Origin of the sequence: Sphingobacterium suaedae (assembly GCF_042684625.1) — a bacterium.
Lineage (GTDB): Bacteria > Bacteroidota > Bacteroidia > Sphingobacteriales > Sphingobacteriaceae > Sphingobacterium > Sphingobacterium suaedae.
Genome location: NZ_JBHULR010000004.1, coordinates 1 through 57671, shown reverse-complemented (window position 1 = coordinate 57671; position 57671 = coordinate 1). Strand labels below are relative to the sequence as shown.

Annotated in this window: 41 protein-coding genes and 1 rRNA gene (1 of these 42 running past the window's edge); 11 read left to right on the top strand and 31 right to left on the bottom strand. The window is 43.6% G+C overall.

Translation table 11 applies throughout. The features are described 5' to 3' along the window. Positions 1–1829, bottom strand: partial view of a TonB-dependent siderophore receptor gene (locus tag ACFSR5_RS10000; RefSeq protein ID WP_380903282.1) — the 5' portion only. It extends 331 nt beyond the left edge of the window; only the first 1829 of its 2160 coding nucleotides appear in the window; its start codon is at positions 1827–1829; its stop codon lies beyond the left edge, outside the window. Positions 1830–2117: 288 nt separating this feature from the next. Between ACFSR5_RS10000 and ACFSR5_RS09995 the strand changes: the two genes are divergently transcribed. Next, a complete protein-coding gene (locus ACFSR5_RS09995; RefSeq protein ID WP_380903280.1) occupies positions 2118–2543 on the top strand; it encodes a nuclear transport factor 2 family protein in 426 nt (141 codons plus the stop codon). A gap of 180 nt (positions 2544–2723) precedes the next feature. Here ACFSR5_RS09995 and ACFSR5_RS09990 read toward each other — a convergent pair whose 3' ends face one another. From ACFSR5_RS09990 to rhaT, 13 genes are all read right to left on the bottom strand, one after another. Further along, on the bottom strand, positions 2724–4073 hold the full coding sequence (locus tag ACFSR5_RS09990; RefSeq protein ID WP_380903278.1) for a glycoside hydrolase family 88/105 protein: 1350 nt from the start codon (positions 4071–4073) through the stop codon (positions 2724–2726). A gap of 173 nt (positions 4074–4246) precedes the next feature. Further along, entirely contained in the window at positions 4247–6073 is a 1827-nt protein-coding gene (locus ACFSR5_RS09985) for a RagB/SusD family nutrient uptake outer membrane protein (protein ID WP_380903276.1), read from the bottom strand. A 10-nt stretch (positions 6074–6083) separates the two neighbouring features. Continuing rightward, positions 6084–9263 carry a SusC/RagA family TonB-linked outer membrane protein gene (locus tag ACFSR5_RS09980; protein ID WP_380903274.1) on the bottom strand — a complete coding sequence of 1060 codons (3180 nt, stop codon included), beginning with the start codon at positions 9261–9263 and terminating at the stop codon, positions 6084–6086. Between the two features lie 15 nt (positions 9264–9278). Next, positions 9279–10748 carry a fasciclin domain-containing protein gene (locus ACFSR5_RS09975; protein ID WP_380903272.1) on the bottom strand — a complete coding sequence of 490 codons (1470 nt, stop codon included), beginning with the start codon at positions 10746–10748 and terminating at the stop codon, positions 9279–9281. Positions 10749–10758: 10 nt separating this feature from the next. Beyond that, the gene (locus ACFSR5_RS09970; protein WP_380903270.1) at positions 10759–12561 is read right to left on the bottom strand and encodes a fasciclin domain-containing protein; all 1803 of its coding nucleotides are present in this window, start codon (positions 12559–12561) and stop codon (positions 10759–10761) included. A 6-nt stretch (positions 12562–12567) separates the two neighbouring features. Beyond that, complete coding sequence (locus tag ACFSR5_RS09965) at positions 12568–14037, bottom strand: RagB/SusD family nutrient uptake outer membrane protein (RefSeq protein WP_380903268.1); 1470 nt, start codon at positions 14035–14037, stop codon at positions 12568–12570. Positions 14038–14048: 11 nt separating this feature from the next. Continuing rightward, positions 14049–17297 carry a SusC/RagA family TonB-linked outer membrane protein gene (locus ACFSR5_RS09960; protein ID WP_380903266.1) on the bottom strand — a complete coding sequence of 1083 codons (3249 nt, stop codon included), beginning with the start codon at positions 17295–17297 and terminating at the stop codon, positions 14049–14051. A 25-nt stretch (positions 17298–17322) separates the two neighbouring features. Continuing rightward, positions 17323–19536, bottom strand: a complete 2214-nt coding sequence (locus ACFSR5_RS09955) for a fasciclin domain-containing protein (RefSeq protein ID WP_380903264.1) — start codon at positions 19534–19536, stop codon at positions 17323–17325. Positions 19537–20389: 853 nt separating this feature from the next. Next, complete coding sequence (locus ACFSR5_RS09950; protein ID WP_380903262.1) at positions 20390–21706, bottom strand: rhamnogalacturonan acetylesterase; 1317 nt, start codon at positions 21704–21706, stop codon at positions 20390–20392. A 191-nt stretch (positions 21707–21897) separates the two neighbouring features. Further along, a complete protein-coding gene (locus ACFSR5_RS09945) occupies positions 21898–23253 on the bottom strand; it encodes an FGGY-family carbohydrate kinase (RefSeq protein ID WP_380903260.1) in 1356 nt (451 codons plus the stop codon). Positions 23254–23265: 12 nt separating this feature from the next. Then, positions 23266–24540, bottom strand: a complete 1275-nt coding sequence (locus ACFSR5_RS09940; protein WP_380903258.1) for a TIM barrel protein — start codon at positions 24538–24540, stop codon at positions 23266–23268. Positions 24541–24614: 74 nt separating this feature from the next. After that, the gene (locus ACFSR5_RS09935; RefSeq protein WP_380903256.1) at positions 24615–26723 is read right to left on the bottom strand and encodes a bifunctional aldolase/short-chain dehydrogenase; all 2109 of its coding nucleotides are present in this window, start codon (positions 26721–26723) and stop codon (positions 24615–24617) included. Positions 26724–26743: 20 nt separating this feature from the next. Beyond that, positions 26744–27817 carry an L-rhamnose/proton symporter RhaT gene (gene rhaT / locus ACFSR5_RS09930; RefSeq protein ID WP_380903254.1) on the bottom strand — a complete coding sequence of 358 codons (1074 nt, stop codon included), beginning with the start codon at positions 27815–27817 and terminating at the stop codon, positions 26744–26746. Positions 27818–28166: 349 nt separating this feature from the next. Here rhaT and ACFSR5_RS09925 point away from each other — a divergent pair, with 349 nt between their 5' ends. Next, a complete protein-coding gene (locus ACFSR5_RS09925; protein ID WP_380903252.1) occupies positions 28167–29618 on the top strand; it encodes a glyceraldehyde-3-phosphate dehydrogenase in 1452 nt (483 codons plus the stop codon). Positions 29619–29723: 105 nt separating this feature from the next. Here the strand turns inward: ACFSR5_RS09925 and ACFSR5_RS09920 are convergent, their stop codons facing one another. After that, the gene (locus tag ACFSR5_RS09920) at positions 29724–30011 is read right to left on the bottom strand and encodes a glutaminase domain-containing protein (RefSeq protein ID WP_380903250.1); all 288 of its coding nucleotides are present in this window, start codon (positions 30009–30011) and stop codon (positions 29724–29726) included. A gap of 102 nt (positions 30012–30113) precedes the next feature. After that, the gene (locus tag ACFSR5_RS09915; protein WP_380903248.1) at positions 30114–31364 is read right to left on the bottom strand and encodes a 3-deoxy-D-manno-octulosonic acid transferase; all 1251 of its coding nucleotides are present in this window, start codon (positions 31362–31364) and stop codon (positions 30114–30116) included. 60 nt (positions 31365–31424) lie between these two features. Between ACFSR5_RS09915 and ACFSR5_RS09910 the strand changes: the two genes are divergently transcribed. Both ACFSR5_RS09910 and galE read left to right on the top strand, forming a co-directional pair. Continuing rightward, entirely contained in the window at positions 31425–32417 is a 993-nt protein-coding gene (locus tag ACFSR5_RS09910) for a UDP-glucuronic acid decarboxylase family protein (RefSeq protein WP_380903246.1), read from the top strand. After that, positions 32417–33445 carry a UDP-glucose 4-epimerase GalE gene (gene galE / locus ACFSR5_RS09905; protein WP_380903244.1) on the top strand — a complete coding sequence of 343 codons (1029 nt, stop codon included), beginning with the start codon at positions 32417–32419 and terminating at the stop codon, positions 33443–33445. The genes ACFSR5_RS09910 and galE overlap by 1 nt, the downstream gene beginning before the upstream one ends. A 64-nt stretch (positions 33446–33509) precedes the next feature. Here the strand turns inward: galE and ACFSR5_RS09900 are convergent, their stop codons facing one another. Further along, a complete protein-coding gene (locus tag ACFSR5_RS09900) occupies positions 33510–33839 on the bottom strand; it encodes a DUF983 domain-containing protein (protein WP_380903242.1) in 330 nt (109 codons plus the stop codon). Positions 33840–33948: 109 nt separating this feature from the next. After that, complete coding sequence (locus ACFSR5_RS09895; RefSeq protein WP_380903240.1) at positions 33949–34827, bottom strand: helix-turn-helix domain-containing protein; 879 nt, start codon at positions 34825–34827, stop codon at positions 33949–33951. A 153-nt stretch (positions 34828–34980) separates the two neighbouring features. Here ACFSR5_RS09895 and ACFSR5_RS09890 point away from each other — a divergent pair, with 153 nt between their 5' ends. The 3 genes from ACFSR5_RS09890 (at position 34981) to ACFSR5_RS09880 (ending at position 40274) form a co-directional block, all read left to right on the top strand. After that, entirely contained in the window at positions 34981–35526 is a 546-nt protein-coding gene (locus tag ACFSR5_RS09890) for a hypothetical protein (RefSeq protein WP_380903238.1), read from the top strand. A gap of 147 nt (positions 35527–35673) precedes the next feature. Next, positions 35674–39009 carry a transcription-repair coupling factor gene (gene mfd, locus ACFSR5_RS09885; RefSeq protein ID WP_380903236.1) on the top strand — a complete coding sequence of 1112 codons (3336 nt, stop codon included), beginning with the start codon at positions 35674–35676 and terminating at the stop codon, positions 39007–39009. A 65-nt stretch (positions 39010–39074) separates the two neighbouring features. Then, positions 39075–40274 carry a trans-sulfuration enzyme family protein gene (locus ACFSR5_RS09880; protein ID WP_380903234.1) on the top strand — a complete coding sequence of 400 codons (1200 nt, stop codon included), beginning with the start codon at positions 39075–39077 and terminating at the stop codon, positions 40272–40274. A 739-nt stretch (positions 40275–41013) separates the two neighbouring features. Here ACFSR5_RS09880 and galK read toward each other — a convergent pair. The 5 genes from galK to ACFSR5_RS09855 form a co-directional block, all read right to left on the bottom strand. Further along, on the bottom strand, positions 41014–42168 hold the full coding sequence (gene galK, locus ACFSR5_RS09875) for a galactokinase (RefSeq protein ID WP_380903232.1): 1155 nt from the start codon (positions 42166–42168) through the stop codon (positions 41014–41016). After that, a complete protein-coding gene (locus ACFSR5_RS09870; protein WP_380903230.1) occupies positions 42165–43211 on the bottom strand; it encodes a UDP-glucose--hexose-1-phosphate uridylyltransferase in 1047 nt (348 codons plus the stop codon). Before ACFSR5_RS09870 ends, galK begins: the two co-directional genes overlap by 4 nt. A gap of 90 nt (positions 43212–43301) precedes the next feature. Continuing rightward, on the bottom strand, positions 43302–44576 hold the full coding sequence (locus tag ACFSR5_RS09865; protein WP_380903228.1) for a metallophosphoesterase: 1275 nt from the start codon (positions 44574–44576) through the stop codon (positions 43302–43304). Between the two features lie 11 nt (positions 44577–44587). Beyond that, positions 44588–45613, bottom strand: a complete 1026-nt coding sequence (hemH, locus tag ACFSR5_RS09860) for a ferrochelatase (protein WP_380903226.1) — start codon at positions 45611–45613, stop codon at positions 44588–44590. A gap of 71 nt (positions 45614–45684) precedes the next feature. After that, entirely contained in the window at positions 45685–46533 is an 849-nt protein-coding gene (locus ACFSR5_RS09855; protein ID WP_380903224.1) for a 4-hydroxy-3-methylbut-2-enyl diphosphate reductase, read from the bottom strand. 181 nt (positions 46534–46714) lie between these two features. Here ACFSR5_RS09855 and ACFSR5_RS09850 point away from each other — a divergent pair, with 181 nt between their 5' ends. After that, positions 46715–47134 carry a nucleoside-diphosphate kinase gene (locus ACFSR5_RS09850; protein ID WP_380903222.1) on the top strand — a complete coding sequence of 140 codons (420 nt, stop codon included), beginning with the start codon at positions 46715–46717 and terminating at the stop codon, positions 47132–47134. A 160-nt stretch (positions 47135–47294) separates the two neighbouring features. On the opposite strand, the gene ACFSR5_RS09845 is transcribed toward ACFSR5_RS09850, so the two are convergent. The 3 genes from ACFSR5_RS09845 to ruvX all read right to left on the bottom strand — a co-directional run bounded on the left by ACFSR5_RS09845 (position 47295) and on the right by ruvX (position 48930). Next, positions 47295–47963, bottom strand: coding sequence for a DUF2490 domain-containing protein (locus tag ACFSR5_RS09845; protein WP_380903220.1), 669 nt, complete (start codon positions 47961–47963; stop codon positions 47295–47297). Between the two features lie 116 nt (positions 47964–48079). Beyond that, complete coding sequence (gene ybeY, locus ACFSR5_RS09840; protein WP_380903218.1) at positions 48080–48514, bottom strand: rRNA maturation RNase YbeY; 435 nt, start codon at positions 48512–48514, stop codon at positions 48080–48082. Between the two features lie 5 nt (positions 48515–48519). After that, the gene (gene ruvX / locus ACFSR5_RS09835; protein WP_380903216.1) at positions 48520–48930 is read right to left on the bottom strand and encodes a Holliday junction resolvase RuvX; all 411 of its coding nucleotides are present in this window, start codon (positions 48928–48930) and stop codon (positions 48520–48522) included. 164 nt (positions 48931–49094) lie between these two features. Here ruvX and def point away from each other — a divergent pair, with 164 nt between their 5' ends. The 3 genes from def (at position 49095) to ACFSR5_RS09820 (ending at position 53120) form a co-directional block, all read left to right on the top strand. Next, positions 49095–50321 (top strand): peptide deformylase, encoded by a 1227-nt coding sequence (gene def / locus ACFSR5_RS09830; RefSeq protein WP_380903214.1) that lies wholly within the window; start codon positions 49095–49097, stop codon positions 50319–50321. Positions 50322–50464: 143 nt separating this feature from the next. Then, a complete protein-coding gene (locus ACFSR5_RS09825; RefSeq protein ID WP_380903212.1) occupies positions 50465–52492 on the top strand; it encodes a tetratricopeptide repeat-containing sensor histidine kinase in 2028 nt (675 codons plus the stop codon). Continuing rightward, on the top strand, positions 52485–53120 hold the full coding sequence (locus ACFSR5_RS09820; RefSeq protein ID WP_380903210.1) for a response regulator transcription factor: 636 nt from the start codon (positions 52485–52487) through the stop codon (positions 53118–53120). The genes ACFSR5_RS09825 and ACFSR5_RS09820 overlap by 8 nt, the downstream gene beginning before the upstream one ends. A 58-nt stretch (positions 53121–53178) precedes the next feature. On the opposite strand, the gene ACFSR5_RS09815 is transcribed toward ACFSR5_RS09820, so the two are convergent. From ACFSR5_RS09815 to rrf, 5 genes are all read right to left on the bottom strand, one after another. Beyond that, positions 53179–54237, bottom strand: coding sequence for a glutaminyl-peptide cyclotransferase (locus tag ACFSR5_RS09815; protein ID WP_380903208.1), 1059 nt, complete (start codon positions 54235–54237; stop codon positions 53179–53181). A gap of 8 nt (positions 54238–54245) precedes the next feature. After that, positions 54246–54431, bottom strand: coding sequence for a YraN family protein (locus ACFSR5_RS09810; RefSeq protein ID WP_380904351.1), 186 nt, complete (start codon positions 54429–54431; stop codon positions 54246–54248). 170 nt (positions 54432–54601) lie between these two features. Then, positions 54602–56593, bottom strand: coding sequence for a DNA primase (gene dnaG / locus ACFSR5_RS09805; RefSeq protein WP_380903206.1), 1992 nt, complete (start codon positions 56591–56593; stop codon positions 54602–54604). A gap of 113 nt (positions 56594–56706) precedes the next feature. After that, complete coding sequence (locus tag ACFSR5_RS09800; protein WP_380903204.1) at positions 56707–57246, bottom strand: hypothetical protein; 540 nt, start codon at positions 57244–57246, stop codon at positions 56707–56709. Positions 57247–57411: 165 nt separating this feature from the next. After that, positions 57412–57523 (bottom strand): 5S ribosomal RNA (gene rrf / locus ACFSR5_RS09795). Positions 57524–57671: the final 148 nt, after the last annotated feature.

The following is a 57671-nucleotide window of genomic DNA, read 5'->3' as shown; positions in this document are numbered from 1 at the left end:
GGTGTGGCCATCCCAACATGGGCGGGGATCATATCGTCTGCAGTAATCTTCGAGTCTGTGTACGCATAATTGAATACCGCGTTTAATCCCTGAGCCAAACGTCCTTTCAAATCAAATTCTATTCCTCTCGATTGGCTTTCTCCTGTCTGATAAATCAGATTGGATGTCGGATCTGGCGTGATCAGACGATTACGTTCGATATGATATATAGAGACACTGGTGTTCCATGCCCCATCCATCCAATCGCGTTTTATTCCCATTTCATAGTTAATCCCCCGAAGAGGCTTCAATGCATTTCCATTGACCGATAGGCCTACCTGAGGCAAATAGCTCTGATCATGGAGTGCATATAATGTGGTATGTGTATCGACGGCATAGCTCAGCCCCAGCCTCGGCGTCGCCACTAGATCTTCCGAATTGCCCCGTTCTCCATAATCATTGGTTTTTCCGCGAGATGCAGTCAATCTTAACCCGAACGTGACGCGTAGCTTATCCTTTAGAAAAAACAATTCATCCATCACGTATGCAGATGCATACGATAGTTGCCTATGTATTTTGTTTTCTTCCGAAACAGTAAGATTTTCTGAATCAAAATCTCCTCCCTGACCATGGTTCAATATGGTCTCCGCATATCTGGGATTTGATATGGAGAGCGGATAGATTGTGGTAGCCGTTGCCCAGGTATCCCAACTTCTCGACGATTTACTATTGATATCAATTCCCATAATAGCATGATGGCTGATTTTGCCTGTCTTAAAACGTCCTGTGAGATAGAACTGCGACGAAAGCACTCGGTATTTATTAGAATCAAATACTAAATTACGGTTCAAGATGTCTGGATCGACTGGATCAGCAGCGTTGACCCAAAATAGCGTTCCATCGTAGCCACTGTGGATATAGGCGAGCTTCCCGGTCAATTGCCAAGCCTTTTTAAATCGACGTTTATACGTCAGAAAAGCATTATGATCATTTCCTGAAAAAGGACGAATACTTGGGTCAGTTACGGTGAAATCGCGAGGTAGCGTTCCGTAACCATATGGCGACATCTGTGCCTCGCTTAAGAGTAGATAGTTTAGTTGCTGATAGATATATTCAGCTGTGAGGGAAGCGTTTTCATTAACATGATACGTAATGGATGGGGCAAACAAAACGCGGTTATTCCGATCATGCTTCATAAACCCATTTCCACGCATCCCCATCAGATTGAAGCGATATTGTACCCGATTATCTTTATCCAGTTTACCCTCGGTATCAATAGCTGCACGCCATAGTCCAAAACTTCCTGTCATCATATCCACACTCGTCCTCGTCTGCCCTGTAGGCTTCTTGGTCACCACATTATAAGCCCCAGACGGGTCGCTGATTGCATGCATAAAGCCGCTTGGACCTTTCAAAAATTCAACGCGCTCCACGATAGCAACATCATCAGCAATTGGCCCTTTACCCAAAGGACGCATGTCTACGCCATTCCGTTGTGCACTGATGTATCCCCCCCTCGAATAAATATCAGGCGAAATACCGTTATGCAGTTCCTCCCGTAAGGTTCCGCTCACATTTCTTGTGGCGCTTTCGTTTAGATTGCTTACGCCCTGATCCCTCAAAACTTCGCTGTTTATTACCTGAATATGCTGAGGAACACGCAGGAGCAGTGCTTCCAAGCGTAATCCTTCCGATAATTGTTTGGGATTATAGCGTTTATAATACTTTGAAGTTATCTCGACCTCTTCCATACGAAAAGATTTCACGGTATCACTGGGCGAAACCTGTCCATGAAGTATATAGGGTAACACAAACAAAGCGCTTGCAATCAGCATTCTAGTTTTTGCCATAACGGAGCTATTCAACGGTCACTAATTGCAAAAATAGATGTGCCGTATTAAAGTCCATTAAGCGGGATATTAGAACAAAATTAGAAAGACGCAGAAGGCTTGTAGACAACCGGCTCTCGACTGACATCCCGAACTAAGAACCAACGAATCGGGCTTACCGACTTCTTCACTCGCTTTACCGAGAAAACCAATAGGTTAGTCTAAACGTTATTTCCGACTGCTAAAAGCGGTATTACCTTTGAATTAACAAATACGAAATAAACAACCTTAACATACAAACTAAAAGACATGAAAAAGACGTTAACAATCCTAGCTATCGCCGCATTTTTAACCGCTTCTTTTAGCTCATTTGCAGCCGAAAACAACAGTCCTGTAAGACACGTGATATCCGACAAAATCATTATCTCATACCTTGACATCGTGACAGTGGGTAATATGGATACGCATGAGTATATTTTCGCAGCTGATTTTGAGTATTTCAATACAGCAAACGGTGGTCGTTGCTACAAAAAACAGTACGTCGACTTCCTAAAGGCGCAACAAGGAGTGAAGCATGATTGCCAAACAAGCTACGAAATCTTAGATCAAGGAGGTCGCATTTGTATGGCAAAAGCCACGATGAAATTTAAAACCTTTACGCGCGTAGACTATATTACACTAACGAACGATACAGCGGGTTGGAAAGTGAGTAAGGTAGTGACCACCTATCCGTAATCCACTTTACGAAAGTTCGCTTAATCTGTAATTCTCCTTACGTAGGGACATCACGTTTACAATACTCCAAGATGGATAGCACGATGTTGTCAGAACTAGCTTATCCCTTGCGGGCGGTGAACAATAAGCCTCCAATAGACAGGCTTTGGAGGTTTATTGTAGAAATGTGTTTATACGATATCAGAATTGCACGGAACTATCGTTGATGACAAATTTCTTTTCAGCGATCAATTGGTACACTTCTGCACCGGCCATGATTACGGGACCGTATCCATGTGCGGCAAACTTATTGACAGGACGGTAATAATAGAAGGCTGGATCAAACCCCATACCAGTACCGACGCATGTTCCTTCGACCTGTCCTTCCCTATTAATTTTTGTCTGTACAGCATTCCATGCTTGAAGCACCATAGGACCGTAGGCTTGGGCATCTAGCCAGCCGGCATTGATACCTCGTGCGATACAGTATGCGTAAATAGCTGTTGCTGATGTTTCCAAGTATGAATCATTCTTATCGAGCAATTGATGCCAAAAACCTGTTCCGTGTTGCAAAGGAGCAAGACCTGCTACGTGTTTTTTAAACTGTTCCATTAAAGCATGACGGGCGGGATGTCCTTCGGGAAGCACATTTAGCAGTTCTACTTTAGTAAGTAAAGCCCAACCGTTGGCTCTAGCCCAGTGAAAAGCGGGATGTGGTTCCATACCCTCTACCCAACCATGCCGGTAAAGTCCCTTTTCGGTGACAAACATCTTCTCGCAAAACAGCCAGAATTGTTTGATCGCTTCATCCGTATAACGGGCATCGCCTGAAAATTTTCCCTTTTGTACTAACGCCGGAAGGCTCATATACAAGTCGTCCAACCACAATGTATTGGGTTGTGGTCTATTACGTGCAAGGGTACCATCTTTCAGACGAAATTCTTTTGTCAAGATGTAGTCGATGTAATTGTCCGTGATGGGCTTAATATCTTTCTGTAACACACCCGACTGTTGTGCTTTGATCATGGCAGCACACATGGCCCCCGCGTCGTCCAGAGCCCTCGGGTGGATCACGGAGTGTACAGGAGAATGGTATCCAGGGTTTTCTGCTTCAAGCTTTTGGAAATGCGGCAATACATCAGCAATAAGCTCCAGACGCCTGCGTGTATATTCGGCGTATTTCGGATCTTTGGTTACTTCAGAAGCTCTGAGCATCGCGCCATAGGTCACCCCCCATTCATAGCTAATCAACCGGAAGTCGCCCTTTTTAAAAATCGTATTGGTATCCATCTTCGTTAGATCGCTAACCGGTTCATGATTATTCGGAAACTCCAATGCTACTGGTGTTACACGATCTAGATAGCCATATACGCGATCGATATCAGCACGAATGCTATCGAGTGTTGTCTCTCCATACATCACTGGGTAGTCTGGTTTCAGTAAATGCAAGGGCGTATTCGAATCATTTGTCTCGACTTGCTCGGCCGGTGTTTTAGGTTGGCACCCATACATCGCCAAAAGGGCGAAAGATACGATCGATATTTTTCTCATCTGTATAAGTTTATATAATCTATTGTTCATACGTTGGTCCGCATGTTAAATATACGGCGGAATCACTAAACAGCCGTTATGGGGTGTCATGTCATATTCGAGCCCGCCATATTCCTCGAACTGAAAAACCCCGCATAGCGATATGCGGGGTTGCTACGGACAGGGCCACATCCTTATAGTTTGAACGGCAAATACCAGTTGTTCATGTCCATTAATTTGCTCCGCACTTGAGCGGCCTTAGGATTATTCGCTTTTACAAGTTTTTCATATACCTTATCCGCTAGAAAGGCTGGATCATTTCGACGACGGGCAATGCGACACAAATCCGACCAGCGTACTCCTTCAAAGGCCAGTTCTGCGCTTGCTTCTTCGATAATCTTATCTTCCAGCACGTCTTTCGGCACATTATACGCCGTCATAATTGTACCGTAGCCGTTAACTGTCCCCGGACCGTACTCAATTCCTTCCAACTGCAACGAAGGCATACCTGCACGACCACGGATACCCGAATTCCGATACCACACACCACGGACAATACTGTTGTTATCCCGCGCATCAAAATAGTACGGCGAAGATACCGGATATGTTCTCCTGTCCAGTCCGAATCCTTCATGCGTGATTTCCGATTCCAATTCGAAGAAACTTGTTGAGGCGATGGTGCCGGCCGACGTAAAGGCGCCGTAATAAAAAGTCCTGATCAAGCCGTGGTTTAATAGGGCGTAAGCTACGCGACCATGTCCATCGCGGTTGGCTGCTTCTGCGAAACGGAGGTGGGCTCCGGCCGCCCTGAAAATGTTCCAACGTCCGCCTCTGTTTAATAGGGTCAAGGGTTCCGCTGTATGGTCTGTAAATTTTGTGATGACAGGACTTCCATCTGCCGCCACTTCATAGGCCATCTTCCCGCGAGCATCCCAAGGAATACCGTTATTATTTGTTTGGGCATCCCAATAATCCATGATTTTCTGAGATGGTCGAATTTGATAGCGCCCCGCTTTGGAAGCCAAATCAACAAATGGATTACCGGGAGCGAAACCATTATCATATGGGATCGACCAATTCCATTCGGAGTTCCATTCCCGGCTTGTGTTGGTTAGGGCAAACATACTGCGCCAACCCTCCGTAAGCGAATTAATTAGCGATGAGCCTTCTTGCGCTCGGGTATATCCGACATTAAAATATGACCAGCCAATCCTGTTGAAATTGAACAGGTAATCAATATTTGCATTGTTATCCTCTGCTGTCAAGACCTTTTTATACCAATAAGCTGCGTGATAATAATCGCCTTTCCACAGATATAATTCGCCAAGGATATGCGGCTTGTTCACGAAAATTTTCTGCGTGCTGGCTCCATCCGTAGTGAATATCAATGAGGATCCTTCTGGATAGGCGTAGCTTTCCAAATAGGGAAGATCTTTAGTATCTTTGATCAACGAATCAATAAGATCATCGAAAGTCGTTTTGGGGTAATCGTTTAGCCCAGCAATTTGATCAACGGTTTCTATCGTCTGCTTGACATAGGGTACCTGCCCAAAATGGATACCTAATTGCAAATAGAGCCAAGTCCGCAAAGCCGCGATATCCGAATATCGTTCGTTAAATTCAGCATTGCTCAATTTACCTTGCACGTTCATGATTTGAAAATTCTTCAGTGCATCGTTGCAACTAAAAATAATTTTGTAAAAAGCTGCAGGGTCGACGTACGGGTTGTCCGCCGTTACTTCGTGATTGGACAATTGCTGTAGGTAGGGGTCAGCCTGTACCGTCACATCCATCAAATCAGCACGTAATTCATTCATGAGGATATACTTGTCGCCCATTGCGGCGACCTGCCCATAAATACCTAGTACCGCAGCGTCAGCATCCGCTAAGGTGTTGTACATCATCGAGCGATCTAATTTATCTTCGGGCAGGAAGTCCAGTGCCTTTTTGCACGATGTGGCAAAAAGCGCACTGGCTGCCAAGATCGCCCATATAATAGTTGGTTTGTATGATCTAAACATATGTATAATTTTAAAGTCCCAAACGTAATCCCAATTGGAACGATTTAAACTGTGGCTCTAAAGTCACATCAATGCCTTGATGGAATATGTCCCCGGTTTGTGCGAATTCAGGATCGTAACCCAAATAATTGCTGAATGTCAATAGGTTGTTCGCTGTACCGTAGAAGCGTACATATTTGATAATTTTTTTATTGACAGGCAGCCCGTATTCTACCGAGACCTGACGAAGACGTAGATACGATCCGTCCTCGATCCATCGGTCAGAAAATCGTGCGTTGCCCATTGGATCGTTAAAACTAGCCTTGGGCACATTCGTTAATTGACCTTCTGCCCGCCAACGGTTCTGTAGAAGCTCTGTTTGGTTATAGAAAGAACTTCCAGACTCCAATTGCGCCCGGGTGTAATTATAGATATCGTTTCCTAACGAAAAGGTAAACAATGTCCCGAAACGCCAATTTTTGTAAGTGATGGTATTATTAAAGCCTCCAAACAAATCAGGATTTGGGTTTCCAATCACGTATCGATCGTGATCGTCAATGATCTTGTCTCCATTTTTGTCCGCGAACCTTACATCGCCTGCGGTAAAAGGAATCTTATTTCCAGCAACATCATGTATACCAAGATCTGCTGTGGCTGCTGCTTCCGAGGTGGTAAACACTCCTTCAAATTTATACCCATAAAATGCATTAGGCACGCCCCCCATTTGGGTTATATAGGTCGCCCCGGCGTAGTTGGCAAAGGCTGTTTCAGGCAGGCTCAGCACCTCACTTTTAACGTGTCCCAAACTTAAACTGGCATCCCATTTCACGCGCGTATCCACCAAACGTCCGAAGAGACTTACATCCACCCCACGACTACGTAACGAACCATTGTTGTAGAGGTAGTAATTTATTCCGGAAACGGTATTCCCCCTATTGTACGCAAGCATATCTTTGGTGGTGTGTTGATACACGTCAACGCTTAGATTCAACCGCTCGTGAAACAAAGAAAGATCGAACCCTGCATTGATTTTTTCAACGCGTTCCCATTGCAAAAACGGGTTGGCAACGCCATTTCGTATCAAGCCTTGCACACCTAAGAAATTCTGGGATATATAGGTTTGCCGAGCATCGTAATTACCCACATCATCATTGCCGACAACACCATAACTGGCACGTAACTTTGCTAAGTTTATTGATGTACTTCCTTTTAAAAACTCTTCGTTGGAAAGTACCCAAGCACCACCGATCGCCGGGAATACGCCATACGCTTTCCCCCCAAGCTTCAAACCTTGCCTTACGCGATCGCCGAATCGAGAAGATCCATCGACTGAAACCGAGGCATGAACAATATATTTATTCTGCCAGGTAAAATTGCCCAACGCATAGCTTGTGAGGTTTGCCCATTTACCAATGTGTCCACCATAGACACGAGACGACGCCGTCGAATTCCCGATACTAACCAATTGATCTGTCGCCGAATTGTATCCCAATGCGTAATCCTGTTCCGCATCGTGTTTGTGGTAACGCACTCCAGCAACTGCCTGTAGATGCCCTTCTCCCAACTGTTGAGTATATTGAATACGGAGGTCGTTGGAAATCGCGTAGTATCGTGCTACTTGAGCACCTAACCGGCTATAAACTTCCATATTGTTTACCGTATCCTTGGCTACTCCTTTCTTCGGAACAAAGAAATCTTCCTGCGCCTTATCGTACGTTACGGCAGTTAGATTCGTCATTTTAAAACGGTCGTCGAAGGTATAGTCAAAAACGAGCGAACCTAAAAACCTATACGCTTTCTTATTGTTAATCCCGTTATGGATAAGTTGTAGAGGATTCGAGTAGCCAAAATAATCTGCTTCGGCGTAATTAGGTGATATCTTACCGTCCTGAGAGACCTCATTGGGATGTAGAAATGGAGCCTTAATTAACGACAAAAACAACGGATTGGTTTTTGGCGACAGGCCTTGGTCTTTTAGTCCTTGTTGACCATAACCCACGGATATATTGGTTTGCGCCGTCAGTTTTGAACCTAAACGCATATCCCCATTAAATCGTGCGGTGTAGCGATCTTGTTTCGTATTATCTACAACGCCCTTTTCATTATTGTAACCCACCGATAGCGCGTATTTTGCGATATCATCCCCACCTGTCACCCGTAAAAAGTAGTTTTGATCTACCGAACTTTTCAATACTTCTTGTTGCCAGCTCGTTTCATTGTGATATTTAGCATAATCCTGAAAATTTTGATTGTCATTATTAAAAGGCATTGCAGCGATCTCTTCTCCCGTATACGACGATGTCGCGAGGACATCATTCAAGTAACTGCGGTACGCATAAGCATTCATTACGGGAATTGTCTTCGGCGCAAAATTATATCCTGTTGTAGCTTGCAAATCAATCTTTGTCGCCAACTCTTTGGCATGGTTTGTATTGATAATCACTACGCCATTTGCCGCCCGAGCACCGTAAATAGCTGTCGAAACAGCATCTTTCAACACAGTGACATCTTGGATATCACGCAAATCAATATGCTGTAATGGGTTATTTTCATGTCCCGAGGTAATGGAGGCACTCAACATTTCTACATTGTATACGACACCGTCTACGATATAAAGTGGCTGGTTATTCGTGTAGAGTGAATGGCTGTTTCGGACGAACATATTGGCACCAATGGAGGGTGTTCCGGATTTACGCACAACGTGTACGCCTGCCAGCTTGCCTTGCAGGTAGCTGTTTACGGTTTCTGAATTCTGCTCCCAAGCGTCTAATTCTAGCGTTCCCTGTGCGCCTGTTGTTTTTAAAACACCGTTATCTCCAAAGACTGTATGCGTAGTCTTATAAAAAGACTGAAAGCCGGATGGGTATAAAACCACTTCCATATCTTCGTTCGCCAGCACGGGAACGACCTTTGGAATATACCCATCCATAGACACCTCCACCACCGCATGTTGCGCAGGAATATCGAGTGCGAAGCGCCCTTGTGCATCTGTTAGCTTGGCCACCGCCGTACCAAACGTGACACGTGCTCCTGCCACCGCTTGCCCCGTTCGGCTATCTACAACGATACCGCGTACTGGCGAGTTACCTTGCACTAGTCCTTTTCTTGTCTCAGCCGCTGCATCTCGTTGCTGCGCAAGTGCATCACCACCACTCAACATGGCTAACAAAAACAACGTGCCTAATTTTATACTTATTCTTTTATTATTCATGGTTATGTGCAGTGCTTATTGAACGATCGGAACAAAACGAAGATATTCCAAAATAATAGGGCCGGTGCCGTTAGACATCACCAGTAAGAGTTGATTACCAAATTGATCTTGCGTAATTTCACCAAGATATACCTCTTCATGGTTTAAGGGCTGGACTTCGTAGGCCATACGCGTGTCGTTATTTCCCTCGCTGTTAATAACCGGTTTCTTGTACAAATCCGGTTCGTTAACGGAAGTTAGCGTACGATCAAAGAAATGCACATATTGCGTGAACGTCGCAGTTTGTGGATCGCCTGCTAATCCCATAATAGCCCGGCCGTAGACTTTGTATTTCACAACATTCATCCCAGCAACCCTATATTTCGCATAAAATGCTGTTACTTTATGATCGTATATTTGGATATCCGTATACGGCAAACCGTTTACGTCACGCTTATCCCGAAAAAAGATGTTGCCACGTTTGTCATTCTGTTTATAGCCTATGGGTTGCGTTCCCACAACTTTGATTTCCTTAATTTGGTCAGCCAACGCGTATTCGATCCGCTTGACCCGATAAACAATCCCGTTACTAGCTTTATGACTGGAGATTATATTGGCAGGATCCAGATGAAACCTTGTGCCGGAAATAGACTGTAATTCACCGATCAAATCGGATTCATCTAATGCGCCCTCCACAATAAAATCACGCAACAAGGCTTTCTTGGTGAAAAAAGTGGTAGTACTGTCCGGTCTATGTGTGTTGCCTTCCTCATAAGGTGTTGCAAAAAAAGGCTGCAGTTTGGCATATTCACTGTCGAAATTTTCATCGTCGACCACAAAATAGGTAAACTTCTTATTCTCCATTGTCATATTCCGACGCACCTCTGCGATCCAAACTGGGCTGGATTTAAAATAGATCAAATCGTCTTCCGTGTAGAGCGTATCAAAGGAATTGATCGCCTCGACTTGTGCTGTCTCCGAAAACTGGCTATTTACTAATGTGAAAATATTCTGCAAGGGTTCCAACGCCTGATTAACGACGTGATACAAACCGTTGCTGGCAATAAGATTCTGCGAGATCGGCACAATTCCATCCAATTCGCCCCGAGTAAACTCGACATATTTGTTTCTGAAATTTAATGCCCGCACGGTATCGGTACCTTCATGGACATTGTAAATCGAATTGATCAAGTGATATCCTACGAAACTCCGCACAACTGCGCTATCTGCAAAGTCATATTGCATTTTGGCAGTTGCTATGGCCGCATTATTCGGGATAATTAAGGTATAATTTTTTGAAGCCTTCAACGCTTCGGCATAGCCCGACTGCTCGAGCAACTCTGTAAAGGCTGAGAAATTTGCATCAGATGTCACTACGTCGTAAAGTGTTTTCTGGTCGAAGGCATCTCCATCCCCCAGGTGATCGGCCCATTTATCTTTACAGGAAACCAAGGCACACGCTAAACACAGCCAAATAAAATATTGTATTGTTTTTGTTTTCATCATGTTCACCGAATTATTGAGGTCTGTAGAACAATTCACCAGGAATCTGGTGAAACCGCGGATAAATTTGCTCCAAATCGTCCGCTGGGATAAACTGAATCATATCTAACCACATCGAATTGCTCGAACACTTTCCGCCCACGGCCAGAAATCGAATGGTATGACGATCTGTTGTTTCTACTTCGATCGTCCCAGCGAGCCGCCCCACGTTTAGACCAGCATCATTACCCGTCTTAGGTTTAATACCTCCCGCAACTCCATTTGCATTATAATCTCCAGACGTAGCCATGTAGCGTTTATAACCTTGCGCCAGCATCAAGTTATCTGCGTTTGCGTTGCCCATATCTGAAACACCCGAAGCGGATAGTGTCTGATTGAAAAAGATAATATTCGGCAACACTTGTTCATCTTCTTTCCCCGGGTTAAATATGGCCTGAACCTCCGGAGCATTGCCGTTCTGCAAGAAACATACCCATACTTTGTAGCGCCCTTTCACCAAATACGGTGTTTTGAGTTCGACATATTTGACACGATTTGCGTTGTTTGAACAAACAGATAAGTTCAGGATGTCTCCATTGGCACGCGGACGCTTCGTTTCCAGCGTTCCCCAATAGTCGTAAGCATTTGATTCGATGGTTAGCACATCAAGCTTTTCAAAGCCCAACGAATTGGCTATCGGCTGTCCATTAGACACCAAAGCCTTGGTCCCATTCACACCAAATGCCCCGCCCAGCGCCACCTTTAGTTCTGGCGACGTCGCCGCATCGAAATATACCGGAACCTGTTTCCGAACTTTGATCTTGAAGCTTTGGAGGCTCTCATGCAGCACACCATTCGAGGCCATCACATCGCTTTTGTTACGATTAAGCTCAGCTCCCGGTTCAAAGACCCCGTTAAACTCATCTTCATTAAGCAGGATGCGTATACCATCGCGTTTGGTGCTGATTATTTCTTTAGGCGCCAACGTATAAATAGTTGACATTGCCACGATATCCTCCAGAAACTTCCCGTCATTACTGATATGATAAGCCATGTATAACCACAAACTGTCTTTCGGATTTTTTGGATCTCCCGTATGGGAATATTCCGCTTTTAAATCGGCAAAGCTTTGGATACCCTGTGTCTTTAAAACAGAATCCGACTCGACGATGACCGTTTGGAACCGTTTCTCCACAGGAACCTCCATTCCGCGCTCAAAATATAATGTATCGTAAAACCCAGTTTCTTTCAATGCTTGACTAAAAATCGAATACCTGTTATCGTTTTCTATGACTTCCGCCAAACTCTGTGTAGGGGGTGTCAATACTTGGTCAATGCCGTGCACCAAGCCATTCCCACAAAGCACATTCATTCGCGTGATGTGTGCAGAACGATTGATGCGGAAGGATTGGCTAGACACATCTGTATATAGAAACTCTCCGAAAAGTGTAGGTGTCTTGATCTTACCGTCCGTAAAACGCGTTGAACCAACCGTATCCCGGATCACGTGGTATTTTACCAAATTCAACAACTCATCGTCCGAGAAATCGGCAATGGTATTTTTGCCTTTCGATTTGATCCATGCTTGAATAGCATTATTATCTGGAGCAAAGAGCGTGTACGTACCATAGGCTCCTAAATATCCGGCGGTTTTTGATCGCACTAATATCTCTGAAAGTAGGGAATAGGTGTCGGGATGTAGATCAAGATATCCGGTAATATTCACCTCATCGGTGGTTGTTTCCCGGAACATCTCCTTTTGACAAGCCCACAATACACATAATGAAAGGAGAAAAGTTACCCCAATTTTCCACTGTTTTTTCAAGTTACGTTTCATACTATACTACTTTAGGTAAAATGGATTTTGTTGCAGCTGCCCGTCTTTAAAAAGCTCATCTTCCAAGATCGGGAGATAGTGACTATCCACATCGCGCGCTTTTGCTATTGCCGATTGTTGTACCGACGCATCAACTACTTTCGACACGATTTCCAGGATGACATCCAAATTCGCGTAATTATCTTTTTTTGCTAACCGCAATAAATCAAACCAACGTTTGCCTTCAAACGAAAGCTCCCTTGCTTTCTCTTCTATGATATAGCGTACAATACCGTCGGTATCTGTTTCGCTAACGGCACGCTCTGTAGATTTTAAGGCTCCACGCGCACTGCGCAACGTATTTAAGATTTGCAACGCCTCCGCTCCACGACCTTGTTCTGCAATTGCTTCGGCTTGAATGAGCATCGCGTCAGAAATACGATAGATCTGGAAATTAAAATAATCTGGCGTTTCGGTACCATGTTTAACAATGGCGCCACTCGACGTATATAATATGCCCTCTCCTCGGCTGTCCGTAAGATCGAGGTCGGTCTCGGTATTTGGAGGAAATACATCAGAGTTGACGATCTCTACTGCGGCGACGTATCTTCTTCGTGGGTCGACAACAAGTGGATACATTGGATTTTCAATAGACTCTTTATGACTGATTTCGAAAATGGTTTCTGCCGTCCCTCCGTCGAATATAGCACGGCTCGCTTCTCCCAAAAGACGATAGCGATTCGAAACCAGCACTTTATTAGCTTCAGCTTCCGCTTTATCGTATTCTTCGTTCCATAAATACACGTCGGCCAATAAAGTCGTCACAGCAGGCTTTGTTATCCGCCCTGTATTGCTGGCATTGATGACAAGATTAGCTCCACTCGGCGGCACATGATAATCCGGCACCATTTCTTGCGCACGTTTTAAGTCATTGATGAGCTGCTCCAAAACCTGGGCTGCATTAGCTTGACCGACAGATTCCACATCGGTATCCTTATAGGAACCTTTTAGTTTTAGCGGAATATCGCGGAATGTTCTGACCAAGTAAAAGTACAGCAGACTTCTGACGGCCAATGCTTCACCTACGTAGCTATTATATTCTGAATCCGTAAAAGTAGGGTCCGCGGCCTTCGCTTCGGGCGCAAAGTCTATGAGCAGATTACAGTTATTGATCGCCGTATACATGGCTGACCAATCAGCTAGCTGATTCGTACTCAGCGTATTGTAATTCTTTACCAACCGATAATCATCAATAGCGTACGAGGTGACACCAACCATGTCTGCCCGCAACTCCCCCCAAAGGAAAATACGTTCCTCCACGCCTCCTGAATTTAAAGAGGAATAGATCCCAAACAACGCAGCGCGTACGTCTTCTTTCGTTTTCCAGAATTCATTTTTCGTGATCCCATCCTGTGGTTGAAGATCTAGCCACTTGCTGCACGAGCTTATCGACACAGTAAGTATCACAAGTTTTAGTATAATGAGCGTCTTTTTCATTCTATCAACAATTAAAATTGAGCGGATAATCCCAACGTAATGGTTTTCAATGGGGGTGTCATGGAGTAATCAATCAAGGTTGAGAAAGCGTCCCGATAACGAATTTGTACGTCAGGATCCTGTCCTGTGTACCGCGTGAATGTCAGCAAATTTTGTACGGTAATGTATCCGCCAAGTCCTTTTATATTGAACCGGCTTAAAGCCTCCTTCGCAAAATCATAGCGTAACGTAAGCGCATTCAATCGTAGGAAAGATGCATCTTCCACGTACCGGCTTGATCCAAGCGAATTGTAACCCGATCCATACAATGCTCTCGGAATATCGGTTACGTCTCCCTCCTGCCGCCATCTCCGTAACACCGCAGTACTTTGGTTGTTATACCCCAACATATTGGTGGTATTCATCTTGGTGCCGTTAATCATATCAGTACCGTATCGATAGTTAAAGAAAGCGCTCAACTTTATGCGCTTCATAAAACCGATATTGATACCAAATCCTCCAGTGAGCTTCGGGTTGCTATTACCTAAATACACGATGTCTTTATGATCGATAACACCGTCGAAATTTATATCTTCGTACATAGCGTCTCCCGCCTGAAATACGTAGTCGACCGCCGGGTAGTTGAATCGCATCCGGATGCTTTCGCCATCCGGTCCGATAATGGCATTTCCTTGTGCATCTTTCGCGATCGTGGCCTCTTGATCTTGATACACGCCCTTATAACGGAACCCATAGAAAGATCCAAAAGGGTTGTCTTCTTGCAAATACGTGAAAAATGCACCGTTCCGGAGCGACGCCCGCGCATTTTCCCTTGGATAAAGTGGAGAGATCTCACGTATCACGTTCCGATTATGTGCAATATTAAAATTAAACGAGAGATCCCACTTCTTGTTTCGCAGGGCCACATAGTTCACACTTGCTTCCCATCCGTCATTATCCATCGTCCCTACATTCATCGTCAGCGCGCTAAAACCATTGTAATTAGCGATCTGGATGCCGTTCATCAACATATCATTGGTTCTATTTTTATAGATTTCACCTGCGAACACCAGTCGATGGTCAAATAATTCGACATCCAAGCCTAGGTTTAATTGATTTTTAGTCTCCCATTTCAAATTCGCCAGTTCAATATTTGACGAAGCCACCCCATTTTCACCTAAATAGGCGTATTCGTACGTATTGTATATGTTTATATAAGAATACTCTGTACGGGGCGCTCCACCACTCTGTCCCCAACTGGCACGGATTTTTATGTCGTTAATCTCTTCGATGTCTTTTAAAAATGCTTCCTGCCCAATGCGCCATGCTCCTGACATGGAATAAAATACGCCGTACCGATTTGCTGGACCAAACCGGGAGTTCCCATCCATACGTACGCTACCGGCTAAGGTGTAGCGCGATTTGAACATATAATTTCCTTGAAACAATGCGCCTATCGTTCTGGATTGTATAGTTGTGGATAGCGCATTTCCTGTTAATGTCCGTGAAGGGATACTTGGATCCTGTAGATAAGAAGAGGCCGTATTGGTGGAGGATAAACCTTGAATAGTATAACGTCCATCTGTGGTCAGAAAGGACAGATTTCCAGTAAAGAGATGATCATTTCCCAATTGTGGTGTAAACAACAAACTTGTCTTGGTATTCATGGAATAATCATCCAGATCGGAATCAGAGGCACGATTGACAGAAGTCTCCGTGAAAGGCCTACCGGTCGCTAACTGCGGCAGAAAGTTCTTGTTTTTGTTGTTCTTGATATTCAGCGTAAGATTGCTGGAAAACTTTAAGACATTTGGTATCAATTTATAGTCGATTGCGAACCGGGAATTCAATGCATCTCCCCACTCTTTGTTGATCGCATTTGTAGCCATCGCCAACGGATTGAAGGTGCCCGGGTAAGTCCCTTGTGCGCTGGAAATCGGAGAAAACAAATTTCCTGTTGGATTTCCATATTCGTCAAATTCCCAAATCGATTGGTTGGGCATTTTCCGGTAAGCGATATCGCGTATGGTCCTTAAATAAGAGTTGTCCACGTCGACGTGGGAATAAGAAACGTCTGATTGGAAACTGATGCGTTCCGAGACAATATAATCTAAGTTTACCCGTGCGGATAGCCTGTCTGAACTCGTTCCCTTGGTCGTTCCTTCTTGATTAAAATATCCGATGGAGGCTAGATACCGTGCCTTTTCCCCTCCTCCGCGGATTTGCATATTGTGATCCTGAAAATACCCCAATTGTGTGATCGCATCGACCCAATTACTATTTTGACTGTAATTATGATAGATGTAGGTATTATTTGGATCATACTGGAACTGCTGTGCATTTTCGGTTGTTGAGAAAATTCGGCCGGCATTGTAAAACGACTCTGACAACAATGTGGTGTATTGATCCCCATTCAGCAAAGGGATTGGACTAGGCTGTTTAGAGATAGATCCTTTGAACGTGTAGCCTATGGATGGAGGCCCCACAGCTCCCCTTTTAGTTTTAATCACCAGAACGCCATTAGCTCCTCTAGCACCCCATAACGCTGTCGCAGCACCATCTTTTAAAACGGAAATCTCTTGGATATCGGATGGAGCAATATTCAGTAACTGTCCATAGGCATTGTCGTCGGATGTTGCGAAATTAAAGTCGTCGGGAATAGTGATCTCGTACGGCATATCATCCACCACAATCAATGGGTCGGTCGCTCCGTTAAGGGACGACGTACCACGGATACGAATTTGCATTCCCGCTCCGGGGTCTCCCGAAATGGAGCTGATGTCTACCCCCGCTAAACGGCCTTGCAAAGCCTGATCGATAGATGCAGATTGCAAGTCCTCCAGTTCAGCCATGTTAATCGAGGAAATAGCAGCGGTCGAACGCACCTTGGACAGCCCCATTCCCGTTCCGTCATCCACAGGTTTGCTCGCACTGACAACCACCTCTTCGACAAGGTTTGATGTCGATTCGAGTTGCACATGGATGGTCCTCCGTTGTCCTACTGCAATCGCGGGCGAAGTCTTATAACCGGTGCTAGTCACCATCAACCGCAATCCTTTTAGGTCGCCCCGTAGGCTATAATTTCCTTCCACATCGGTTGTCGTTCCCACGATCGTCCGATTTTCACTGTCCTTTAAAACCACTGTGGCTCCAATGATCGGCTGTTTATCTCGACTATCGATCACTCTTCCGGTCAGCAGCTCACCTTGAGCCTGAGCCATTGCCGCACCAGAGGAAAGAGCCAATAGAAAGCTCAACAAAAACAATCTTATCAATTTCATATTTTTCATGATCATAATGGTGTCGTTAAATACCATGTTGTAGATAGCCCTTCATGGAATGAATCAACACGCGTTGGCCTAACTGGTTACTTTGTGTTATATCTGCATCAACCGTCCTCCCCATGTTGTCCCGCACCTGTAATTTGTTTGTTTGATTAATCACAACCTGAACGCTTTGCGCGGCTCCGTCAATATCTTTACAGAGTGATTCAAAGGATCCAGTCTTCTTTCCGTCAATGGCAAAGGAATTACGCAGGATATGGTATTGGATAAAACGCTTAACTATATCTTTTTCTACCTGGCCGCCAGGGTTATCGGAGGCCGGCAGATCGCCGTTGGCTACTGCTTGATCCATTGCATCATTCGTCGGAATCAACATCGTGTAATTCAGACCAAGTTCAATCCCTTTAATGATTCCATCCGAAGATGAATACAAATCCGTTCGGATTAAGTAACTATAGAATTTATGGTACGGAGAGCTTGCCTGATCAGCCCCCAGATTTTTCAAAAAGTTTGCAATATTGGTATTCGACGAAGTCAAAGCTCCATCGAGATAAACGACAAATCCATTCAACGGGCCTGAAAGATTAGTTCCCACGCTAATTGAATCGATGACCAATTGCTGCCGCGATACGTCACCATCCAGTGTACCACTGGAAGACATACGCATATGATCAAATTTTATGTATTCGCCTGCATAACTTTCTAACAATCCAGTTCCGCTCAAGGTAGGGATTGGATCTGCATTCAGCGGAATGATATGAGTATTTAATATCTCCCGAATTTCTGGACTACCATTACCGCCGTTAAAACGGATCGGATCTGTCGTATTGTATGAATCATAATCAAATCCCATTTCTTGCAGCTTTTCGTCGGATACCATAACCAATAGATAGCGGATCGTAGGGATCTTTAATGTTAAATGCATGCCAATTCGCTCCAGCGCGATACGCATCAAACTGTATTTGGGATCCAGTAGCACATTGCCGTATACAGAGCGAAAAACATTCGCGTGCTGTGATGCGTTTACACCATAAAATGCCCCATTACTTAACAGTTTCGCTTCAACAATATTAGCCGTCGATATCTTCGGACTTTCACCGGCAACATTCGTTTCCGTATTAAATCGCGAAGGCCAAAGCTGTGTACTGTATAAATGTGCATTGACATATTCGACAAGAACCGAACTGTTGCTGTAAAAGAGATCCCGAATCGTAGTTCCAGCAGGATAATATTTTAAGAGTACTCTTTTTGCATAATCCTGTACCGCTTCATTGGTTGGAATGGTCACAGAAAAATTATTTATTTGTGCATCATTTGGGTCTTCTTTGGCAAAATTTTCGTTGTTCAGTGCTAATGCGATACCCGTATACCCTTTGACAAACACACTATCCCTTTTTCCGGTCAACACCTCATTTTTCCGGGTTATATCGGCATTGTAGGTATATGTAGCAAAAAGATCAAGAATTTCCCGGAAACGGGCATAGTTATGCTCTGTTTGTAAATATTGGGTGATGCTGGGCTCTGGCAATAAAACCTGATCGACGACATGAATATACCCATTCTCGGCGAGGATATTGCTTCGAGCAGGATCGATGGTCGCCCTACCAACATTTAAGCCTGTATAGACCGAATTTGGATAGAATGTTGTGTAATCGCTCGATCCCAACCCCCGCAGTTGCATGTAGCTATTGAAGAAATACGGAACATGTTTATTATTGTTATCTGTAGTAACATAAGGAATGCCAGCCGTACGGTTGGTAGAGACAATCTTTCTTATTTTTTCGTTAGCTAACGGCTCGTCTTCCACGAAATCGTAATAGACAGTCCTTCGTCTAAATGCAGCGCCAGTTACCCATCCTTGAGCCGAAAAATAGTCGTTAAGTTTTTCGATACGCTCCCCGTCATATACCATCGCTGATCGAACGATCTTTTCCGCCAATTTTTTATCGATATCGTCCAGACGACCTATTTTGTTTTCTGTCAGGAATTTTTGAAAAGCTTCATCGGTGGGGGCAAAGACAGTCCATGATCCGGCAGATCCTAATGTATTTTTATAACCCGACAACTCCACGCAATATAAAAAGCTCTTGAAGTCTCCCATGGAATCCAACTGTTGATAGATCGGGCTCGCCAACCACTCGGGGCGGCCGTAATACGCGTCGAACGCATCTTTCCGACAACTTGCGCACAAGACGATAAACAACACCCAATAAAAGGTTGATTTGTAAATACGCATATATTCTTTTTAATAGGTTTATATAAATTTTACTCTTCTATTCGTAAAGCTTTGGTCAGTAAAAAAAGACATAACCATCCCAGAAGATCCACGGATCCCACACTGCTTAATAGGTAATTGTTCCGTAAAAGATGATGATAACATCTCACACGTCTAGTCCTAGCCGATAAAAAATGATTCCAGTCTTTTGGTTAATCGTTCTACTTCTTTTTTCTAATTTTAATTTTTCGGTTCGTAATTGTATCGTATGTTTCAAATATATTACGATGTGTGGGTTGTGGCAACCTGTGGTATCCTGCCAATATCTTATAAAAAACACGTTAACATATTATACGATTTCGTTATACAATAGGCAAACCGTCTTTCTAAGAGTTGCTAAAAGCGTTTACTATTTTCTATCTATTGTCCATGAGGTAAAAAAGTAGCCCATCACGGGCGTCTTGCGAAAGTAATGAACTGTGCCCCAAAAAACCGTAAGAAGAAGATAGAAGCACATGACTTGGATCGGCGACATCATGTAGCCATCAAATCAGCTCGGGTCAGGTTGCTAGAGAGCTCGTTTAGGTAAACCTAAGTGATCCTGGACAGGTCATCAGCACAGGTGATCTCTAAAGGAAGCGCTAATCGGCTCAATTCAATCGCTGAAAGTTGATCATTTTGGATCGCATGATTAGCTCTCCTCGGGCTGCAAAGCTTGAAGGCCCATTTTACGATCGACCCCGTTTCTTGACGCTGGCCCTCTTCCGATTTTGAATGGCGGTTGAGTCGGTTTTGACTACGTCCGCGTCCGTGGTAGATGTACGAGTCGCAAACCGTTCATTGCGAATGGCTATATAATGACTAAACCGTGTCGTTAGTTTCCGTCGGGCTTCACTTCACTGGTTTTGATACTCGGAGGCCAATTCCATCGTTCAAAGGGATCAGGATACGCCGGATTATAGTTCGTAAAATCGATGATGTGCTTTTCGATATCTAATTCATTATTCCGAATACCCTGTACCACCATCTTTGCGATTTGGTAAGCCCCATAAGTATTGAAATGGGTATTGTCCTGAAGAGGCTGTGGTTGATTTGGAAAGGTATTAGCTGGGTAATGTACTAGCGCTCTTTTCGAATTTTCAACACCAAGCGTTTGATAAAATATCCGGGTCATGCTGTTCAAATCGATTAAAGGTACTTGCAGTTCTTTCGCCACCTTACGAGCCGCAGTGGGGTAGTCGCCCAACGTATATTGAAGATTTCCTCGTTCATCAAATGCTCGCCGCGCGGTCGAAGTTAAGATAACCGGTATCCCCCCCTTTGCCCGGAATTGTTGAACAAAAAAACGCAAACGTTCAGTATAGCCATGGAATGCCCCTGCCTTGTCGCCTTTTTCCTTTTGATCATTGTGCCCAAATTCAATAAAAAGATAGTCACCCGGCTTTGCTATGCTCAGAATTTTTTCTAATCTATTTGATGACAAAAAAGAACTTAATGCCAATCCAGACTCTGCATGATTGGCAATAGCAATATGCGAATCAAAAAATCGAGGTATCATTTGCCCCCAAGAAGCCCAAGGCTCATCTTCCTGATTGACAACGGTAGAATTGCCTGCTAAAAAAACGGTCTTTATTTTGTCGATTGCTGTGATACGAATATATTCGATTTGATTCGTCTGTTGAAATTCCAGTGTAAGCTTGTCGTCCCAATCCAGCTTTGATTCCTCCCTTGGTTTTTTCAACCGCACAGCATGTCCTTTATCTATCTGTGCATCCTTGATATGTACCACGAAAGATTTTTTCACAATCTCGTCTTTAGCAATCGGCACCTGTTCCAAGTGTAAGCGTCGCGACTCCGAACGCACTGTGCTATGATAGACACTATCTTTCGTTCCTCGGTATCCCACCGTTACCAAATAGTTGCCTTCGGGCACCTGAATGGAGAAATAGAAAGGAGTATGAGCATACAAACTGTTACCATCTCGATGTTTAACAAAGGAAACTGCTTTTTCTGTTCCGAATTCAAAACCGTACCCGCTACTGCGATCATATGCGAGCGCTTTATGTACAACTATGGCTTCTTTGGTCCGCTTCTTTCCGAAAGAAAATTCCAATTGGATAGGATTTGCAAAAAGTAATTGATGCATCAGCAGGGCAAGCAAGCTACATAGACTAATTTTTGAGTTGATCATGGTCATAATGTATTAACTGTTTGGATTCATAGTTGGTTCTACGAATGTAACTGTTTGCCATACCTCTGGCAACCTGACCCCACCTGCTCGCCAAACATGCCACGGATTGCTCGAGCAAACTGATTGAAACGCATGAAAAAGCGCGTAGGCTATCTGCCTACGCGCCTACTAGTCGCTTAACTCGAAAAAAATTATGCTCGATAGTATCGCAACTCAATAATATTGTTTGGAATAGGCAAGCTGTTCCAATGCGCATGAATCACGAGCGCCGCACCGATAGCGGTAGCTTGAGCCATAGAAGCGGCATAGATCTCTATATTTTCAAAAGCCTGTGCCAACAAGTTCATGTAAATACTATTCTTACTAAATCCGCCGTCTACAAAAATTCGCTGGATACGTTTTTGTGAAAATATCAGCTTCGTAGACGCCACTTGCGCTTCAACCAAATAGACCATCAGCGCATGGTACGCTTCGCTAAAGTCGGAAAAATCATGAAGATCAACCGTTTCAAACGCGTCCAAACTCGACGGGATATTCTTACCTGCTTTCAGTTTGTTCACAATATGCCAATCTATTTCGACATGCTTAAAACGCGCTGTCGTCACCTGAAAATGATCTGCAATTCTCTTTGCCTGTGTTTCATGCACATAACCAGCAAAAAGACGAGACGCTTTTACGGGTGTTCCGGCGTAGGTCATGTAAAATAAGCAATCTTTTTCCAGTTGTTCCTTCGTGAGCCCCTCTTCATTAAACGGATTCAGCGAAATACACCAAGTACCTGTAGAAATTAAAATAAAGGGTTCATGAAAGTTCAAGAGATAGGGGATCAACGCAGAGGAACTATCGTGCAAACCAACTCCTACCTTGTAAGTGCTTCCCGGAAAAGCCGCAGAGAAAACTTCGTCTCCTTTGACAATTGGAGCTAACTTCTGATCGATACCAGTGTCCCGAACCCATTGGTGATAATCCTTTTGTTGGAAGTCCCAAAGAGCCGTATGACATCCGATACTGGTCATGTCAGAATACATTTGGCCTGACACCAAAAAACTCAAATATTGCGGGAGGTGCACCGCATATTTAACCCGCTCAAACACCTCTAGCTTTTGTTGCTGTATACGATACACCTGCAATCCTGAGTTTAAACTGCCCAAGGCCGGCGAGGCGGTATCTAACGAAAATTGTTCTACTCCACCATAACGTTGATGCAAATCATCCTGCAAATCTTGTGGATATACCTTTAAGTAATTATAAAGGGGTGTAAGTGGCCTTCCACTGTCGGTCAAATACACAAAGCTAGCTCCGTAGGACGTAAAATTTATAGCTTTAATATCGAACTCATCACGACGAAAAACTTCATGAAGGGAATCGAAAACGGAGAGCCGAAGACTTTCTAGATTTTCGCAAGGATCCCCATCTTCATCTTCCGTTTCTAAAAACCGAGCCGAACGCTCAAAGACGATTTGGTAGCGTTCATCAAACAAAAACAATTTTTTGTTTGTCTTACCCACATCAAATATCGCGACGACAGGTATACGTGCTTTACCCATATACAATTAATCCTATAATCCCGTAGCGACCGATTGGCTACCGCGTTCCGCGATCAGTTTACCTCTCACATCCAACTCGTTAAACAAAGCAACAGGGTTTAACGCCGCTCCTTGACGAAGCCGTGCTTCGGCCACGATCGACCTTACATCTGTCCGGAACGCATGCTGCAGAATCTCTTGCGCTCGAACCACGTCGTTCGCCTGTTGTGCTTGCTTTAGCGCAACGCGGTCGACTAATAATGCTTGTGCGTAAGCAATTTTTATTGCTTCTACCGACTGCAACAAATCGACCAACGGATCTTTTAAATTGTGGGATGCGTCGATCATCCACCCAAGGCCGCTAGAATGATCAATGCCCCGAGCATCCATCCCGTCAACTAGCTCGTTGAATATCAAAAATAGCTGGTATGGTTTGATACTACCCGCCGTCAAATCATCGTCGGCATATTTGCTATCGTTAAAATGGAAACCTCCAAGTTTTCCTTCCATAAGCAATAATGACACAATCTGTTCAATATTCGCATTCGGTAAATGATGGCCTAAATCGACTAATGTATAGGCCTTAGAACCTAACTTACTGGCCAATAACAAGGATTGTCCCCAATCGCCGATGGTAGTGGAATAGAAAAATGGTTCGAAAGCCTTGTATTCCACGAATAATTTCCAATCTTCGGGTAAATGGGCATAAATTTCTTTTAAACTCTCCAATGTATTTTGGAAGGCTTCCCGAAAGTTCAACTGGCCCGGAAAAGACGAGCCGTCCGCCAACCATACGGTGAGCGCTTTCGATCCTAACGCGATACCATGATTGATTACATCGATATTGTGGTCGACAGCCTGCTTACGTACCTTTGGATCTACATGATGTAACGATCCAAATTTATAGCTATAGGCCTGTCCTGGTTGATCTTGAAACGTGTTGGAGTTCACAGCATCAAAGACTAAACCGTGAGACGCTGCAAGCTCTTTAATTTTATTTGCATCTTCGGGAATATCCCATGGGATATGTAACGAAATGGCACCGCTCGATTTATTTAAGGCATGCAATAGGCCGACATCCTCTATTTTTTGCTCCAAACTTCCGGGTTCACCTTTACCGGTAAAACGCCCGAAACGAGTACCACCTGTCCCCAACGCCCAACTGGGGATAGCAATCTGGAATTTCTCCAACTTGGCAATTATGTCTTCCACTTGCGGAATATCATCGGAAACAAAAGCCAACGCCCGCTGATGTTTTGCAGTCAGCCCTTGGTTATGCTGTTCTATGGATTGTTTATCTAATTTCATATTGATCCTAAAAAAATAAAATGTTAAAAGCTGCAGAAGGCAAATATACTGTTTCGCACATTCGCCTTCCAGCATTATCTGACAAAGGCCATAGCTACGCCGCCATCGACATTAAGTACGTTGCCCGTCGACTTGTTCAAGTTGCCGCCTACAAAAGTAAAACAAGCATTTGCAATATCCTCTGGCAAGATGATCTCATTCAACAAGGTGCGTTTTGCATAGTATGCAGGCAATTCTTCCACAGTCACACCATATGCTTTTGCCCGGCCTTCGGCCCAACCTCCTGCCCAGATATTGCTATCCGAAATAACCGCGTCTGGGTTAACGACATTCACACGAATTTTCGCCGCACCCAGTTCGGCCGCATTCAAACGGCTTAAGTGTAACTGTGCTGCTTTGGCACTACCGTATCCGGCATTATTTGGTCCGCTTACCAGGGCATTTTTGCTGACGATGTTTACAATGTCGCCACCAATGCCCTGTGCTTTCAATATGTTGGTTGCTCCTTGTGTAACCAAGAACTGACCTTTTACCAAAACGTCGTACAATAAATTCCAATCTTTCTGCGTATGATCTTCTATTGTTTTGGAAATCGAAAGTCCAGCGTTATTTACGACAATATCTACACCGCCGAAAGCGAGCGATGCTTTCTCTAATGCCTCTTCAATTTGGTCCTGGTTAGTTACGTCCAAAAGCGCAGTCGTAACTGCATCGCGTCCAAATAAGCCGACAAACTCTTCTTCCGCTCCCGCCAAGCGTTCTGCGTTCAGGTCGTTCAACACGACAACCGCTCCTTCGTTTGCAAATTTTTTCGCGATCGCTTTACCAATCCCGCCTGCGCTACCCGTTACCAAAGCAATCTTGCCAGACAGAGCCTTCGGCTTTGGCATCCGTTGCAGCTTCGCCTCTTCCAGTAGCCAATACTCGATATTAAAAGCCTCCTGCCGCGGTAACGAAGTGTACTCGCTCACGGCTTCTGCGCCCTTCATTACGTTGATCGCATTGATATAGAATTCGGCGGCAACACGTGCCGTCTGCTTATCTTTTGCAAAGGCAAACATACCGATACCGGGATATAAAATGATGACCGGATTTCTATCGCGTATAGCCGGGCTATTTGGATGTTTACAGGTTTCATAGTAATCCGTGTACATCGCACGATAATCTTCAAATAGCGGTGCTAATTGTGCCTTTACGGCTTCTATGTCTGACAGATCCGCTTCTTTATCCAAATTTAAGATAAGCGGTTGTATCTTTGTCCGTAAAAAGTGATCTGGACAGCTTGTTCCTAACGGCGCTAAACGTTCTAGATCATTCGAATTGATATATTCCAACACCTTCTCGTCGTCGGTAAAATGTCCAATCATATGACGTTCACTGGAACAGAATCCCCGAAGAACCGGTGCTAATTTTGCCGCTCGTTGTTTACGCTCTTCTGCAGACAAACTTTCGGTTTTTTGTCCGCCAAAAACAGGTCTCGTTTTCCCGTAATTCTGCGCCAAATACTCTGCGCAGGCTTCGATAACATCCAAGGAATTCACGTAGCTTTCATAAGCAGTATCGCCCCATGTGAATAGACCGTGCGAGCCCAACATAATACCGCGTATACCGGGGTTTTCCTCCAAACAAGCGCGCAGTTGAAGACCTAAGTCGAACCCCGGCTTTTGCCATTCTACCCATCCGATTGTTCCATTAAATAGTTCTTGGGTGATCTTTTTGCCATCTTTTGCGGCTGCAATAGCAATAGCAGCATCTGGATGTAAATGGTCAATATGCTTAAACGGTAAAAACCCGTGCAATGGCGTATCAATCGAAGGCGCCTTCGAACTTAGGTCGAAAATACAGTGATTGAATAATTCAACCATTTCGTCTTCGTGTTCTATACCTCTATAAACTTTTTCTAAGTTACGCAAGCGATCAACGTACAACGCCGCTAACCCCGATTTTTTTAATGTCCCAATATCACCACCAGACCCTTTTATCCACATCACTTCGACAGCCTCTCCGGTCAATGGATCTTTATCAGTCATTTTACACGATGTATTTCCTCCTCCGTAGTTTGTAATCCTCAGATCTGATCCCAACAAATTGGAACGATATAGTAATAAAGCTACTTCATCTCCTTCTAGCGACTTTGCTTTTGCATTGTCCCATAAATAGTTAACGTGTTTGTACTCTTTCACGGCTATAAATTTTTATATGTTTATTCTAATGTTTTTGCTAATCCAACAATGCAGATAGACACGATGATAGTCACAATACCGCCAATAATCGCACGATAAGTAGATTTGTTCACGCCTTTCCATTCTTTTAAAATTACCCCCCAGGCATTGGAGATCAAAATGATGAACGCCATGTGCAGAATCCACGAGCTAGCCCCATTTCCTAACCGGCTTTCGCCCATCCCGTAGAAGAAAAACTGCAGGTACCAAGTCGTCCCTCCCAAAGCGCATAACAATACGTTTTTACCCAAAGGTGCTGTTGTTTTTCCGTAATCCGAAAATGTCTTATTTTTCGTCAACAAATACAGGCACCAAATCACGTTAGTCGTAAACCCTCCCCAGAGAATGACCACATACGTGACGTTATTCTGATACAGGAATTCCCCTTGCGCTGGGTTGGCCGCTTTCCAAAGTGCATTTGCTACGTCGGCCATTGGTTTGCCTGCCTCTATCCCGAAATTGAAACAAGCACTTAACACCCCGGATACAATGGCTACAACAATTCCAACACCGAAATTATAGTCTGATTTCGTCTCGGCCGAAAGGGTGGCTAAACTCCGCTCCTTCAAAATTCCTGCGCGACCGCATAGATATATTCCCAATACACACACCAACAGGCCAATCATCACACAAATGCCGGCGTTATTCGTAAAAAAATAGTCGATGCCATGTTTGCCCGGTGCTTTATTGAAAAAATAGTAAATAGCGGGCATAAGCGAACCAAACACCATACTTAATCCGAGAATAACGCTGCTCCCGAGCGAAACCCCGAGATAGCGCACGCCTAATCCATAGGTAAGCCCACCAATTCCCCAAAGCAGTCCAAACAAGAATGTGTAGCCAACTGTAGATGCACCAGCTTCGCGGATAATTTCGCCGAAGTTAGGAATAGTAATCCATGCGGCTATCGGGGGAACAATGATCCAGGAAAATAACCCTCCTAAGATCCACATCGCCTCCCACGACCAATCTTTAACCTTTTTATACGGTACGTAGAAGCTCCCCGAAGCAAATCCACCAATAAAATGAAATATAACACCTGCTAATGCATTCATAAATTTTATTTAAAATAATATAGATTCATAAAGACGTCCCAAGGTAAAACGAATAAAGCGTAAAACTGTTATGGACTGTCATGGAACAAAGACAACTATTTCTCGGCATTTTCGCAGCTTCAGGCGATCTCAAACAGAGCAACTCATCGCAAAACTGCCGCAATATGCACGGGTTCCTATTTTCTACCTTGAGAATAGAATAAAAAATTAATAAAAATTATGTATTTTATTTAAAAGTTATCAAAATAAAAACGTTTGAGCAATAAATTATTGCCATTTATTCAAAACACAACACCTGATTAGTAAACTATTTTCTAAGTTTGCGTTGTAATCATTTATAACTTATGTCATGATACACACTCTTACCTTTGAGGAGGAAATTCAGAACTATACGGATCATCAGCGTGCCGCTGCCAAACTCATGGAGATCGTTTCTGATTTATGGTTTAAGCAAAGTGTAGAATTGGTACTCTTTCGTAATCAACTATTTGATCGTCGAATGAGTTTCATATTGCAATTGCATCAACAAAGCTCTGCACTCCTTGACCGGAATCTATCGATATGGGAAACGCTGCACATAGCATCCGTTATTCAGGAGATGGAATTACCACCATCCCGTATCGACATCGGAACCTTTGCGACGGAGATGCGCGCAGGCCGCATTGAGGACCAGGAATCGCGGAAATTTTTTATTTATAAAAAGCTCGCTACAGTCATCCACCATCGCGCTTTTGAACCAAAAGACGTTGTTCTGTACGGTTTTGGCCGCATAGGGCGTTTGCTCGCCCGTGAGTTGATAGGCAAAGCTGGGGGTGGCAAACAGTTGCGATTACGCGCTATTGTAACGCGAGATCGAGTTGATCAACAAACCTTGGAAAAGCGAGCCAACCTCTTGCGTCAAGATTCCATTCATGGCGATTTCGAAGGAACCATCGAGATTGACGTGTATAAGCAAGCGCTCATTATTAATGGTATTAGTGTCTATATCTTGTCGGCCCAGGCTCCGGAAGACATTGACTACATGACATACGATATCCGTGATGCTCTTCTTATTGACAATACCGGAGCTTTTCGTGATGTGCAACAGTTGGCACGGCATCTCCAAGCAGGGGGTATTCGCCAAGTATTACTGACAGCGCCAGGCAAGGGGATTCCGAATATTGTGTATGGGGTTAACGAGAGTCAAGTGCAGCCATTAACCACAAGTTTATGCTCTGCCGCATCGTGCACAACGAATGCGATATCACCCGTACTCGCTGTCATTGAAAAAGAGCTTGGTATTCGAAGAGGACATATAGAAACCGTACACGCTTATACCAACGACCAAAATTTAGTGGATAACATGCACAAAAAAACCAGACGGGGGCGTGCTGCTGCTTTGAATATGGTCATTACCGAAACGGGCGCTGGAAGTGCTGTAGCAAAAGCTATTCCTTCCTTAGCCGGCAAATTGACTTCCAACGCCATTCGTGTCCCCGTACCCAATGGTTCCTTGGCTATCCTGCAACTAGAGGTCGAACGTCAATGCCCTAAGCAGGAACTACTTGCCATTCTAAAAAACGCGGCTCTGAACGGTGATCTCGTCGAACAGATCAAATATGAAGAGAATGCTGATCTTGTATCCTCGGACATTATCGGAACCACAGCGGCCGCCGTTATTGATGCAACAGCCACCATTGTTTCATCAGACGAAAAGAACATAACCCTATACGTTTGGTACGACAACGAATGTGGCTATACCCATCAAGTTATGCGGTTAGCTCGCCACTTAGCCGGGGTTCGGCGTTTCACATATTACTAATCTTGTTTCCAATTTTCATTTAAATAGATCGTAATCGATCAAAAAAGGGGGCTGTCGCGAGGACATCCCCCTCAATTATATATCTGTTTAGGAGCATGTCATTTGTTATACCGCTATTGTAGCATTTTCATAAAATACCCGCCCACGACAGCGCGCTTTAAAACCTCTCCGACCCGGCTTATCCGTGAAGATCCAATCCGACATAGGCACGCGATGCACAGTTTCACTCATAAAAGCGTGAACCGGTTGTGCAAAAGCCTGAAAGGTCGGTAGATCATCCACAAGTACTGCTGTCCACAATATCCAGTCCGACTTGGTATACGTTTCTCTGCAATCGAGCGGTAAACCATTGCGTGCCCAATTGGGCGCCGCCTCAAGATAAAGATCAATCATACTATTAGCTAATACGAATAATGACACTCAATTGCTCGAATATATCAGCCACAACGTATAAAACGACCATATAGTTGGTACTGAAAGAATGTTCGACAACCGTTATTTTGACCCGATCAACCTTTGGGATTCTAGATATTTCATAATAATCTGTGTCGCGCCTGCCTTCTCCTGTACATAGGTTTTCGCTTTCGCTCCAGCCAACTGCATCCTGTCGCTCGTGAAATGGGTGAAAAGCCTTTCCAACGCTCCCGCCGCATCTATGCTAAACGCAGCTCCTAGGTCTATAAGATCAACGGCTTCCTGGAATTTTGCATATTTCGGACCGAAAATGACTGGCAGACCATATGTTGCCGCTTCCAGCGTGTTGTGTATGCCCGCACCAAACCCGCCTCCGATATAGGCTATGTTACCATAACCGTATAATGAAGATAGCATGCCAATGTTGTCAATAATCAATACATTGGCCTGTCGTACGGCCTCAAGGTTGTATGAAGAGAAACGAGAGAAAAATAAAGCCGAGGGAAAGAGCTGTTCGATTTGCTGCAAATGCGAATCGTGTATCTCATGTGGCGCGAGAATGGTTTTCCAGTCGTCTTTACGTAAGAGAACATCAGCCAACAAATGCTCGTCTTCGGCCCATGTACTCCCAGCAACTAAAACCTGAGACGACCCTTCCAAAAAAGTTTTAATCTCAGGAATATCTCTTCGCTGCTTGGGTAACTCGACGACGCGATCGAATCGCGTATCGCCGGTGAGGCCTGCGCGTGTGATATGAATGGCTTTCAGCCAATATACTGAATCCATATTTTGCGCAAAGAAAAATGAAACGTTTCGAAGAATTTGACGGAAGAAACCTCCATACCACTTAAAAAACACCTGATCTTCCCGGAAAATGGCCGATATAACGAATAAAGGAATCTTGCGTCTCTGTAGCTCACGGAAATAATGATACCAATATTCGTATTTGGTAAACACTGCAAAAGAGGGGTCCACGATTTGTAGAAAACGCTTTGCATATGTTGCGGTATCGACGGGCAGATAAAAAACATAATTCGCCAAAGGGGTATTTTTACGTACTTCATAACCGGAGGGCGAAAAAAAGGTAATCAAAATTTTTTCATTTGGATATTTTTTTTTGATCGCCTCCATAACGGATCTTCCCTGCTCAAATTCACCGAGGGACGCGAAGTGAAACCAAATGGGCTTACACCCTTTTTCAATCGTTTGTTCCATGCGGACGAAGAGGTTGACACGCCCCTCGACCCAACGTTTTGCTTTGGGGTGGAAGGGCGATAATATTCGCAGAAATAACGTGTAGAAGCCTATTCCTAAGTTGTATAGAAGACGCATGTTGAAAAAAATATCCTTATATTCGTCAAAGATATTAAACTTTGTCCATTCCAACAGTTTGTGAAGACACAAGAAAAGAAACGAATATTAATCACGGGAGCGGCCGGGTTCTTGGGTTCGCATCTATGTGACCGTTTCATTGCTGAGAGCTACCACGTGATTGGTATGGACAACCTGATCACGGGTGATCTACGTCATATCGCCCACCTTTTCAAATTACCAAACTTTGAGTTTTATCAACATGATGTATCCAAATTCGTCCATATACAGGGGCGACTAGACTACATTTTACACTTTGCCTCGCCGGCCAGTCCCATTGATTATTTACGTATCCCTATCCAAACATTAAAGGTGGGCTCGTTAGGCACACACAACTTACTGGGATTGGCAAAAAGCAAAGGCGCTCGTATATTGGTTGCTTCAACTTCAGAAGTTTATGGAGACCCGCTTATTTCCCCCCAATCCGAAGAATATTGGGGAAATGTCAATCCCGTCGGTCCACGTGGGGTTTACGATGAAGCCAAACGATTTCAAGAGGCCATGACCATGGCTTATCATAATATCCACGGCCTTGAAACGCGTATTGTACGGATCTTTAATACTTACGGTCCGCGCATGCGTCTTAATGATGGGCGCGCATTACCAACATTCATAGGACAGGCGCTTCGTGGGGAGGATCTAACTGTATTTGGCGACGGAACGCAAACCCGCTCGTTTTGTTACGTATCCGATCAAGTAGAAGGAATTTATAGACTTCTTCTTTCGGACTATGTGCTTCCCGTCAATATTGGTAACCCGGATGAGATGACCGTAGAAGAGGTGGCCAAGGAAATTATAGAGTTGACTGGCCGACATTCCGCGATCGTCTACCGAGATCTTCCCATAGATGATCCTAAACAGCGACGACCAGACATACAGAAAGCAAATAAGCTACTGCAATGGACCCCTCAGGTAAGCCGGAAGGAAGGCCTTCTACGGACTATAGCTTACTTTGAAAGTTTACCTGCATCAGCATTAAAACAGAAAGATTTTACATATTATAATCAAGAATAATGAGCAAAATACTAGTAACGGGCGGCACAGGCTACATTGGTTCGCACACTGTCGTGGAACTTCATCACGCGGGGTACACGCCTATCATTGTGGACAACCTGTCCAATTCGAATTTACAAATACTCGACCAAATCGAGAAAATCATCGGCGTAAAACCAGAATTTCACCAATTCGATCTTTGTGATGATGAAAAAGTTGCAGATTTCGTCAAAAGCAACCCAGATATAAGTGGGATTATTCACTTTGCCGCATCAAAGGCCGTAGGTGAATCGGTAGAAAAGCCCCTAAAGTATTACCATAACAACTTCTTTTCATTAATCAATCTGCTAAATGCCTACCAAGGCAAAAAGATCAACTTCGTGTTTTCATCGAGTTGTACGGTTTACGGCGAGCCAGACGTGCTTCCAGTAACGGAATCTGCCCCCGTAAAACGAGCTACATCACCCTACGGCAACACGAAACAAATAGCAGAGGAAATTTTAGAGGAAACGGCGCATGCTTACGACAACTATCAAGTCATCGCCTTACGTTATTTTAATCCTGTCGGTGCGCACGAATCAGCCTTAATCGGAGAGCTGCCTTTGGGAGTTCCTCAAAATCTTCTACCGTTCATTACCCAAACCGCTATTGGAAAACGAGAGAAATTAACCGTTTTTGGAGGCGACTATGATACGCCTGACGGTTCTTGTGTCCGCGATTACATCCACGTAGTAGATCTAGCCAAAGCGCACGTCGCCGCAATTCAGCTGTTGGAAAAAGGAAATCCAAATGGCCGATATGACGTTTTCAACGTTGGCACAGGCAACGGCTATTCCGTACTGCAAGCTATCGCAGCGTTCGAAACGGCATCGGGACAAAAACTGAATTATGTCATCGGACCCCGACGCGACGGTGACATTGTCAAAGTGTGGGGAGATGTGACAAAATCGACGACCCAACTCGGCTGGAAAGCAGAACTAGGAATCGACGAGATGATGTCTTCTGCATGGGCTTGGGAAAATTATCTAGCGCAACATCCCATTGGATAACAACGAGATGGATTATACCTTATGTATGCCTGGCGTTTAGGTGCCGGGCACACATAAACCTACATCAAGAAGCGATCAGAGAGCCAGTGCTTTCCGTATTCCTCTTCAAATTATCCTCGTAATATCTTTCGTTAAAATTTAAGTTAGGCGTGAGCCAATATAATTGGATGACTCGCGAATACCTGAAGTTGACGCCTGACAAGACAATAGTTACTAACGTACAGGCAATAAGGTACACCCATGGAGATTCTGAGCCTCCTGATAATACATAAGTTGCTATGCACACCGCAACAAATTGCGCGACGCTAAAGGCATAACTCACAAACATAGATACATAGAAGAATCCGGGCTCCATCTCAAATTTAAACCCGCAATGTGGACAGCTTTTCTTCATCTTTTGTCCCTTTATACGGAACATTCCCCCATCAAACATTTTACCCGTTCTGCAGCGGGGACATTTACATTGCTTTGCCGCTTGGAACGCACTGATAGTATATTTATTATTATTTTTCATGATGACTTTTATTAATGTTCATATGTTTTCGAAATTCATCGGGTGTCATACCTACAGATTTCTTAAAAAATTTTGTAAAATAGGAGTTGTCCGAGAAGTTTAATTCGTAAGCAATAGTCGAGACGCTGTAATTCTGAATAACCAAAAGTCGTTTTGCTTCCAATACGACTCTATTCCGAATCAGCTCCCCTGCGGATAAACCTAGGGCCTCCTTGCATAATGCATTCAGGTGATTGGGAGTGATATACAACAACTCCGCATATGCTTTCGGAAGCCTCAATGTCGCATAATGTAATTCGATCAGTTGCAGGAAATTCCGAAGCAACGTATGGTTATAAAGGCTTACCTCTTTTGGTCGTACGGGTTCACGCTGTTTTTCAAGTACATGGAACAGATAGAGCATAGACACCCGCGCAAAATCCAAATCCTGAACATTCTGTTGTAAACGCGCAAAAATATTAAGTACAGCCGTACGCTGTTCTTCTTTGACCGTAAACACCTCGTCTTGTACACTCCCCGAAAAGAAAGAAAAATAGCTAATATGCTCTGGGCGCAACAAAAAGGTTTTAAAGAAATCTTTATCGAAGTTAACGACGAACCCAGTCATCTCCCCATCAAACGTCCACGTATGGATCTGACCAGGTGACATAAAATAAATTTGCCACGGAGCAACTTCAAACGTTTCAAAGTCTATACTATGCGTTCCCCCGCCTTGCGTGAATAATAGAAAATGGTAAAAATTATGTCGATGCGGAAAAACTAGACTTTTATTTCTATGCAAATATGTCGCAAGATCTTCCACCATAATCTCCGACCGAAGACTATTGGACACAGTACATTGATCGATTACTGGTATTTTAGAAACCATATGCAAAGGTACTTTGTTCTTAGAATAAACAATGGTAGATTTACAGTTAATCGTGGAACTTTTTACGGATCGGCAGATAATAACTGGCTATTCCTTTGTGTTTTTCTTCGTATCGTATAGCTGAATGTCGCTTTTACTTTTTACATTTATAGCATGTCACTTCATAAACAACCTGCACTTAAAGAAGCTGTATTGAATCTCCCGCAAAAAGAGAAAGACAAGTTGCTGGTACGCCTGATCGGTAAGGATAAGATGCTGATGAAGCAACTACATTTTAAGTTATTGGAAGATCAACTGGATCTCGAACAGCGTATCGATTCGTTGAAAGAGCGACTGAGGGAATTGTTTGCAGAACACCGCGCGGCGCTCAAAAACATTCCGATGTATAGTAACTACAAACAATTGCATCTCCTCATACGACAGGCAAATGGCATCATCAATGAACATGAAAAGGTGACCAAAGACAAGCTGAGCGAAATAGAATGTCGTATGTATATTTTGAATGAAGCATTTGTTCGCTATCCTCGTTTATTTGAACGATCGGCGGTTCACGCGGCAATAAAGTTGCAGGAGTACGTAAAAGCACGGATCAAAACAGCTGTAAATAAATTTAATACGCTTCACGAAGATCTTCAATTTGATCTGGACGAGGACGTACAGCAATTAGTAGGCTTTGCTACCGCGCATGACTTGCTTTAATTAGGCGAGAACATTTACGTTGTATCCGTTTTTCCCTGAAATCGCACGTCCCGCCCGAGACAGAATGCACAGTGTTTTCTATCCGATCCCTCATTATCTGCATGCTTCAATGATAATTTTCTTAAATTCGCAAAAAGATTTGGCACCGTGGGCATACAAGAAATTCTAGAAAAATACACACAAAGCGAACAGACAAAGGCAATCGTCAAAGCCTTGCAAAAAAAGAGTCCTAAACTACAGATAAAGGGATTAGTCGGATCGTCGGATGCTATGGTAGCGGCTGCCACATATACACTTCATGAACGTCCTTTCTTATTTATTCTGCCCACGCATGAAGATGCTTCGTATTTTTTGAGCGATCTGGAGAGCATCTTAGACAAACAAATATTGTTTTTTCCGGCCTCGTTTCGAAAAGCCTTTGAGTTTACGCAGACTGATGCTGCACATGTTTTGCAACGCGCTGAAACGTTAAGCGCGTTGAATCATACATCAGAACTACCCAAAATGATTGTCACGTATCCTGAAGCAGTTGCAGAGAAGGTGATCAATCGGGACGATTTAGAAAAGAACACCTTGCCCATCACGCAACATACGAAGCTTAGCATCGATTTTATTAATGAGTTTCTCTATGAGTACGACTTTGAACGGGTTGATTTTGTCTATGAACCTGGACAATTTGCTATCCGGGGCGGTATCGTAGATATTTTTTCCTTTTCTAATGACTTGCCTTACCGCGTGGAATTTTTCGGCGACGAGATCGAAAGCATCCGAACTTTTGATATCGAAACACAACTTTCCGTTAGCAAAATCCATACGGTGACCATCGTGCCCAATGTGCAGGCTAAATTTTTGAGCAATAATCATATCTCCTTGCTTGAGTATATTGACCGGGACAGCGTCATTTGGCATAAGGATGTACAGTTTACGCTTGATATTCTTAAAGACGGCTACAAGAAAGCATCCGAATTCTGGAAAGCTCTGCCCGAAAAGGATATCAAAGTCAACGTAGAATGGGTCGACCCCCGGGTTACGTTCTCTACAGACCGATCGTTTGCCGACATGCTATTTGACTTTCCAAATGTCGAGTTTGGTAAACAATTTTATTATAAAGCGGACGAAGCCTTTCGTTTTGATATACACCCACAGCCGTCGTTCAATAAAGATTTTAATTTATTGATTCATAATTTCAAAGAGAATGAACGTCAAGGCATACAAAATTTAATTTTTTCCGATTCCACCAAACAGATCGAACGCATTTTCAGCATTTTGGATGACATTGATAAATCGACAACCTTTATTCCGGTACACCGTGCGCTCCGGGAAGGGTTTCGTGACGATGCTCTAAAGCTAGCTTGCTATACGGATCATCAGATCTTTGATCGATACTATAAATACAAGCGGAAAACGGCCTACGAGCGGACACAAGCCATTACTCTCAAAGAACTTCGAGACCTAAAACCCGGAGATTACATCACACATATTGACCACGGAGTGGGCAAATATGCTGGTCTGGAAAAGGTAGAAGTGAATGGAAAGACACAGGAGATGATCCGACTTGTGTATGCCGATAATGATCTACTTTATGTGAACATAAATTCGCTAAACCGCATTTCCAAATATTCGGGAAAAGAAGGTTCGCTGCCGAAGATGAACAAGCTGGGCACGGATGCTTGGGAGAAGCTTAAGAAAACAACGAAGAAAAAGGTTAAAGATATCGCCCGAGATCTTATTAAGTTGTATGCCAAACGGAAAGCACAAACAGGTAATGCCTTCAGTCCAGACACCTATTTGCAGAACGAGCTGGAAGCCTCGTTCCTTTACGAGGATACCCCCGACCAAGAGAAAGCGACCAATGATGTGAAACGGGATATGGAGTCTCCTCATCCTATGGATCGTCTGGTATGCGGAGATGTGGGATTCGGAAAGACCGAAGTCGCTATACGAGCTGCCTTTAAGGCCGTTGCTGACAGCAAGCAGGTTGCCGTGCTCGTACCGACAACAATCCTCGCGCTACAACATTATCGTACATTCAGCGAACGTCTAAAAGGCTTCCCTGCAAATATCGACTATATCAACCGCTTCAAATCGTCTAAACAAATTAAGGAAACCCTGAAAAAGCTTGAAAATGGAGAGGTCGATATCATCATCGGAACGCATCGTTTGGTAAGTAAAGACGTAAAATTTAAGGATCTTGGACTGATGGTTATCGATGAAGAGCAAAAGTTCGGTGTTTCTGTCAAAGAGAAGCTGAAGGTTATGCGTGCTAATGTGGACTCACTCACACTTACAGCAACACCGATACCACGCACCCTCCACTTCTCCCTTATGGGCGCCCGTGACCTGAGCATAATTTCGACTCCACCCCCAAACCGGCAGCCCGTACAAACAGAACTGCACGTCTTCAATGAAACATTGATCCAAGAAGCTGTATCCTACGAACTAGACCGAGGCGGACAAGTTTTCTTCATCCATAACCGTGTGGCCGATCTCAAGCAACTTGGTGCGATGATTCACAAGTTGGTTCCCGGCTCACGTGTAGGCATTGCTCATGGTCAACTCGAAGGAGATGATCTCGAAGACGTCATGTTAAAGTTCATCAACCATGAGTTTGATGTCCTTGTAGCGACTACTATTATCGAAGCGGGCCTAGATATCCCTAATGCCAACACCATTATTATCAATCATGCCCATATGTTCGGGCTAAGTGACCTCCACCAAATGCGTGGCCGGGTAGGTCGATCGAACAAAAAGGCATTTTGTTATCTGCTCAGCCCTCCGTTGTCCACATTGACAAATGAAGCTTATAAAAGGTTGTCGGCATTAGAAGAATTCTCCGAGTTAGGATCAGGATTTAACGTAGCCATGCGCGACTTGGATATTCGCGGATCAGGAAATCTCCTAGGTGCTGAACAATCTGGCTTTATTGCCGAAATAGGATTTGAAATGTATAATAAGATCCTGGATGAGGCCGTACAAGAACTTAAAGATGATGAATTTAGCGACTTATTTAAAGAAGATCATAGCCGCAAATATGTGAACTTTACGCAAATTGATACAGATCTAGAAGTAATGATTCCAGACGAATATGTGACCAACATCGGCGAAAGGTACAACCTATACAATGAGATCGCCAAGCTTGAAAATGAACAACATTTGGTTGCCTTTCAACGGGAACTAGAAGATCGATTTGGCCCTATCCCTCCACCGGTCTTCGAACTATTCAATACACTGCGGCTACAGTGGTTCGGTAAACAGATCGGGTTTGAGAAAATATCATTCAAGAAAAATACACTGAAAGGTTACTTCATCAATAACCCGAAATCCAGCTATTTTGAATCCGATCATTTTGGGCGGGTGCTATCTTTTGTGCAACAACACCCTCAGGTATCGAATCTCAAAGAAGTAAAAGGACAATTAAGGTTGGCATTAAGCAATGTAAATAGCATAGACTATGCTTTACACTTGTTGCAAGAAATGTCTTAAAAGCCGTCAATAAACACTACCTAATTAGTAGATTTTTCACTAGCTTTGATAAAATGCATTTACGTATGTCAAAGCTAGAAACTTCCCTTATTCATCAAGGTGATCATTTTAATACAACGAAATCGGTGGTCTCTCCGATTTACCAGACGTCGACTTACTTTGCCGATGCTGATCTTTCTTCCTATATCCATGCAGCAACCGCGCCAAAATACCCTGAATTCTACCATCGTCATGGTAACCCAACGAGTAGTCAGGTCGCGGCCATCCTAGCTGATCTGGAGAAAACGGAAGATGCTTTAGTGCTGGCTACCGGTATGGCCGCTATTAGCACGGCCATTCTTGCCATCGTTCAACACGGTGACCATATTGTTGCTCAACAATCCCACTATTCCGGCACCGCGTTATTCTTTAAAGATTTTTTATCACAATACGGCATCGAAATCACGTATATTAATCAAACAGACAATGACGCTTTCAAACAGGCGATACGACCGAATACGAAGTTAATCTACGTAGAGACACCCTCCAATCCCAATTTAGATATCACCGATCTAACTTTTGTAGCCCAGCTCGGCAAACAAAACGGCATCCTAACTATGGCAGACAACACGTTTGCATCGCCGATTAATCAAACGCCATGCGCATTCGGTATAGATATCGTCGTACACAGTGCCACGAAATATCTTGGTGGTCATAGTGATTTAACAGCGGGTGTCGTTTGCGGTAGTAGGGCATATATAGAGCGGGTTTGGCAGCGTTCTTTGGTTCTCGGCTCATCACTCAGTCCATTCGACTCTTGGTTATTATTGCGCGGCTTAAAAACGTTGGCGCTACGCGTCCGTCAGATCAACGAGAACGCTTTGGCTCTGGCTCAATGGCTGGAAAAGGACGGGCGCATAAAAAAGGTGACCTACGCCGGACTGGACACGCATCCGCAAAAAACGTTGGTACGTAAACAGATGAGAGGCTTTACAGGTATGTTATGCATAGAAATGAGCGGAGCGGACGAAAAGGAGGCGTATAGTCGGGCACAACAGCTTTTAGGCCATCTACAGGTCTTTGCCAACGCAGCTAGCCTTGGTGGTGTCGAATCACTGATCGTTCACCCCGCAAGCATGTGGGGTTCACATCACTCCGAGGAACAAAAAAAGACAGCCGGTATATCGAAGGGTTTGTTGCGCATCTCTGTAGGTATCGAACACATTGACGACTTGATCTCGGATGTCAAACAGGCGCTAGACAAGATTTATCCTCTTTCTTTGTAAGTAAGTGCCCGCGAGCCATGGGGACTTTTTACACGTGTGGCTCGCTGCCTCAGGCACATATATGTATCTTCCCTTTACTGCTGTCGGCATCACTCTCTTCGGCGCGTAGGCCTAGACGTAGTTTATCGACCAACGGCTGCCTAAGATCCGTAAACTTATACACAGATCGAGTGGTATATACCTTACCAGATTCAAACACAGCAGATGGAAATGCCGATTGATGAGAGCATCCGGAAAGTGCGGGATTTCTAAATAAAACGCCTTACGGAAGCTGTCCTTTTCCCCATTCTTCCAGGTAACTTTTTCCGACAAGAAATTACCGCTTTATAACTGCCCACCGTGCAACGTGTTGGATTCGTTGTTTGTCAGCAACGTATTGGTTTTATTTCCCCTTGGCGATGCGTTTCCAAAAGATGCAACAATGGCCCTTTAATATGGTCCATACAGATTGTGGTAAGCGGTCACTTTTTTGAACTAAAAAACAACATCCGTCAGCTCTCCTGCTTGATCTGTGCACCGACGTTTGTGAATGTTGCTTTCGCTCCCTGTTTGTTTGTTAAGGTGTAAAGCTCGACCGCTTGGTCATCAATTTAGCCATCGAAACCAGTCCCCAAAGAATCTGCCGTAGAGAAAGAGGTAACTTTGACTTTGTCGCCTTATTTTGGCAACCGAACCACGCAAAAGACGCGGTCAATGCCTACATAAAGATTATTTTTTCATATGCATGGATTTGCTTTTTTTATAGCAGTTCTGTCCCATTAGATGGAACTACTTTGATTGCCGTCAAAGGTAACCCGAATTTTTCTTCATAAACTGGTGTAAGTCGATCGATAAGCAAGTCCTGAAAGGACCGTTTCACCAAATTAATGGTGCAACCTCCAAAACCGCCCCCCATCATCCGGGCGCCAAGCACCTCTGGAAAGACACGCACATAGTCCACTAAAAAATCAAGCTCTGAACAACTCACTTCGTATTCTTCGCTCAAGCCTTCATGCGCACGGAACAGCTGTTTACCTAATTCTTCCAAATCACCTTGCTTCAATGCCTCACAGGCCGCGTTTAGTCGTCCGTTCTCTTCCACGACAAACCGGCATTTGGTATATATATCCTCATCTATCGATTTAACAAAGTTATCCAACATATCCACAGTTACGTCACGCAAACTGTTCGCTTCTGGATGATGCTGCTTCACGAGCTGAACACCTGCTTCGCAGGCTGCGCGGCGATTATTGTAAGCCGATGATGCTAATGAATGCTTTACATTGGTGTTCAACAATAGAATCGCATAGTCTCCCAATTCTAAAGGTGTGTAAGAGAAAGACAAATCACGGCAATCTAATTTTAAGACGTGCCCGGCTTTACTCATAACAGACGCAAATTGATCCATGATTCCACAGTTTACGCCTGCATATGTATGTTCCGCCAACTGCCCGATCTTGGCGATATCAACACGTTCTAGCTGCAAATCAAAAAGGACATTCAGTGCGTACCCCGTTGCACATTCCAACGCCGCAGATGATGAAAGCCCTGCTCCCAACGGAACATCCCCGTTTACGTACAAGTTGAATCCGCCTAACCTTGCTCCACGCAGTTGCAGTTGATGGATGACACCCAATATATAATTTGGCCAGCCGATTTCTACTGGATGAATTTCTGTCCGAGCAATCTCGAAATACGCATTAAAATCTTCGGCATACAGACGAATAATATCGTCGTCACGCTTGGCAACAGCAACGTAAATCGCCTTGTCGATTGCAGTAGGCAGTACAAACCCCTCGTTATAATCCGTATGCTCACCGATGATATTGATACGACCGGGCGAACGAACGATGTGCGAAGGCTCGCCTTCAAATACTTCCCGATATCTATTCTCTACATTCTGCTTAGCAATCATGTCGTCTTTTGTTTATAATGTACCGTATCCTGTTGTTTTAGTGTATTTGCTGCTTGTTCTGGTGTGATATCCCGTTGCGGATTGGCTAACATTTCATAACCTACCATGAATTTTTTAACCGTCGCCGAACGCAATAGCGGCGGATAAAAATGCATGTGCCAATGCCACCCGGATTGATCACCACTGTTAACCGGAGCTTGGTGCATACCCGCCGAATAGGGAAATGAGGTTTTAAAAATATTGTCGTAACGGATCGTCAGTTCTTGTAGAGTCTTGGCGAGATCCGCCTTCTCTTCCGCGGTAAATTCAAGGATAGTGCCTATGGCACGTTTACTGACGATCATGGTTTCGTAAGGCCACGCCGCCCAAAAAGGTACCACCGCTACAAAATGAGTATTGTCAATAATGATCCGCTCGTTTTTCTTTCGTTCCAGTGACACATAGTCTTGAAGCAACGTTCGTCCTGTTTTCTCAAAATAGCGCTTTTGTTGAACGTCCTCTTTTGTAATCTCGACAGGAATCGAACTTTGTGCCCATATTTGACCGTGCGGGTGCGGATTGCTACATCCCATAATACTTCCTTTATTCTCGAAGATCTGTATATATTTTATCCACTCGTATTGTGACAACTCGCGAAATTCGCATTGCCATAAATCGACAACCGCTTGTATGGCTTCAATCTCCATTTCCGGGAGCGTCAAATCGTGGCGAGGAGAAAAAGAAATCACTTTGCATATGCCACGTTCGGATTCCGCTATCAATAAGTTTTCTTCATCAAACCGCTCCATCGACGTATCTTCTAAGAGTGCCGAAAAGTCGTTAATGAAGACAAAACTGTCTTTGTAATCTGGGTTAACCGTTCCATCCGCCCTGGAATTACCAGGACATAAATAGCATTTTGGGTCATACTGTGGCCGACCATCCGGCGTTAAATCCTCAACTTGTCCTTGCCACGGCCGCTTACTGCGGTGCGGCGAAACTAAGATATATTCCCCAGTTAATAGGTTTTTACGTTTGTGTGGTTGTTCTGAAAAATTAAGCATGGCTAGATTTTTATAAAGATCATCTTTTTCTGACTAATTTCAAAAAAAAGCCTACGAAAACGTAGGCTTTGCAATGATATGATGATATTCTTACGAAATCAATGGTTTGTTTCCTCTAATTAGCTCGAAGATCGTAATCTCCGGCAGAATCCCTACGCGGCCTGGATAGCCGAGAAATCCGTATCCAACATTAACATACAAACGTTGATCCTGCTCTTCGTATAACCCTGCCCATTCCTTGTAGACATATTTCGCGGGGCTCCACTGGAAATGTTCGCCCCTTACACCGAATTGCATACCATGCGTGTGCCCCGCAAACATAACGTCAACATCGGTATCCAACACTTGTGCACGCCAGTGCGAAGGGTCGTGGGAAAGCAGTAACTTCACAGGAGATTCTTCAGTTCCCTGCAGCGCTTTTCCTAAATCGCCCTTCTTTGGAAAACGTCCGGTTCCCCAGTTCTGAACGCCGACAATTGCAATCTCTTCCTTGTTTATCCGCAACGGCCGATGTTCATCCATTAGGAGATCCCAACCCATTACTTTATGCGTTTGTATTAAATCCGAGAGATTTTTACGTTTTGCCGATGAATCTTCTTTTCCAAAATAATAATCGCCGTAATCGTGATTTCCCAGCACCGAGTAAACGCCTAAGTCTGCCTTCACTTTTGTAAAGATATCCTGGTAATCACGCATTTCAGAAGCTACATTGTTTACCAAATCACCTGTGAAAAATACAACATCTGGTTTTTCACGAAGCAACATTTCAACTCCATTTTGTACGGCCTTTTTGTTGTAAAAAGAACCAGAATGTACGTCAGAGATCTGCGCAATGCGCATACCGTGAAAAGAGGCAGGAAGGTTGGGAAGATAAAGTTTTTGCTGACGCACCTTATAATCATACCCTCCAGAAATAATCCCCCAAGATAATGGAAAAATAGGCAATGAAGCGACAAGAATCCCCGATTTGGTCAAGAATTCGGAACGTGTGATTCCATGCTTAGGTTGCTCTGGTAACGGTGCAGTGAGTCCTTCCATATGATCCGGTACGCTATTTTTTCTGCTCGGAGAGAAAAGGCGCGCAATCCAAACGCCGCCCCGTCGAATGTCATCAATCAGGAGGATAACAATAAAAATAAACTTACTGACTGCCGTCATAAAGAAAGCTACCAATATAATAGATCGGTACATTAGCGGCAAATTGAATTTCGCTGACACATACAGTCCAAGCAAAAGACCTATTGAATACCCCCACCAGACAAACGGGAACCATCTCTTCTTTGCGATTTTAATTTTAGTCGCCCGCAAGGCGAAAAAAATATAAAAGTCAAAAATGAGAAGCAATACTGCGTTAAATAACAACATATTAATTTCTTTTATCCTTGTGCCAACCGTTTGAGCACATTAATCCATTTTGGATCACTATTTAAACTCTCCACCATCGTTACTTCTTCACCTCCCAAAGCTTTAAACTCGTTGGCATATTCTACTTGTATCTCGTCTAATGTTTCAATGCAGTCCGACACGAAAGCTGGGCTAAATACCAATAGTTTCTTCACGCCCTTTTTAGCAAGCCTGTGCAAGGTGTCCGACGTGTATGGCTGAATCCACGGTGTTTTGCCTAGCCTAGACTGAAAACATACCGTATAGTGATCCATTGACAGCTCCAATTTTTGTGCAATGGCACGCGAAGTTGCATAGCACTGAGACAAGTAACAGAATGCATTTTTCTCAACACGGCACGCATCACATCCGGCATCGGGACATTTTAACTGACCAGAAGGATCTACTTTTCCCAGTTGTCGTACTGGTAAACCATGATAACTAAACAACACATGATCATACGTCTGTATATCAAATCTGCGCGCGTGATCCGCAAACACCTCACACATCTCATCATCGTCACAATAATTACTAACGAACGACACCTGTGGAAAGTACTGCCATGAACGCATTACTTCCATCACCTTATCCACGACAGATCCAGTCGTCGCGGACGCATATTGCGGAAAAAGAGGAATAACACGGATAGAATCAAGCATCATCCGTTCCATCGTAGCGAGTGCTGATTCAATTGATGGATTTTGATAGCGCATGGCTAACTCCACGTGATACTCGTCTCCCAATTCCCGTTGCAACAGATCCCGTTGCAGTTCGCTATAGTACATCAAAGGAGATCCTGTCTTATCATCCCAAATCGTCCGATAGGTAGCTGCTGATAGGGGAGCGCGCTTTGGGACAATAATCCCTTTCACCAATACCGTCCGGCCAATATAGGGGATATCCATCACCCTAGGATCCATTAAAAATTCCGTTAAATACCTTCGCACATCGGCCGTGGTAGGAGCGTCTGGTGTGCCAAGTTGCACCAACAGAACCCCTTTAGTCGCACTCTTACTCATTATTACAAAAATAATTATTATTTATAGGAAGATGGGAATAGCGATTGAAAATGAGAATATCATGACGTAGACTATATCTGCTCCAAAGCAAATTTAACATCCTTCATCAGCCACATAGGCGTAGATGTTGCACCACAGATCCCAACAGTCTCTCCCGCGTTAAACCAGTCTGTTTGGAGCTCATTTGCATCCGAAATAAAGTAGCTATCTGAGTTAGCTTGCTTACATACGTCGTACAATACTTTACCGTTCGATGATTTCTTGCCTGAAACAAAAACAATCTTGTTGTACTGTCGCGCAAAATCACCAAGATCTTCATATCGATTGGATACTTGTCGGCAGATGGTGTCGTTGGCTTTCACTTCGTATCCGCGCCGGAGAAGCTCGTCCTTGATCGCGTAAAACTTATCTACGCTCTTCGTGGTTTGACTATATAAGGTAAAGGCAGACGGGAGCTCAACCGAGTTCAGCTCCTCCAGGTCCTGAAAAACCAGAGCTTCATTGTTAGTCTGCCCCTGCAAGCCGATAACTTCCGCATGCCCGTGTTTACCGAATATGAGAATCTTTTCCTGTTCATCATACGACGTCTTAATACGGTTCTGCAGTTTAAGAACTACAGGACACGATGCGTCAATCAGCGTAATATTATTCTCCAAAGCAGTACGGTAGGTTTCAGGTGCTTCCCCGTGCGCTCGAATCAACACTTTTTCATTTGTCAGGCTTGATAAATCTTGATGTCCAATAATCCGTAATCCCTTTGCTTTCAAACGAGCTACTTCCTCGTCGTTATGCACGATATCCCCTAGACAGTACAAATATCCGTCTTCCGCTAGGATTTCTTCGGCCATGTCTATGGCGTATACTACGCCGAAACAAAACCCGGAATCTTTATCGATCGTTACTTGAAGATTTTTAGCCATATACAAAGTTAAACAATTGTCTGTAAATTGGTATTAGAAATCTCCTGATCAGGTAATTCGCAACACGTGTTCTAGGTATTTCGCTACGGTCAGTCGTTCGAAAAAATGGCGCAGATTTACGATCAGCTTTTTGTGCCTGAACGCTTTGAATTTATTAACTTTGCAAAAAATTTCAAAGAAAATGGCAACAAACAGAACTTTTACCATGATCAAACCGGATGCCGTTGCAAACGGTTATATCGGAGCTATCTTGAATGACATAATTGCTGGCGGCTTCAAAATCGTCGCTATGAAATATACCCAGCTAACCACAGAATCTGCTGGAAACTTCTATGCTATACATAAGGAAAGACCCTTTTATAAGGACTTGGTTAACTTTATGACATCTGGACCGATAGTAGCCGTAATCTTAGAAAAGGATAATGCGGTAGAAGACTTCCGCACATTAATCGGTGCAACCGATCCCACAAAAGCAGAAGCAGGAACAATCCGTAACAAATATGCGCAATCGATCGAGGCGAATGCCGTTCACGGATCAGACTCCGATGAAAATGCAGAGATTGAAGGAAACTTTTTCTTTTCCCAATTCGAACGGTTCTAAAAAGTAAATAAGTACAACTCTCAAACGAAAACTTATCGACCTGCAGAACTCGGAAGTGTCCCGAAAACAATCCCGATATGATAAATTGTAAATCACCGCTTCAGTCTTTAATCTTGAAGCGGTGTTTCCATTTAAAGCTACTTAGATTGGTCAATCTATTTTACAGTTGATGATGCAAAGAGAACAGCACACTGTTAGTGCCTTTAGCTGCTCCGACATGCTGCCGCATACAGCCCAATTGTATTCCTAAATTATCCAGCAATTTATAACCCACCCCTCCATAAAGTCGGTTCCTGTCGAATGTATCTAAATGTTCATGGAATATATTCAAAAACATCTCGTCATAAAATGCCCCGTACAGCTCGCCTTTTCCCATTTCTTTCCCCAAGAGTGGGATATCAACGAAAACGCAATAACGTCCGCGTCCGCGAAAGTGTCTTTCGGATATAAAACGTTCTTCGGCTCGAAGACGATGCCGTAAGCGGAAAATATTCAACCGATGTTTGACTAATATCTCTTGATAAATCCGATTTTCAGAATAGGGCAGATTCGGCTCTCCCTCCGCTTCCGTATAGATATACCCATATCCGAGCGTGAAACTTGTGGAAGCCAAGGCCTGGTACTGTAAACCGAGCCGCAACAAGGTTTGCTGATGGTCTCCTCCAAACTGGTAGTCCCGTAGCTGTAGCTCGTGATGAATAGAAAATTTACTATCCTTAATTGCAGTATTCCCAAAATATATAGCCCAGCCCTGCGTATGTTGTCCGTAAATGACTCCCGGCGTCATCATAACAAGAAACGTTGCAAACAAGATGTAAATTGGCCACATAGTTTTCCAGAATAGGTGATAGGACAAATATAAATCGCTGACCTGAAGATAAAACTATTCGTTTGTAACAATCTACTCACTTTGTCTGTAGATATACGATCGGAGCATCAAATCATTTAGAAACTACGTCTTTGTAGGTATTCATTTTCTTTTTCTGTCATCCGAATTTTATCGCTCTTTTTCTTGTCATGATATCCGCACAAGTGAAGCACGCCATGAATAATGACCCGATGTAGTTCGTCACGTGCGCTCACTCCGAATTTTCTCGCGTTCTCATCGGTGCGTTCCACTGAAATAAAAATATCACCGGCTATAACGTCGTCAGTTTCCGATGAATCAAAAGTGACAATGTCGGTATATGTATCATGCTGCAAATATTCTTTATTAATTTCCAACAAATAAGCGTCTGAGCATAGTATAAAATTCAATTCACCTACCCGTCGAAACCCCTCACCCTTGATCGTGTTAACAATCCAGTGACGTAGCTTTTGCTTATCCTTTACGGGATAAACAATATCTTCATTGAAAAATAATATATCTTTTATTGCCATAATCCTTATGCGTTAGAAGCCAAATAGGTCTGCAGAATAATCGTGGCGGATACCGTATCTACTAACCCTTTTTCTTGTCGTTTTCTCTTTTTTAGTCCGCTTTGTGCTATGGTCTGGGAAGCCATTTTAGAGGTAAAGCGTTCGTCAATTTCAACGACAGCTATCTTTGGATAAATTTGCCTTAACTTCCTGACAAAACCCACCACGTGGTGTGCGGATTCGGAAGCGGTACCGTCGAGCTGCAGCGGCTTCCCGATTACGAAGGTTGAAACCTGTTCTTTTGCCAGATAAGTAGACAGGAAATCCCAAAATTCTAACGGATGAACAGTGGTCAACGCCGTTGCGATAATCTGCATAGGGTCGGTCACCGCTATTCCAATACGTTTGGTCCCATAATCAAAAGCCATGATGCGCATAGAGCTATTTTTTTCCAAAAATACGATTCCAAACTCAGTGATACGAAAACAACGTATAAAATCGTGACGTTGCATTTCTTTACGTATTATTTGACCTAAAGATTAAAGATCCATATTGTATATACTTGCAAGTTTATCTAAGTTTGAAGATCAAAGCAAAACACATGAAATATCTTATCTTATTTATTGCTTTCATGATCACCACATTGCCTGGTATTAGCCAACAATATATCGACGAAATTGGCCAATACCGTCAGCAACAAGCACAGTCATTGCGTCAAAGCGCAAAGGGACCGATAGCAGACCACAACATACAATTTGTCTCTTATTTTCCTCCGGATCAAACGTATCGTGTAACGGCCACGGCTGAATACTTAAATAACGAACCAACATTCCGCATGCCCACTTCTGATGGTACTAGCAAAGAATTTAAGCGTTTTGCACTTCTCCATTTTATGCTAAAAGGACAATCGTTCACACTGCCTGTCTACGAAAATGTAAGCCGGTTTCAGAGCCCGCTGCAATCGTCCTACCTATTTCTTCCAATTTTGGACAAGACAACTGGGGAAAGTACGTACGAAAGCGGACGATATATAGACATTCAGCGCCAAGATTTTGAAAATGAACAAGTTACCATCGATTTCAATAAAGCATATAATCCCTATTGCGCATACAGCAGTGGGTACAGGTGCCCTCAACCTCCGAAAGAAAATTATCTGAATATTTCTATTGAGGCAGGCGAAAAGAAATACACAGGACCAAAAAATCAACGAGAACAAGATCACACCATGGCTAAGAACTTCACAGAAAAAGAGCAAGACCTGATTTTGACCGGGAAAGCCGACGAGAAAATGTACGTATTGCAGACCACCAATGAACAAGATTCCACCGTGCTTCGAACTCAGTCAGACGATATCGCTTACAACGATCCGTTGATAAAAACACTTTCTAATCGCATGTTTGCTACGGTTCGCGATCCGGAACATCCGGGTGTGGGTATCGCGGCGCCACAGGTTGGTATAAATAAAAATCTAATTTGGGTACAACGATTTGACAAAGTAGGGCAACCCTTCGAATTTTATATTAATCCTAAAATTGTTTGGCGTTCGAAGCTGCTGCGTAAAGGCAGTGAAGGTTGTCTATCGATTCCGGATCGTAAAGAAGACATCATTCGAAATTATAGTATTAGAATACAGTACGCAGCGCAGTCTACAGGAAAACAAATAGAAGAGTTAGTTGAGGGCTTTACCGCCGTCATATTCCAACACGAAGTGGATCATCTCTACGGAATCCTTTATCCTGATCGTTTACAGGAACAAAAGGAAAAAGAGACGACGATTCTTAATGAACATATCGAATTTTCGGTGGAAAAAGGAACTTTCGTCCCGTAAATATGCAACAGTACTTAAATAGACACGTTCAGATCACGCGCCGCAAATAGATGGTGAGTCTTGATGCTCGAAAGATTACCCGGAAACAGGTATTGGCATTGTGGCTACTTTTGGTAAATTTATACCGCTTTACCAAGAGTCACATGGAACCGAAATACCGCTATATAAATAAGCTTCTTCTCGTTTTGATGTCCGGTCTTCTTTCGATAACTGGCGTAACGCCCGCGGCGCAAGCCCAGCAGCCCTCCAATATGGATCACCTGCGAGATAGTTTAACGCGAGTCACGGAAACTGCGGCCAATGACAGCATAAAGGCGATGGCACATAATAATCTAGTCGTCTGTTGGCTTCCCGAAGACGAAAAAAAAGCGTACTTTCATCTCGCACTTTCACGCAAACTCGGTCATGGCAACAAATTTATTTTGGGCGCAGCCATGGCAAAAGAAGCGTACATCCATTTTTACAAACAAGATTTTGACGCGGCGAGCATACTTTTTTATAGAGCAGATTCCCTCCTGCAGCAGATGCCGGTAAAAAATGATTATGCGTACCGAGCCCTATCTGACATCTGGAATAATCTCGCTGTCATCAGCCAAATACAAAACGACGACTACGACTATACCGAGAAAATAATAGATAAGGCTATCCCTTACGCGGAACAGGCAGGAGATAGCGTACGCGTAGCGACACAGTATGTAGCTCTCGCAACCATGTTCATGAACCTAGAACAGTATGAAAAAGCCGTCCCCTATTTCCAGCAGGCCCAGAGGATATTGGAAAAAAAAACCGACACTTCCAATAGATTACTCACCCTGTATGTTAGGATGTCTGAAAATTTGTTGCTTCTCCATCAGCCTCAAGAGGCCCGAGTAATTCTAAATAAGGCAAAGAAGATTGTCACTGATAATCAATACAATGAAAACGAGTCTCTTTATTTAATGACAGAGGGATATTATCAACAAGTCTTACATCAGTATGCGCAAGCAATGACCTTTTATGATCGTGCTTTAAAAGCAACTAGGGGACCTAACCGTCTTTATCAATCGGTGGAGGTTCGCTTTTACAAGTTGCGGACGCTTCTTGAGATGGGCGATTACAACGCTGCGATCCAATTGGGCAAGTCGATGGAGAGTGATCAAATGGTCATGGATGTCGAATTCAATAAAAATGAACTGTATAAACACCTCGCTTCCGCTTATGAAAAAAATCATAATACCTCATTAGCTTTAAAATATTTGGGCATTCACAATCGTCTCAACGATTCCTTACATCGAGCAGACTTTCATAACAAGATTAATGTTCTGGAAACGCGTTATCAGACGGCAGCGAAAGAAAAGAAAATTACAGTTTTGGAGGCTCAAAAAAAAGAGTCCGAACTGGTCGCTAAGACAAATCGAATAGCAAGTTGGTTTTTAGGAGTCTCGTGCTTATTGCTGTCCAGTTTAGCTATTACCATTTATTTTTACTACCGCAATAATAAACGACTATTACTCGAAAAAGAGAAAAACCATAAACAACAGCTCGTCGAACTGGAACAACGCGAGAAAATAAAGCTAACACAGGCTATCCTGGTGGGGCAGGAAAACGAACGGAAACGTATCGCGCAAGATTTACATGATGGCGTCGGCGGAACCATAGCAGGCATCAAAATCAATTTAACGCGATTAACAAATGAGCATCAACAGGTGGTTCCGACGAACGACCTACAGCCGTTTGTTCAACAACTTGATCACTCGTCGAATGAATTACGAAGGATCGCGCACAATTTAATGCCAATCAACCTTTTGAAGTTTGGTTTAGAGACTGCTTTGCGTGATTTATGTGTGTCATTGACAACTCACGCACGCGTTGTCCACTTTCAGTCTTATGATATAGATCGTGATCTAAACGAGCAAGCCCAACTAACCATTTACCGAATTGTGCAAGAGCTTTTAAACAACATCGCTAAGCATGCACAAGCAAACAAGGTAATGGTACAATGCAGTCAAGACGGTTCGGTGGTTCACATTGCTATCGATGATGACGGAAAAGGATTCGATGCGCAAGCAAACTCCGTTGATGGTATGGGACTACGTAATGTAAAAAACCGTATTGATTACCTCCGTGGCACTTGGGATATAGCCAGTACCGTTGGTCAAGGAACATCTATTAATATCGAACTTAATGTATAATGTAACAAAAAGCGTAGCTCTGGTTGACGATCACCAATTGGTTTTAAAGGGATTAATATCCCTGCTTGAAAAGATGGAGAAATACGAAGTCATCGGATCTTTTTCATCCGGCATTAGCTTTCTGGAGTTTATGCATCACAATTCGGTAGACATTGTTTTATTAGATGTGTCCCTACCAGATATCAGCGGAATTGATATTTGTAAAGAATTGAAGAAAATGCGGTCAGAAACAACAGTTTTGGCGTTGAGCAACCATAGTGAGCGCAGCTTAATCCTACAAATGCTCAACAGTGGTGCATCAGGTTACCTGTTGAAAAATGTCGATGCACAAGAATTGGAGCGTTGTCTCAATCGAGTGGATGGTCACGACGTTATATTGAGCGAAGACGTACAAAAAATTGTCAACAATAGCACATATACCGATTTCTCACTCATTCCACAACTCACCAAGAGGGAGCAAGAAATCCTGAAACTCATTGCCGATGGACTTACGACGAATCAAATAGCAGATCTGCTTTTCCTATCACCTCTCACTGTAGAAACACACCGAAAGCGAATGATGAGCAAATTCCAGACAAAAAACATGGCATCGTTGCTAAAAATTGCATTTGAGTATCAGATTATTTGATATCGTTTCCTATGACTGTTTGTTGCAGGACGAACACGGATACTTTTTACAGGTGCCGTTAGCGTTCAACGACTTTTATCCGATATAGACTATCCCATTGTTTACCTGTCACTAACAGGGTTTGGGAAACAGAATCATAGGCTATACCATTAAGTTCTTTATCGGTTTGAGAAGCGTGCGTGTGGAGCCCCAATAAATTGAGCTGGCCTTCTACAGCCCCTGTCTTGGGCTCGATAATGGCAATAATATCTTTTCCGTAAACATTCGCGAATACTTTTCCATCGATGAACTCGAGCTCATTCAATGAATTGAGTGGCCCTTCGCTGTTATAAACAGAAATGGCTCCCGTTTCCTGAAATGTTATCGGATCAAGAAAAACTAATTTATTTGAACCATCAGATTTTATTAGCCTTGATCCATCGTAACATATACCCCATCCTTCTTTACTATTCTGATAATTGAAGGTGGATATCTTTTCGAAGGTTGACTTATTAAATACGAATCCCTCATTGTTTAACCAGGTCAACATAATTATTTGATTCCCGACAATTGTCATTCCCTCACCAAAATAGTCCTGTCCATTATCACTTTTGCCAGTTATTTCTTTCAATTGTAAAACTTTGCCGGTAAGTAACTCTGTCTTTCGCAATGAAGAGACCAACTGGTTTCCGGATCCGGTAGACTCGTACAAAACACCGTTTTCGAATGCGAGGCCTTGCGTAAATGCCTTCGTATCATGCGGGTAGACCTCAATCTTTTCAAAGCTATATTGCTTGGGTGTTTCCGGAACGATGGTTACATTGCTATACGCGACTTCTTCTTTTCCTCCTTTATACACCTTGGCCACCAAATTTCGTGCACCAAGACCAATAGCTTCTGTATCGAGTACAACCACCGCAGTATCCTGCTTACGCTCGATAACTTCACCATCTACGGAATAAATCACAGAATCAATAGTCGTATCAGGAAATTGCATGCGAATGGAAACTTGTTCTCCCATTGTAATCGTCTCCCCGGTTTTTGGGGTTAAAAAATCAAATTTTCCCTTTTGGGATTTACATCCTGCAACAAGCATTGCAACGAAGGCCAACATGCCTAAGATTTTCGTTCCTTTCATTATTTTACTTAAGTTACTCCAAAAAAGCGTCTCTTATCCATTCTATTCTTACATCCGCATACAGATAGACCGATAATAATGAAACGAATTTCGACTTCATCCCCAGTCAGAGCTAGGTATTCATCTGCAGCCCGGATCAATCGCTGTTGCTTACGCCGATCTACGAAAGGTTCGGGGGCACCAAATAGGTCGATGATCTAGCCTTCACCTCTACGAATACCAAGGTATCACGTCTTCAGCAATCATATCAACCTCTACATTTCTATAGCGCCAATTTAGGGAAATAATTTGACAGCCAACATGCCAGAGGTAAAACACTGTCTGTTGTTCCTCCATTTTCCATCTGCCAAATGCTTTGCCATCTCTATTTAACTACAATGTTTCCCAAGAAAGTTCCGAGTAATTTTTCCGCTTCTTTTAGCTTTTGATATTTTGCTAACAAAATTTCTAAGTCTGATTCAGAAGGATGTGCCTTCAGCTCCTCCCGGATTTTTACCATCTCTTTTTCTACTTTCCGTTTCTTTATACGATAAACGGCTTGTATCGTAAGTTCTTTTAAATGCTCCCGTTCTTGACTCACATATATTTTTCGTTTATCATCGTTCCAGTTTGGACTCAATTCGTAAGGGGTAGATACACAGGTGATAGCTAGATCTTGCACTTCTTTGTCGTCATGAGAAAAAAAGAATTTAGGCTCCGGAATTTCAAAATCTTCGGCTTTTTTCCGAAAGACATCGACGATAAATGCACTCGGCCGGTCTTCGAAAGTGATATCATCCAATGCACTCAACAATAGGGGGGCCACAGGAATATCGCCGTCTCCTTCCCAGACAGCAGGTTCTGCTCCGTAATTCAAAAGTATACGGACAACTTCCCGCTCTTGCAAAATTTCTGGTGTAATAGGCGACGAACCCGTGGTGCTCTGTAAACCGCTCTCTGAGCGTTCATGCTCCGTAAGAAAGAAATCAGCCGGAGGCTCATCTGTCGGCGGCATATCGGAATAATTTACCTTTGCCGACACAGCAGCATCTTTTTTGTCCTGCGCTTTCCCTTTCTGCAAACGCATTTTATTCAACTCCGTCAACAAAACACGCTCTTCAATGTCCAACAAATGTGAACATTGCTGAAGAAAGACGGACACTTTTATTTCGTCCGGAATTAGTGATATACTATGCACCACCTCACGGATCACCTCTGCCCGTTTTATAGGATCTCCGCCTGTATCCTTAAGCAGAATATTTGTTTTATAGAATATAAAATCCTCTTGATGACTCGCTATGTAATCTTTAAAAATTGTAGAGCCGTATTTTTGTACGTAAGAATCGGGGTCGTTACCATCTGGAAACAACAAGACTTTAACGTTCAGCCCTTCCTCTAACAGCATATCTGTGCCGCGTAAGGAAGCCTTGATCCCTGCCGCATCCCCGTCATAGAGGATTACTACATTTTTTGTAAAACGGGAAATAAGTCGGATTTGTCCAGTCGTCAACGACGTACCGGAAGAAGACACGACATTTTCTACACCTGCTTGGTGCATAGACAGCACATCAGCATAACCTTCCACCAAATAGCACGTATCCTTATCCATGATGGCCTTCTTCGCAAAGTTTAGCCCATAAAGAACGTCCGATTTATGATAGATATCGCTTTCAGGCGAGTTGACATATTTCGGAACTGATTTTTCCGTTTTCAGTGTTCGACCTCCGAATCCAATTATACGCCCTGTAAGGTTATGAATCGGAAAGATTACCCGACCTCGAAAACGATCATAAATACTCCCATCGTCCCGTTCTATCGATAGCCCTATCTCCTTCAGAAAGTCTTTATGGAATCCGTGTTGAACAGCTGCGTCAGACAGGGCCGTCCATTGATCTGGCGAATAACCCAGATCAAATTTCTTGATGATATCTTCCCTATACCCCCGTTCCTTAAAATAAGAAAGACCAATAGCCTGTCCGTTCTCCGTTGTCCATAGCTGCTCTTTGAAGTATTTCCCAGCCCAACTACTCAAAACATATAAACTCTCACGTTTATCCTGCGCTGCAAGCTGTGCCGGCGAACGTTGCACTTCTTCAATTCCGATGTGATATTTGTCAGCGAGATACCGAATGGCCTCAGGATACGTATACTTCTCCAGCTCCATCACAAACTTCAGTGAGTCACCCCCTGCACCACAACCAAAGCATTTATAAATTCCTTTAGCCACCGAAACATGAAACGATGGCGTTTTCTCATTATGGAACGGACAGTTCCCAATAAGTGATGTCCCCCGCTTCTTGAGATCCACAAAATCGCCCACCACCTCTTCTATCCGTGCAGCATCAAGTACTTTCTCTATCGTTTCCTTTGTGATCATGCTAACCTTTTCCTAATGCAATCGGTGCAGTGTAGCACACGCGTCTTTCAAAATTACACCAAGTTACACACATACAGCCTAAATTACAACAATAGCTATGATTTGTCTAGGAATTAAAGAATAACAGTATGGGGCGGCACCATGCTATAGGCTTCAATAGTGACCTCATCGCCAATAACACTGTTGGCTCCGATTTCTGCCCCTTCTCCAACCAGGACGTTTGACCCTATGCTTACGTTTGCGCCGATATTTACAAAATCTTCTATCACACTATTGCTATGAACGATAGCACCGGCATCCAACAAAACTTGCCGCCCTACTTGCACATCCGGACCGATCATGACATGAGCAAAAACCACTGTACCTTCCTCAAGATCGGCGTGCGCTGAAATACATGCCTCAGGATGAATAAATATCGGATATTGCTTGATATTTAGGTCTTCAAACATCCGTTTACGCAAGCCTACATTTCGAATTGCAAGAACATAGGAATCGTTTGGGGAAGGTATATGATTCAAAATTACCGGATAATCCAGAATAGTATTTAACAACAGCGACTTATCAATACAGCCTGCAATGTCCATATGGAGCCTTTCCAGCAAATCAATAGTCATTTTCGCCTGCGCCGTAGCGCCATACACGTATATCGCCATTATGAATTGAGATTTTTATTACAGAGTTTTTAATTAAGAACATGGGACATCAGTAGTTTGTCAGGAGACAAAGTCCTCTGCTCCAAGTGTTGTTGTGCTGTTTTGTTCGTTATCCAGGAAAAGAAAAGAGCCCCTCCAGTTTCCTGAAGGGGCTCTTGCTATAAAATTAGGCACCGACCTACTCTCCCACCTGTTACGGCAATACCATCGGCTCTGGCGGGCTTGACTTCTCTGTTCGGAATGGGAAGAGGTAGACACCGCCGATATAGGCACCTGAATATCGTTTTCGGATAAAGGGTAATCCGCCACCGATAACAACCCCGCAAACTGCTGGATATAACATCGGTAACAATCGGTAACCCTGACCGATATTGACATGCATTGAAAGAAAGAAGGGATAAGGAAGACAACAGCATCCTTCCGGC

What these genes read in the sequence shown, in the direction of transcription:
- ACFSR5_RS09970 (WP_380903270.1), bottom strand. Translation starts at nt 12,561, where the DNA reads ATGAAACGTAACTTGAAAAAACAGTGGAAAATTGGGGTAACTTTTCTC.
- ACFSR5_RS09920 (WP_380903250.1), bottom strand. Translation starts at nt 30,011, where the DNA reads ATGATTGATCTTTATCTTGAGGCGGCGCCCAATTGGGCACGCAATGGT.
- ACFSR5_RS09880 (WP_380903234.1), top strand. Translation starts at nt 39,075, where the DNA reads ATGTCAAAGCTAGAAACTTCCCTTATTCATCAAGGTGATCATTTTAAT.
- galK (WP_380903232.1), bottom strand. Translation starts at nt 42,168, where the DNA reads ATGATTGCTAAGCAGAATGTAGAGAATAGATATCGGGAAGTATTTGAA.
- ACFSR5_RS09925 (WP_380903252.1), top strand. Translation starts at nt 28,167, where the DNA reads ATGATACACACTCTTACCTTTGAGGAGGAAATTCAGAACTATACGGAT.
- galE (WP_380903244.1), top strand. Translation starts at nt 32,417, where the DNA reads ATGAGCAAAATACTAGTAACGGGCGGCACAGGCTACATTGGTTCGCAC.
- ACFSR5_RS09950 (WP_380903262.1), bottom strand. Translation starts at nt 21,706, where the DNA reads ATGATCAACTCAAAAATTAGTCTATGTAGCTTGCTTGCCCTGCTGATG.
- ACFSR5_RS09815 (WP_380903208.1), bottom strand. Translation starts at nt 54,237, where the DNA reads ATGAAAGGAACGAAAATCTTAGGCATGTTGGCCTTCGTTGCAATGCTT.
- ybeY (WP_380903218.1), bottom strand. Translation starts at nt 48,514, where the DNA reads ATGGCAATAAAAGATATATTATTTTTCAATGAAGATATTGTTTATCCC.
- rhaT (WP_380903254.1), bottom strand. Translation starts at nt 27,817, where the DNA reads ATGAATGCATTAGCAGGTGTTATATTTCATTTTATTGGTGGATTTGCT.
- ACFSR5_RS09890 (WP_380903238.1), top strand. Translation starts at nt 34,981, where the DNA reads ATGTCACTTCATAAACAACCTGCACTTAAAGAAGCTGTATTGAATCTC.
- dnaG (WP_380903206.1), bottom strand. Translation starts at nt 56,593, where the DNA reads ATGATCACAAAGGAAACGATAGAGAAAGTACTTGATGCTGCACGGATA.
- ACFSR5_RS09870 (WP_380903230.1), bottom strand. Translation starts at nt 43,211, where the DNA reads ATGCTTAATTTTTCAGAACAACCACACAAACGTAAAAACCTATTAACT.
- hemH (WP_380903226.1), bottom strand. Translation starts at nt 45,613, where the DNA reads ATGAGTAAGAGTGCGACTAAAGGGGTTCTGTTGGTGCAACTTGGCACA.
- ACFSR5_RS09820 (WP_380903210.1), top strand. Translation starts at nt 52,485, where the DNA reads ATGTATAATGTAACAAAAAGCGTAGCTCTGGTTGACGATCACCAATTG.
- ACFSR5_RS09995 (WP_380903280.1), top strand. Translation starts at nt 2,118, where the DNA reads ATGAAAAAGACGTTAACAATCCTAGCTATCGCCGCATTTTTAACCGCT.
- ACFSR5_RS09845 (WP_380903220.1), bottom strand. Translation starts at nt 47,963, where the DNA reads ATGTGGCCAATTTACATCTTGTTTGCAACGTTTCTTGTTATGATGACG.
- ACFSR5_RS09915 (WP_380903248.1), bottom strand. Translation starts at nt 31,364, where the DNA reads ATGCGTCTTCTATACAACTTAGGAATAGGCTTCTACACGTTATTTCTG.
- ACFSR5_RS09900 (WP_380903242.1), bottom strand. Translation starts at nt 33,839, where the DNA reads ATGAAGAAAAGCTGTCCACATTGCGGGTTTAAATTTGAGATGGAGCCC.
- ACFSR5_RS09825 (WP_380903212.1), top strand. Translation starts at nt 50,465, where the DNA reads ATGGAACCGAAATACCGCTATATAAATAAGCTTCTTCTCGTTTTGATG.
- def (WP_380903214.1), top strand. Translation starts at nt 49,095, where the DNA reads ATGAAATATCTTATCTTATTTATTGCTTTCATGATCACCACATTGCCT.
- ACFSR5_RS09945 (WP_380903260.1), bottom strand. Translation starts at nt 23,253, where the DNA reads ATGGGTAAAGCACGTATACCTGTCGTCGCGATATTTGATGTGGGTAAG.
- ACFSR5_RS09985 (WP_380903276.1), bottom strand. Translation starts at nt 6,073, where the DNA reads ATGTTTAGATCATACAAACCAACTATTATATGGGCGATCTTGGCAGCC.
- ruvX (WP_380903216.1), bottom strand. Translation starts at nt 48,930, where the DNA reads ATGCGCATCATGGCTTTTGATTATGGGACCAAACGTATTGGAATAGCG.
- ACFSR5_RS09965 (WP_380903268.1), bottom strand. Translation starts at nt 14,037, where the DNA reads ATGAAAAAGACGCTCATTATACTAAAACTTGTGATACTTACTGTGTCG.
- ACFSR5_RS09940 (WP_380903258.1), bottom strand. Translation starts at nt 24,540, where the DNA reads ATGAAATTAGATAAACAATCCATAGAACAGCATAACCAAGGGCTGACT.
- ACFSR5_RS09855 (WP_380903224.1), bottom strand. Translation starts at nt 46,533, where the DNA reads ATGGCTAAAAATCTTCAAGTAACGATCGATAAAGATTCCGGGTTTTGT.
- ACFSR5_RS09895 (WP_380903240.1), bottom strand. Translation starts at nt 34,827, where the DNA reads ATGGTTTCTAAAATACCAGTAATCGATCAATGTACTGTGTCCAATAGT.
- ACFSR5_RS09865 (WP_380903228.1), bottom strand. Translation starts at nt 44,576, where the DNA reads ATGTTGTTATTTAACGCAGTATTGCTTCTCATTTTTGACTTTTATATT.
- ACFSR5_RS09850 (WP_380903222.1), top strand. Translation starts at nt 46,715, where the DNA reads ATGGCAACAAACAGAACTTTTACCATGATCAAACCGGATGCCGTTGCA.
- ACFSR5_RS09955 (WP_380903264.1), bottom strand. Translation starts at nt 19,536, where the DNA reads ATGCGTATTTACAAATCAACCTTTTATTGGGTGTTGTTTATCGTCTTG.
- ACFSR5_RS09800 (WP_380903204.1), bottom strand. Translation starts at nt 57,246, where the DNA reads ATGGCGATATACGTGTATGGCGCTACGGCGCAGGCGAAAATGACTATT.
- ACFSR5_RS09980 (WP_380903274.1), bottom strand. Translation starts at nt 9,263, where the DNA reads ATGAATAATAAAAGAATAAGTATAAAATTAGGCACGTTGTTTTTGTTA.
- ACFSR5_RS09960 (WP_380903266.1), bottom strand. Translation starts at nt 17,297, where the DNA reads ATGAAATTGATAAGATTGTTTTTGTTGAGCTTTCTATTGGCTCTTTCC.
- ACFSR5_RS09975 (WP_380903272.1), bottom strand. Translation starts at nt 10,748, where the DNA reads ATGATGAAAACAAAAACAATACAATATTTTATTTGGCTGTGTTTAGCG.
- ACFSR5_RS09990 (WP_380903278.1), bottom strand. Translation starts at nt 4,073, where the DNA reads ATGAGAAAAATATCGATCGTATCTTTCGCCCTTTTGGCGATGTATGGG.